The sequence below is a fragment of the Enterococcus sp. DIV0756 genome (assembly GCF_051710745.1).
Taxonomy (GTDB): domain Bacteria; phylum Bacillota; class Bacilli; order Lactobacillales; family Enterococcaceae; genus Enterococcus_A.
The window spans coordinates 57,672-115,342 of record NZ_JBIOLF010000002.1 but is presented as its reverse complement, the minus strand read 5'-3'; the positions used below and the strand labels follow the sequence as shown (position 1 = coordinate 115,342).

Annotated in this window: 54 protein-coding genes and 1 riboswitch (2 of these 55 cut by a window edge); of the genes, 43 read left to right on the top strand and 11 right to left on the bottom strand. The window is 40.0% G+C overall.

Annotated features, from left to right (window positions below; genetic code table 11):
• From IGI44_RS16905 to IGI44_RS16895, 3 genes are all read left to right on the top strand, one after another.
• Positions 1-711: the 3' portion of a permease prefix domain 1-containing protein gene (locus IGI44_RS16905; RefSeq protein ID WP_438789114.1), read on the top strand. Its footprint begins 234 nt before the window's first position; 711 of the gene's 945 nt are visible here — the last part of the coding sequence; its start codon lies off the left edge, out of view; the stop codon is at positions 709-711.
• Positions 712-909: 198 nt separating this feature from the next.
• On the top strand, positions 910-2,208 hold the full coding sequence (locus IGI44_RS16900; protein ID WP_438789113.1) for a Y-family DNA polymerase: 1,299 nt from the start codon (positions 910-912) through the stop codon (positions 2,206-2,208).
• Between the two features lie 2 nt (positions 2,209-2,210).
• Positions 2,211-2,630 (top strand): hypothetical protein, encoded by a 420-nt coding sequence (locus tag IGI44_RS16895; RefSeq protein WP_438789112.1) that lies wholly within the window; start codon positions 2,211-2,213, stop codon positions 2,628-2,630.
• A 59-nt stretch (positions 2,631-2,689) separates the two neighbouring features.
• Here the strand turns inward: IGI44_RS16895 and lepB are convergent, their stop codons facing one another.
• Positions 2,690-3,259, bottom strand: a complete 570-nt coding sequence (gene lepB, locus IGI44_RS16890; protein WP_438789111.1) for a signal peptidase I — start codon at positions 3,257-3,259, stop codon at positions 2,690-2,692.
• A gap of 237 nt (positions 3,260-3,496) precedes the next feature.
• Here lepB and IGI44_RS16885 point away from each other — a divergent pair, with 237 nt between their 5' ends.
• The 7 genes from IGI44_RS16885 to IGI44_RS16855 all read left to right on the top strand — a co-directional run bounded on the left by IGI44_RS16885 (position 3,497) and on the right by IGI44_RS16855 (position 10,550).
• Positions 3,497-4,132, top strand: coding sequence for a pentapeptide repeat-containing protein (locus tag IGI44_RS16885; protein WP_438789110.1), 636 nt, complete (start codon positions 3,497-3,499; stop codon positions 4,130-4,132).
• On the top strand, positions 4,133-4,867 hold the full coding sequence (locus tag IGI44_RS16880) for an alpha/beta hydrolase (RefSeq protein ID WP_438789109.1): 735 nt from the start codon (positions 4,133-4,135) through the stop codon (positions 4,865-4,867). It abuts the gene before it with no gap.
• A 242-nt stretch (positions 4,868-5,109) separates the two neighbouring features.
• A riboswitch (M-box (ykoK) riboswitch) is annotated at positions 5,110-5,278 on the top strand.
• Positions 5,279-5,391: 113 nt separating this feature from the next.
• Positions 5,392-6,531: an FtsW/RodA/SpoVE family cell cycle protein gene (locus tag IGI44_RS16875; RefSeq protein ID WP_438789108.1), complete on the top strand. Its 1,140-nt coding sequence runs from the start codon at positions 5,392-5,394 to the stop codon at positions 6,529-6,531.
• Positions 6,512-7,651, top strand: a complete 1,140-nt coding sequence (locus IGI44_RS16870) for an FtsW/RodA/SpoVE family cell cycle protein (protein WP_438789107.1) — start codon at positions 6,512-6,514, stop codon at positions 7,649-7,651. Before IGI44_RS16875 ends, IGI44_RS16870 begins: the two co-directional genes overlap by 20 nt.
• A gap of 14 nt (positions 7,652-7,665) precedes the next feature.
• Entirely contained in the window at positions 7,666-9,246 is a 1,581-nt protein-coding gene (locus IGI44_RS16865; protein ID WP_438789106.1) for a phosphatase PAP2/LCP family protein, read from the top strand.
• A gap of 102 nt (positions 9,247-9,348) precedes the next feature.
• A complete protein-coding gene (locus IGI44_RS16860; protein WP_438789105.1) occupies positions 9,349-10,197 on the top strand; it encodes a sulfite exporter TauE/SafE family protein in 849 nt (282 codons plus the stop codon).
• Positions 10,197-10,550: a DUF1634 domain-containing protein gene (locus IGI44_RS16855; protein WP_438789104.1), complete on the top strand. Its 354-nt coding sequence runs from the start codon at positions 10,197-10,199 to the stop codon at positions 10,548-10,550. The genes IGI44_RS16860 and IGI44_RS16855 overlap by 1 nt, the downstream gene beginning before the upstream one ends.
• Before the next feature lie 44 nt (positions 10,551-10,594).
• Here the strand turns inward: IGI44_RS16855 and IGI44_RS16850 are convergent, their stop codons facing one another.
• From IGI44_RS16850 to IGI44_RS16835, 4 genes are all read right to left on the bottom strand, one after another.
• Positions 10,595-11,581 carry a polyprenyl synthetase family protein gene (locus tag IGI44_RS16850; RefSeq protein WP_438789103.1) on the bottom strand — a complete coding sequence of 329 codons (987 nt, stop codon included), beginning with the start codon at positions 11,579-11,581 and terminating at the stop codon, positions 10,595-10,597.
• Positions 11,582-11,594: 13 nt separating this feature from the next.
• Positions 11,595-12,143, bottom strand: coding sequence for a Gx transporter family protein (locus IGI44_RS16845; protein ID WP_438789102.1), 549 nt, complete (start codon positions 12,141-12,143; stop codon positions 11,595-11,597).
• A gap of 11 nt (positions 12,144-12,154) precedes the next feature.
• Positions 12,155-12,568: a NusG domain II-containing protein gene (locus IGI44_RS16840; protein WP_438789101.1), complete on the bottom strand. Its 414-nt coding sequence runs from the start codon at positions 12,566-12,568 to the stop codon at positions 12,155-12,157.
• Between the two features lie 137 nt (positions 12,569-12,705).
• The gene (locus IGI44_RS16835) at positions 12,706-14,649 is read right to left on the bottom strand and encodes an FAD-dependent oxidoreductase (RefSeq protein ID WP_438789100.1); all 1,944 of its coding nucleotides are present in this window, start codon (positions 14,647-14,649) and stop codon (positions 12,706-12,708) included.
• A gap of 255 nt (positions 14,650-14,904) precedes the next feature.
• On the opposite strand from IGI44_RS16835, the gene pplA reads away from it, so the two are divergent.
• The 4 genes from pplA to menA (IGI44_RS16815) all read left to right on the top strand — a co-directional run bounded on the left by pplA (position 14,905) and on the right by menA (IGI44_RS16815) (position 19,285).
• Entirely contained in the window at positions 14,905-15,804 is a 900-nt protein-coding gene (pplA, locus tag IGI44_RS16830) for an extracellular electron transfer flavoprotein PplA (protein WP_438789099.1), read from the top strand.
• A gap of 381 nt (positions 15,805-16,185) precedes the next feature.
• On the top strand, positions 16,186-17,250 hold the full coding sequence (locus IGI44_RS16825; RefSeq protein ID WP_438789098.1) for an FAD:protein FMN transferase: 1,065 nt from the start codon (positions 16,186-16,188) through the stop codon (positions 17,248-17,250).
• Positions 17,251-18,201 carry a 1,4-dihydroxy-2-naphthoate polyprenyltransferase gene (gene menA, locus IGI44_RS16820; protein WP_438789097.1) on the top strand — a complete coding sequence of 317 codons (951 nt, stop codon included), beginning with the start codon at positions 17,251-17,253 and terminating at the stop codon, positions 18,199-18,201. It abuts the gene before it with no gap.
• Positions 18,202-18,298: 97 nt separating this feature from the next.
• Positions 18,299-19,285 carry a 1,4-dihydroxy-2-naphthoate polyprenyltransferase gene (menA, locus tag IGI44_RS16815; protein ID WP_438789096.1) on the top strand — a complete coding sequence of 329 codons (987 nt, stop codon included), beginning with the start codon at positions 18,299-18,301 and terminating at the stop codon, positions 19,283-19,285.
• A 97-nt stretch (positions 19,286-19,382) separates the two neighbouring features.
• Here menA (IGI44_RS16815) and IGI44_RS16810 read toward each other — a convergent pair whose 3' ends face one another.
• The gene (locus IGI44_RS16810) at positions 19,383-20,813 is read right to left on the bottom strand and encodes a basic amino acid/polyamine antiporter (RefSeq protein ID WP_438789095.1); all 1,431 of its coding nucleotides are present in this window, start codon (positions 20,811-20,813) and stop codon (positions 19,383-19,385) included.
• Positions 20,814-21,268: 455 nt separating this feature from the next.
• Between IGI44_RS16810 and IGI44_RS16805 the strand changes: the two genes are divergently transcribed.
• Positions 21,269-21,805, top strand: a complete 537-nt coding sequence (locus IGI44_RS16805; protein WP_438789094.1) for a GNAT family N-acetyltransferase — start codon at positions 21,269-21,271, stop codon at positions 21,803-21,805.
• 406 nt (positions 21,806-22,211) lie between these two features.
• Here the strand turns inward: IGI44_RS16805 and IGI44_RS16800 are convergent, their stop codons facing one another.
• Complete coding sequence (locus IGI44_RS16800) at positions 22,212-23,294, bottom strand: iron-containing alcohol dehydrogenase family protein (protein ID WP_438789093.1); 1,083 nt, start codon at positions 23,292-23,294, stop codon at positions 22,212-22,214.
• Positions 23,295-23,434: 140 nt separating this feature from the next.
• Here IGI44_RS16800 and IGI44_RS16795 point away from each other — a divergent pair, with 140 nt between their 5' ends.
• From IGI44_RS16795 to IGI44_RS16710, 18 genes are all read left to right on the top strand, one after another.
• Positions 23,435-24,886 (top strand): ABC transporter substrate-binding protein/permease, encoded by a 1,452-nt coding sequence (locus tag IGI44_RS16795; protein WP_438789092.1) that lies wholly within the window; start codon positions 23,435-23,437, stop codon positions 24,884-24,886.
• Entirely contained in the window at positions 24,879-25,601 is a 723-nt protein-coding gene (locus IGI44_RS16790) for an amino acid ABC transporter ATP-binding protein (RefSeq protein ID WP_438789091.1), read from the top strand. Before IGI44_RS16795 ends, IGI44_RS16790 begins: the two co-directional genes overlap by 8 nt.
• Positions 25,602-25,620: 19 nt before the next feature.
• A complete protein-coding gene (locus IGI44_RS16785) occupies positions 25,621-26,772 on the top strand; it encodes a pyridoxal phosphate-dependent aminotransferase (protein ID WP_438789090.1) in 1,152 nt (383 codons plus the stop codon).
• A gap of 73 nt (positions 26,773-26,845) precedes the next feature.
• Complete coding sequence (locus IGI44_RS16780) at positions 26,846-27,697, top strand: AraC family transcriptional regulator (RefSeq protein WP_438789089.1); 852 nt, start codon at positions 26,846-26,848, stop codon at positions 27,695-27,697.
• A gap of 80 nt (positions 27,698-27,777) precedes the next feature.
• Positions 27,778-28,359 carry an NUDIX hydrolase gene (locus IGI44_RS16775; protein ID WP_438789088.1) on the top strand — a complete coding sequence of 194 codons (582 nt, stop codon included), beginning with the start codon at positions 27,778-27,780 and terminating at the stop codon, positions 28,357-28,359.
• Positions 28,360-28,406: 47 nt separating this feature from the next.
• Positions 28,407-29,288 (top strand): LysR family transcriptional regulator, encoded by an 882-nt coding sequence (locus tag IGI44_RS16770; RefSeq protein WP_438789087.1) that lies wholly within the window; start codon positions 28,407-28,409, stop codon positions 29,286-29,288.
• A gap of 84 nt (positions 29,289-29,372) precedes the next feature.
• Positions 29,373-30,845: a UbiD family decarboxylase gene (locus tag IGI44_RS16765; RefSeq protein WP_438789086.1), complete on the top strand. Its 1,473-nt coding sequence runs from the start codon at positions 29,373-29,375 to the stop codon at positions 30,843-30,845.
• A gap of 9 nt (positions 30,846-30,854) precedes the next feature.
• Positions 30,855-31,424 (top strand): UbiX family flavin prenyltransferase, encoded by a 570-nt coding sequence (locus IGI44_RS16760; RefSeq protein ID WP_438789085.1) that lies wholly within the window; start codon positions 30,855-30,857, stop codon positions 31,422-31,424.
• Entirely contained in the window at positions 31,417-31,803 is a 387-nt protein-coding gene (locus tag IGI44_RS16755; RefSeq protein ID WP_438789084.1) for an amino acid decarboxylase, read from the top strand. The genes IGI44_RS16760 and IGI44_RS16755 overlap by 8 nt, the downstream gene beginning before the upstream one ends.
• Positions 31,804-32,172: 369 nt before the next feature.
• Positions 32,173-32,991, top strand: coding sequence for a hypothetical protein (locus IGI44_RS16750; protein ID WP_438789083.1), 819 nt, complete (start codon positions 32,173-32,175; stop codon positions 32,989-32,991).
• A 146-nt stretch (positions 32,992-33,137) separates the two neighbouring features.
• Complete coding sequence (locus IGI44_RS16745) at positions 33,138-33,347, top strand: hypothetical protein (protein WP_438789082.1); 210 nt, start codon at positions 33,138-33,140, stop codon at positions 33,345-33,347.
• Between the two features lie 109 nt (positions 33,348-33,456).
• Positions 33,457-33,939, top strand: coding sequence for a GyrI-like domain-containing protein (locus tag IGI44_RS16740; protein ID WP_438789081.1), 483 nt, complete (start codon positions 33,457-33,459; stop codon positions 33,937-33,939).
• Between the two features lie 104 nt (positions 33,940-34,043).
• Positions 34,044-34,532 (top strand): prolyl-tRNA synthetase associated domain-containing protein, encoded by a 489-nt coding sequence (locus tag IGI44_RS16735; RefSeq protein WP_438789080.1) that lies wholly within the window; start codon positions 34,044-34,046, stop codon positions 34,530-34,532.
• A gap of 158 nt (positions 34,533-34,690) precedes the next feature.
• Positions 34,691-35,449 carry an ABC transporter ATP-binding protein gene (locus IGI44_RS16730; protein ID WP_438789079.1) on the top strand — a complete coding sequence of 253 codons (759 nt, stop codon included), beginning with the start codon at positions 34,691-34,693 and terminating at the stop codon, positions 35,447-35,449.
• Positions 35,442-37,043: an ABC transporter gene (locus IGI44_RS16725; RefSeq protein ID WP_438789078.1), complete on the top strand. Its 1,602-nt coding sequence runs from the start codon at positions 35,442-35,444 to the stop codon at positions 37,041-37,043. The genes IGI44_RS16730 and IGI44_RS16725 overlap by 8 nt, the downstream gene beginning before the upstream one ends.
• 654 nt (positions 37,044-37,697) lie before the next feature.
• Positions 37,698-39,185, top strand: a complete 1,488-nt coding sequence (yjeM, locus tag IGI44_RS16720; protein ID WP_438789077.1) for a glutamate/gamma-aminobutyrate family transporter YjeM — start codon at positions 37,698-37,700, stop codon at positions 39,183-39,185.
• A 143-nt stretch (positions 39,186-39,328) separates the two neighbouring features.
• Positions 39,329-39,949, top strand: coding sequence for a lysostaphin resistance A-like protein (locus tag IGI44_RS16715; protein WP_438789076.1), 621 nt, complete (start codon positions 39,329-39,331; stop codon positions 39,947-39,949).
• 142 nt (positions 39,950-40,091) lie between these two features.
• The gene (locus tag IGI44_RS16710) at positions 40,092-40,664 is read left to right on the top strand and encodes a helix-turn-helix domain-containing protein (protein WP_438789075.1); all 573 of its coding nucleotides are present in this window, start codon (positions 40,092-40,094) and stop codon (positions 40,662-40,664) included.
• 716 nt (positions 40,665-41,380) lie between these two features.
• Here IGI44_RS16710 and IGI44_RS16705 read toward each other — a convergent pair.
• The gene (locus tag IGI44_RS16705; protein ID WP_438789074.1) at positions 41,381-42,154 is read right to left on the bottom strand and encodes a helix-turn-helix transcriptional regulator; all 774 of its coding nucleotides are present in this window, start codon (positions 42,152-42,154) and stop codon (positions 41,381-41,383) included.
• Between the two features lie 458 nt (positions 42,155-42,612).
• Between IGI44_RS16705 and serC the strand changes: the two genes are divergently transcribed.
• The 8 genes from serC to IGI44_RS16665 all read left to right on the top strand — a co-directional run bounded on the left by serC (position 42,613) and on the right by IGI44_RS16665 (position 50,850).
• Entirely contained in the window at positions 42,613-43,695 is a 1,083-nt protein-coding gene (gene serC / locus IGI44_RS16700) for a 3-phosphoserine/phosphohydroxythreonine transaminase (RefSeq protein ID WP_438789073.1), read from the top strand.
• Complete coding sequence (locus tag IGI44_RS16695; RefSeq protein WP_438789072.1) at positions 43,696-44,883, top strand: 3-phosphoglycerate dehydrogenase family protein; 1,188 nt, start codon at positions 43,696-43,698, stop codon at positions 44,881-44,883.
• On the top strand, positions 44,883-46,109 hold the full coding sequence (locus IGI44_RS16690) for a DUF1015 domain-containing protein (RefSeq protein ID WP_438789071.1): 1,227 nt from the start codon (positions 44,883-44,885) through the stop codon (positions 46,107-46,109). Before IGI44_RS16695 ends, IGI44_RS16690 begins: the two co-directional genes overlap by 1 nt.
• 107 nt (positions 46,110-46,216) lie before the next feature.
• Complete coding sequence (locus tag IGI44_RS16685) at positions 46,217-46,552, top strand: PadR family transcriptional regulator (RefSeq protein ID WP_438789070.1); 336 nt, start codon at positions 46,217-46,219, stop codon at positions 46,550-46,552.
• A gap of 3 nt (positions 46,553-46,555) precedes the next feature.
• Positions 46,556-47,599, top strand: a complete 1,044-nt coding sequence (locus IGI44_RS16680; RefSeq protein WP_438789069.1) for an HAAS signaling domain-containing protein — start codon at positions 46,556-46,558, stop codon at positions 47,597-47,599.
• A 210-nt stretch (positions 47,600-47,809) separates the two neighbouring features.
• Positions 47,810-48,910 carry an SLC13 family permease gene (locus tag IGI44_RS16675; protein ID WP_438789068.1) on the top strand — a complete coding sequence of 367 codons (1,101 nt, stop codon included), beginning with the start codon at positions 47,810-47,812 and terminating at the stop codon, positions 48,908-48,910.
• A 121-nt stretch (positions 48,911-49,031) separates the two neighbouring features.
• On the top strand, positions 49,032-50,186 hold the full coding sequence (locus IGI44_RS16670) for a trans-sulfuration enzyme family protein (protein ID WP_438789067.1): 1,155 nt from the start codon (positions 49,032-49,034) through the stop codon (positions 50,184-50,186).
• Positions 50,187-50,391: 205 nt separating this feature from the next.
• Positions 50,392-50,850, top strand: coding sequence for a hypothetical protein (locus tag IGI44_RS16665; RefSeq protein ID WP_438789066.1), 459 nt, complete (start codon positions 50,392-50,394; stop codon positions 50,848-50,850).
• Positions 50,851-51,081: 231 nt separating this feature from the next.
• Here IGI44_RS16665 and IGI44_RS16660 read toward each other — a convergent pair whose 3' ends face one another.
• On the bottom strand, positions 51,082-52,851 hold the full coding sequence (locus IGI44_RS16660) for a putative polysaccharide biosynthesis protein (protein ID WP_438789065.1): 1,770 nt from the start codon (positions 52,849-52,851) through the stop codon (positions 51,082-51,084).
• Between the two features lie 77 nt (positions 52,852-52,928).
• Positions 52,929-53,624: a TIGR00266 family protein gene (locus IGI44_RS16655; protein WP_438789064.1), complete on the bottom strand. Its 696-nt coding sequence runs from the start codon at positions 53,622-53,624 to the stop codon at positions 52,929-52,931.
• A 109-nt stretch (positions 53,625-53,733) separates the two neighbouring features.
• On the opposite strand from IGI44_RS16655, the gene IGI44_RS16650 reads away from it, so the two are divergent.
• Positions 53,734-54,513 carry an ABC transporter ATP-binding protein gene (locus IGI44_RS16650; RefSeq protein WP_438789063.1) on the top strand — a complete coding sequence of 260 codons (780 nt, stop codon included), beginning with the start codon at positions 53,734-53,736 and terminating at the stop codon, positions 54,511-54,513.
• A 660-nt stretch (positions 54,514-55,173) separates the two neighbouring features.
• Complete coding sequence (locus IGI44_RS16645) at positions 55,174-56,547, top strand: LPXTG cell wall anchor domain-containing protein (RefSeq protein ID WP_438789062.1); 1,374 nt, start codon at positions 55,174-55,176, stop codon at positions 56,545-56,547.
• A 38-nt stretch (positions 56,548-56,585) separates the two neighbouring features.
• Here the strand turns inward: IGI44_RS16645 and IGI44_RS16640 are convergent, their stop codons facing one another.
• Positions 56,586-57,671, bottom strand: the 3' portion of a protein-coding gene (locus IGI44_RS16640; protein WP_438789061.1) for a M3 family oligoendopeptidase. The gene runs 615 nt beyond the window's last position; the window shows 1,086 of its 1,701 coding nt (coding positions 616-1,701); its start codon lies beyond the right edge, outside the window; the stop codon is at positions 56,586-56,588.

Here is a 57,671-nt window from a genome sequence, read left to right as displayed (position 1 = left end):
GGGATTGAAGAAGAGGAAATGTATGACTATCTAACCAATCGTAGAAAAGATGCGAGAGGATTGAGTCTAGGAATTAGCGGCTGCCTGCTAGCTGTGGGGGCATTAATCGGATTAAGTGTTTATGGTGCTGAAATGCTGGGGCTACTATTATTCTTTGTTACTATAGCGATTAGTGTTGGGGTTATTATTTATAATGGAATGCAATTTTCTAAAAATAACCGAATGTTGAATGATCGTTATATTCCGGCACATCTGAATATGGAAGCACAAAAATTGAAGCAAGGTTATCAAAAAAGTTTTCAAATAAGTCTCGTCTTTGGTATTTGTTTATGTGTATTAAGTGTCTCTCCACTTTTCTTTTTCCAAATGTTCACTTATGCTGAATATGGAATGCCCTTCATGTTTCTATTTTTAGCGATCGGAGTTTTCCTGATTATTTACGGCAGTATCATTTACAGCAGCTTTGATAAATTTATCAAAGAAAAGTATTTTATTGCTGACGAGGATGAGTTGGGACCGAATGCGATGCAAGCTAAGTATGGTGATGCAGCGCGTACCAAGCATTTACTTGAAAGAGTTTATTGGCCGATTGTTGTGATGATTTACTTTGGCTGGTCCTTCATGACTGGATCGTGGGGAATGAGTTGGATGATTTTTGTAATGGCCGGTATTTTCTATAGTGTCGTGGAGGCCATTTTCGTAAAAAAGTAGCATAGGTTTTATAAGTTGAAAGACGTTCTGAGCATAACAAGTTGCTCAGAACGTCTTTTTAGGTTGTCATCTTATTTTACGCGGTGTTTATTAGGACATTTTTCTAACTGAATCTTTATTAGTAAATGATTGACAAAAAATCAAATTAAACTTAAACTTAAAACGAACATACGTTTGCTTTTTTTAGGAGGTGGTTTGATGAACATTTACGAGGGAGAACCTGTCAGAGATGTTTTCTGTATGGACTCCAAAAGCTTTTATGCCAGTGTGGAGTGTATTGAGCATAACTTAGATCCGTTGAACGATCTATTAGTTGTGATGAGTGGGGATCGCGAGAATGAGGGGTTGGTTCTAGCGGCAAGCCCAATGGCAAAAAAAGTTCTAGGCATCAGCAATGTTAGTCGGGGCTTTGAAATTCCGAACCATCCCAATCTTCATATCGTGCCGCCGCGAATGACGCTCTATATTCAATACCACATGCGCATTCAGGAGATTTTTCGTTCGTACATGGCAGAAGAGGACATTCATACATATAGCATCGACGAACAATTTGGTGATTTGACCCACAGTTGGAAATTATTTGGTAAAAGTTCGGCGGAAGTTGGCAAGCAGATTCAGGAGGAAATTATTGAGAAGGTGGGGATTTATACCTCATTAGGAATGGGGGACAATCCTTTATTAGCCAAAATCGCGATGGATAATGAGGCCAAGCATACTAAAGAGCGGTTTGCTCAATGGCATTACCAGGATGTACCTGAGAAAATTTGGCCGCTTCGCTTAAGCGATTTTTGCGGAATCGGCAATCGGATGGAGCGCCGCTATCAAATGATGGGCATGTATACCATGGGTGATTTGGCCCATACTGATCCGTTTGTTCTGAAAAATCAATTTGGAGTAATGGGGATGCAACATTACATGCATGCTTGGGGGATTGATCGTTCCGTTCTTTCGCAAAAGGACTTGTATCCTACTAAGGAAAAATCAATTGGCAACTCACAGGTTTTACCAAAAAATTATGCTCATAAAGGTGATATTCTAACTGTTATCGCTGAAATCTGCGAACAGGTGGCGCAACGATTACGTAAAAAAGATGTATTAGGGGGAACCCTGCACTTAGGGATTGCCTATGCGTATTTTGGCAGTGGAAAACGCGGAGGCTTTCATCACCAGTTGAAAATTCCGCCGACCTATCAAGCTCGCGAACTGACAAAAGTAGCTTTTGCGTTGTTTGAAAAATACTGGGACCATTCTGAAGTTCGCAATATTTCCATTACGGTATCTTCTTTACGTCCAGCCGGAAATTTGCAATTAAATTTGTTTGAAGACCCTGATCAATCAATCAAACAAGAAAAAATTGATGAAGTCATTGCACAAATTCGCAGTCGCTACAAATTCAGTTCAATTGTACGAGCACATTCGTTAAATGAGGGTGCAACAGCAATTAAGCGAGCCGGCTTAGTCGGTGGCCATGCGGGTGGAATGGAAGGAATGGATTAGTTATGATCTACGACGATGAAAGTGCAGAACGCCTATTCATGGAGGCCAAGCAGGTTTATCAGGATCGCGGGATGATAAAGTGGATCGGTTTTTATCTTTCGGATCATACAGCCGTATTGAATAAAGAGTCAAAAGCACGAAATCACATTAATGTCGAGAAAGAACAGATGACCTTGGAAGAAATTGGTGAGGTTCTGCAGCAGGCGTATTTGCAAAATAAGCGAATTGCTGTTCAACTGGAGGCCTTGGACGATGAGGGAAACTATTTGGATGATTTAGTGGGAAGGCTCATTGGACAAAGAGAAGAACAAATCTATTTAAATGTAGAGGAGCGAGGCGCAGTTCATTTAGCGATTGAGCAAATTCACCATGTTGAAATTTTAGGTCCAAAGAAAATTCTGAATCAAGAGATTACTAAATAAAGACTGATTTCCACAAAAAACCATGACGCTAAAAAACGTCATGGTTTTTCAAATGATAACTAAAATAATTTGATTTCATTTAACGGCCAAAAGCGTAAAACAACTTTTCCTTGAATCGTAGATTTGTCAACGAAGCCAAAAATCCGACTGTCTTTAGAGATTAAACGGTTATCGCCTAAGACGAAATACTGATTTTTAGGAACCGTTACTTCAAAGTCATTTGTAAAACTTTTAGCATTGGCTGCCTGTTCTTGGAAAGCAGAATTATAGGAATACTCCTCAAAAAGCTTATCTTTTTTGAATTTTTCTTTGAAATCATCCAGATAAGGTTCAGCATATTCTTTGCCGTTGATCGTGAGAACATTATTTTTCATTTCAACATGATCTCCAGGTAAGCCGATGATCCGTTTCACCACATACAAATTTTGATTGTCAGGTTCTTTCGTAGTAATAATATCCTGTCGTTTTAGATTGGATATTTTAGATGTGATTAAACGTTGATTGTCGTGAAGCGTTGGATCCATCGAATGTCCTTCAACCTTTACTGGGGAGAAAACAAACATCCTTGCTAAAAATATTAAAGCTATGATAATGACTACGGGAAGCCATTCTTTGATTATTTTATTCATAGGGTCACCTCATTGCTAGATTTTATCATTCTTCAAAACAAAAAGCTCCTCTTAACCTCCAATTTGGTTAAAAGTTGATTAAGGGTAGAGAAATTTGAGTGATTATGGGAAACTTAGAATACGATATTTAAAAAAGAGCAGTATAGTTAAATACTTTAAAGATGTGCAAAATGACAGACACGTAATAACCGCTTAATTAAAAATGAACTACAATAACTCTGAACAAGGAGCAAGACAATGAAAAAGAATTATCCTGCACCACCGATTTTGCCGAAGATTTTTTCTGAGGATTTCTATTTAGAAGATGAGGCGACCATTGAAGATGTACATGGGATTGATGTTGATTATAGCTATTTAACCTGTGAAAATTTAGTACTGCGGCGTTCGATTTTAGAAAAAATCACGATGCAGCGGACTAAACTGTATCGTTTTGAAGCGAGCAATGTTGTCTTCAAAAATTGTGATTTTTCAAATCTGGAATGGATTGGCGGCAGCTTTCATCAAGTAATTTTTGAAAGCTGCAAACTGACCGGCTGTAATTTTGCGGAGAGCTATTTACGAGATTGTCAGTTTAAGGATTGTGTAATCAATTTTGGTTCATACAGTGCCACGAATTTGAAGAATGTGGCTTTCGAGAATTGTCAAATGACGGATAGTGAGTTCTTTGAGGTCACTTGGAAGCATTTATTTTTGACTAAGAATGATTTGGATAATAGTAACTGGATGCGGACAAAATTATCTGGCTTAGATTTTACCACCAATCAATTTCACAAAATTGCTTTTTCGATGGAACAATTAAAGGGATTAAAAGTCAATTCTTATCAAGCTATAACGATTGCGGCTGGACTAGGCCTGCAAATTGAGGAGGCATAAATGAAACGTGAACAAAAAAATATTCAAGGAATCCCGGTTGTCTGCTGGGGAGAACCAAGTGAGCAAGCAATCCTAGCTTTTCATGGCGACCAATCCCACAAAGAGGATACTGTTATCCAATTGTTAGCAGAAGCAGCCGAGGCAAATGGCTATCAGGTTTGGAGCTTCGATCTGCCAGAACATGGTGAACGAAAAGGGTCTAGTTATCCGTTAAATCCACAAAATGTCGTAGCCGATGCAACTAAAATTTTACTTGAGCTGGAGAAGCAAACAAAGAAACTTTCGTTATTTGGCTGCAGTATTGGCGCTTATTTTGGTATGTTGGCGTGTCAGAATAAACCAATTGAACAATGTCTATTCCTTTCTCCGATTGTTGACATGCAGCAATTAATTGAAAATATGCTGTTTTGGTCGGGATTGACGCCTATTGATCTGCAAAGGGATAAAATAATCGAAACACCAATCAAGACATTGGAGTGGAATTACTACAATTATGTTGTTAAACACCCGATTAATTGGACAGCTCCAACAAAAATTCTTTATGGCGGAAAAGATAACTTGACTTCGAGGACAACAATTGAAAAATTTTTAAAAGCATCCAATAGTTCAATGACAGTTTTTGAAGACGGGGAACATTTTTTCCATACACTAGAACAGTTGGAAGTTTATCAGGACTGGTTGGACAGAATATTTAAAGAAAAGGTTGTGCCAGAAGCGATCAGCTTTAAGAAATAAGAAGGAATTTCCGAAGAAGCAACTTCTGGAGCACCGTTTATTCGGAAAAAGGAACTGTGATAAGACCTTTATCGCAGTTCCTTTTTTATTGTTCCTCGGGTTAAATACCATAAAAAAATTATTATTTCTAGTGAATTTTTAGTAAAGTATTTTATAAGCGATTTTAAAGATAATCTGAAGTATGACGATTTTTTTTGCTATTTACGGATAAAAAAAGTAGTATTCTTTGTGAAAGTAAATATAAGTAAACTTGTTAGGTGAGGCTCCTAAACAAATATAGGCTATTGCGCAGAAACGTCGAAAGACGCCAATGTGTAAAATAGGAATTGTCGGATTAAGGCTTTTCATAAAATAGCTAAGAAGTAATTCTTTACGTTGTTTAGTGCTAAAACTCAGACGATGAGATTGATTGTGTGAGACACCAAACTTGTTAGTATTTTTTTGCTAACGTTTGGTGTTTTTTTAGGTTATTTACTGTGGACTCTCTCGTCTCAAACAATTACTTGATGAAGGGAGAGATATACATGCTAAAAAGAAAAAAGATCGATTGGCTATTGTTACTACCTTATTTGGGAGTTAGTCTAATCGGTCTTTTAATTGTTTTCAGTGCGAGTTCTTATCGCTTGATGGCAGAGGGTGAGAATCCGTTAACATTATTTAGTAAGCAAGCGATTTTTATGGGGCTGAGTTGGTTGCTTATTGCGTTCATTTTTCATGTAAAAAGTCATGTTTTGACAAAGGGAATACTAGCAAAAGGATTGCTAGCGATCGGATTAGTTAGTCTGCTACTGGCAAAAATAGCGGGCGTCAGCATCAATGGTGCACAGAGGTGGGTGTCTATATTAGGAATCCAATTCCAGCCTTCGGAAGTGACAAATGTGGCATTAATTCTTTATTTAGCTTACTTTTTCCGAATAAAACGGACAAGACATGAAATGCTGGTTCCCGGTGGACTTGTCTTGCTTAGTGGATTGTTGATTTTACTCCAACCAAAGGTCACAGGTGCGATCATTATCTGGGGGATCGCTTTGGTAATTATAACTACTGCGCAATTGCCCTATCAATTGTCAGTGATTCTCTTTTTAACGATTTTCCTAGGTATTGCTGTGATAGGAGGAATGATTCTTTTTTTAGGGAGTCATCATCTGTTGCCTGAACTATTCGCTCACACGTATGACCGTATTCGATTAGTTAGAGATCCATTTTTAGATCCCTATGGGAAAGGATTTCAAATGAGTAATTCCTACTACGCCCTTTATAATGGGGGATTTTTCGGACGAGGATTAGGAAATAGTATTACCAAAAAAGGCTACCTTCCAGTCGCCGAAACGGATTTCGTTTATTCGATTTTGGTTGAAGAATTAGGTGTAATTGTTGGATTACTCGTTTTAGCGTTACTTTTTCTGATTGCCCTTCGTTTATTTGTTCTGGCATCGAAGGAAGTAAATCAGCAAGTTAGTTTGATTTATTTCGGCGTGGGAAGTTTACTTTTGCTCCAAACGAGTATCAATATTTCGAGTATTTTGGGTTTGATACCCATGACAGGTGTTCCTTTGCCTTTTATTAGTTATGGTGGAACCAGCTACTTGATTCTTTCTGCCGCTCTGGGTATCTGTTTAAAACTATCTTCGGAGGTCCGAACGCATGATGAAACGATTGAGTAACGAATTTAATTATTCTCTCTTTTTACCGCTTTTCTTATTCTACTTAATTAGTATCGGCGTTCAATCATTAGCAGCTGGACTTGATGGTGTCGATGTGAAAAGTGTGGTGGTCAAACAGATTCTTTTTTGTCTGCTTTCATTAGCTGCGATGGGAATAGTGAGTCGAATAAAAACGGCTTATCTATTAAAATATGCGCCACATTTTTATGTTCTTTCACTGGGATTGATGGCTCTTTTGTATTGGTTTCATGACCCGGCTATGTTTGCAGTGACAAATACGAGACGGTGGCTACGAATCGGAGGGTTTTCTTTTCAGCCTTCAGAATTAATGAAGCTTAGTTTTATTCTCTTCATGGTTCGACTAACCTTAATCGACGAAATGGCACATACACAACAAAGCTTAAGGAATGATCTGCGCTATATTGGGAAAATTTTATTATATAGTTTACCAACGTTTTTACTAATGTTCATGCAACGTGATTTTGGTACAAGTTTAGTGTTTATCGCTATCTTAGGTGCGCTATTTGTTATTTCTGGTGTCCATTGGAAAATTCTTCTCTCAATCACTGGAGCAGTTACCGCTTTAGGAAGTACATTATTAGTTTTGGTGTTTAGTGAATGGGGGAATAAGCTGCTTTATTGGCTACATTTTAAAACCTATCAATTAGATCGAGTTCGAGCGTGGGTCGATCCCTTTCAGTATCGAGATTCCATTGCGTATCAACAAGTACAAAGTCTTTATGCGATCGGTTCAGGCGGATTAGTCGGACGTGGTGCAGGACAAAGCTCTGTTTATGTACCTGTTCGTGAATCGGACATGATTTTTACAGTCATTGGGGAAGGGTTCGGATTTATCGGTGGAACAATGGTTATTTTTCTATATTTCTATTTATTTTATCAAATCCTTTCCGCGGCAATCAAAACCAACAATAAAGCCAATTTATATATTGCTGCGGCATTTGTTTTTAGTCTACTGTTCCAAGTTTTTGAAAATATCGGTGCAGCGATTGGTATTTTGCCACTAACTGGTATCCCATTGCCAATCTTGAGTCAAGGGGGAACTTCCTTAATTGTTCTAGGTATCGGTTTTGGAATCATGATGGGGTTTAAGAAAAATTGAATGGAGAAACAAATATGAATATGCGAAAGACCTTTCTTCTAAGTAGTGCAGGCGCATTGCTTATAGTATTTTTATTTACCATGGCAGTCATCCTGAATGCACCATGGCTGAGTCATTTAGATCATTTATTTATTCAGTATCGATTACCTGATATTTTTGCTGTAACAACGTTTGCGGGCGCAATTGCCAAATTTGCTACAATTGGCCCGATGGTAGGAACATTTGGTGTAATAGGTATTATTCTTCTGCGGAGAAGGCTTAACACGTTGACTGTTTGGTGCCTTGGCAATCTGATTTTTGTAAGTGGAATAGGTTATTTATTGAAACAGCTTATCCAGCGATCACGTCCGGATCAAATACAGTATATTTCACGCTCCTCCTATAGCTTTCCTAGCGGGCATTCACTTTTGATCATGACGTTTATTTGTTCTGTAATGCTAATTTATTATTTTATTGAGAAGAAACCGCCGCTAATGGTAAAGGTGATACTAATTTTCTTACTGATCACAATTGCAGGTGGCAGAATTTATTTAGGGGTTCATTATATTAGCGACATCATCGTCGGTCTCTTTTTGGGTATTGCAATTACACTTGGAACAGCAGGACTTTTTTACCCATATTTGCGACAAATGAATGTAGAAGGAACTAAAAAAAATCGATTCGCAAGGTGGCAAAAGGTGCTGTTGGTCCTCTTGGCAATTTTAGTGGTGCTTGTCTCAGGATTGAGTGTTTTTGCAATGAAACTTTATCATAGTTCACAAAAAACAATCAATTCTATGTATTCTCCCATTGAAAGAAGTAGCCAGAAAAAAGCACCAGAAGCTTCCGAACCCATGAGTATTTTAATTTTAGGGATTGCAAATGATGCGAAAAGAAAAACCGACTTTCGAGCAAATACGATTATGGTGGCTACGTTGAATAATCAAACAAAGCAAACAACGCTAGTAAGTATTCCTCGAGATTCCTTTGTGGAAATCGCGGGTGCTGATTATGAGGACAAGATCAATCACGCACATTCAATCGGCGGACCGGAGATGATGATGGACACGGTTGAAAAATTTTTGTCTATTCCGATCCATCATTATGTCTCAGTCAATATGGACGGATTGCAGACCTTGGTGGATGCGGTCGGAGGGGTCACAGTCGACAATGCTTTTGCTTTTTCAGCTGAAGGAATTGATTATCCCAAAGGAAAACAGCATTTAAATGGTTGGGAAGCGTTACAGTATTCTCGGATGCGTTACGAAGATCCAACTGGAGATTATGGTCGACAAGGAAGGCAACGAGAAGTGATGGAATTGTTGATCAATAAGCTGCTTTCGACCAAAAGTATTTTTAGTTATCAGAAAATATTAGATGGCATTGGAGAAAATGGGAAAACAGATCTGACGTTCAATCAAATGCAAACCATTTTGACCGGCTATCATTCTTGCTTGTCAGAGATCGATAGTCAACAGATTCAGGGGGAAGGTTTTACAGGTGATGGTTTTACTGGGGAAGAGGGGATTTCGTATCAACGCATACCTCAGGAAGAATTAAATCGTGTGAAAAAGCTTTTGCACAAACAATTAGTTTTAGAGGAAAGTGGGCAATGATTTATTTTATTGATTTCATCTATTTGATTTTTAAATAGGGTGGTCTATCCTTTCTGGCTAAAAAATAGTTGCGCTATAATAGCAGAAGAAAGGCGGGAAATTATGCTTAGTCAGATAGGAATATTACTTGTGGTCGGTGTATTAGCTGGCATACTAGGGTCGATCTTAGGGATCGGCGGAGGAATTATTTTAACGCCTTTTTTGACGTTAGTCATGGGATTAGACATTCAATATGCGATTGCTGCCAGCATTGTCTGTGTCATTGCAACAAGCTCTGGTGCAACAATTGCATATTTGAAGGATGATATGTTGAATTTAAGGGTAGCGATGTTTTTAGAAATTGCTACAACGATTGGTGCGATCGTTGGGGCATTGCTTTCGGGGATTGTCCCTACAGGATTCTTGTTCATTCTATTTGGCGGTTTTTTGCTGTTTTCCGTGATGAATATGATTCAGAAATTACGAGGTAAAACAGATAAAACAATTATCAAATCGGCGGGGGATTCGTTGGCTGAAAAGTTGAAACTGAATGGTTCATACTATGATAAGGTGCTGGAGAAGCAAATTGACTATCAGGTAGAAAAAGTGCCGGGCGGGTTTGCTATGATGTTTGGCGCTGGAATTGCTTCAGGTCTTTTGGGTATCGGTAGTGGTGTTTTTAAGGTAACGGCGATGGACACCATCATGAAAATACCTTTAAAGCCATCAAGTGCTACGAGTAATTTAATGATGGGTGTGACCGCTGCGGCTTCCGCGATGGTTTACTTTTTCAGTGGGGCGATCTTACCGCAAATCGCAGCGCCGTTAGCTTTAGGTGTGTTAGTCGGGGCAACCATTGGCTCTCGGATCATGACACGATTAAAACCAATGGTAATTCGAATGATCTTTATTCCAATTTTATTGTTTATGGGACTTCAAATGGTCCTTCGTGGATTCGGGGTGATCATCTAATGGACAACAAGGAAGAAATGTTGAAGATTGAGCGCTCCATTGGTTACATTTTAAGGATCGGGGTCATTGTCTCTGCCGTAATTATACTGATAGGAATGGTTCTATTATTTTTCCAACCAACGACTAACCAAGTACCGAGTAGCTTAGAGTTGATTTTTAACGGGATACTTCAGTTGAATGGGGAAGCGTTTATTGTGCTAGGGCTGTTTTGTCTGATTTTGACCCCAGTATTGCGAGTTGTGGTATCGATTTTTGCTTTTGGGAAGGAAAAGGATTATCTGTATGTCATAATTACCCTGATTGTTCTGGTTATTTTAGTGATTGGGATGAGTCTTGGTTTGGTTGAAAAATAAATAGTAAAAAATCCGATCAACAACACTTGTTGGTCGGATTTTTTTTAACTTTTTCGTGTTAATATCTGAGTGGTCAAGCGCTCTAAATTTTCTTTTGTGTTGAAATAGTTCTCAGGTAATTTTCGGATATCCTTTAGTGCTTGCTCAGTATACTCTGTTGCTAGCTGCTTCGCGTAGTCCACACCACCTGATTCTGTAACCAATTGCTGAACTTTCAGAGTATCTTCAGCGGTCATGTGCTTTTGTTTTTCTAAGTAAGGACGTAATTGACTATTATCTTGATTGAGTGCATAAATCAACGGCAGGGAATAAACGCCTTGGCGAACGTCCTCTAAGACCGGTTTACCTAATGTTGCAGCATCTGCTTGATAATCCAATAAATCATCCATGATCTGGAAAGCAATGCCGATATTTTGTCCAATCAGACCAGCTTTTTTGGCAAAGCGTTCACTATTGCCGCTTTCAAAGGCACCGACAGAACAGCTCAGGGCAAAAAGCTCAGCTGTTTTTCCTGAAATGTTTTCTAAGTATTCATCCACGGTTTGATCAAGTTTGTAGCGGTCATCCATTTGACCCAATTCACCATCGAGAATTTTTTCCATACTGCGAGAATTCAGCTGCAAGCTTTTTAACGACGTTGAGTAATCGGACAATAATTTAAAACAGCAAATAAACAAATAATCACCAGCATAAACGGCGGTATCGTTACCAAAGGTAGAACGAATCGTTGGTAATCCGCGCCGTAATTCAGATTCATCCACGATATCATCATGAATTAGAGTAGCTGTGTGAAGCATTTCGATCGAAGCCGCTAATGCAGTAGCTTTTTTTTCGTCTTGGTCTGGCCCGAACTGAGCAAATAAAAGCTGATAAGCAGGGCGCAATAGTTTGCCGCCTGCGTGGATCATATCCAACACAGCAGATTCAACCTTTTTATTTTTTAATTTCACCACGTCTTCCATTAAATGGAGCGTAGTGGTCAGTTGTTTGGCAAGATCCGGATAATCTTGCCACATGGAGTGAAGTTTCATTTTGGCTATCCTTCTAATCCTTTTTCAGATTTTTTTTCGATTCATAATCCAATTGGAATTTTTGCAGAGCCCGCACGTGCACTAGCAAATAATTGCCTGCGATTCCAATAACGATACCAGCAAGAATGCCAAGCAGGGACATGACTGGTAAGTAAAGCATGACCGTCCAAGATTGCGCGATCCAACTGGCAACGATAAGCTGCCCCACGTTATGCAGGAAACCGCCGGCAGCACTGATGCCGATGATACTGACGCGTTTAGGTCCGAGACTTTTTACCAAAAGCATCCCGAAATAGCTCAACAGGGAACCACTCATACTATACAAAAAAGTCGAGACCGTTCCACCTAGGAGAGTTGTCAAAATCAGCCGCATCCAAATTAAACGAAAGCTGTCTCTTTTGGGCATCGTAAAAATCGCGATAATGGTAATTAAATTGGCGAGTCCCAATTTAGCTCCCGGCGCAAAGGCGAAAGGCGATGGGAACATATTCTCAATCAGGCCCAGAATGACACCTTGGGCAACTAGGAGTGCTATGTAGATTAATTTTTGTGTTTTATTCATAGTGAAAGCAGCTAATAAATGACACTGCCGGGTTCCCCTCCGTCTGAGGATTTAATTTCAATGAGTAATTTGTGAGGCAGACAAACGATTGTTTCGCCAGATTGTTTAATCCAACCACGACGTACACAGATTTGATCACCGCAATTTGCTTCTTTAATTCTGATACGACCGTCTTTGACTTCAATCAAGTTATAATCACCGTCTGAATCTTCGTAGCGATAGGTGTAGCCTTTTGAGCTATCAGAAAGATCAAAGGTCTTGATCTTTTTTCCGTCGACTGAAAGAATGGCCTCTTGCATCGGACTAGCAGTCCGATTGAGACTGAAAACGATGATAGGAGCAAAGGATAGTACGATCAAAATGAGTACGATGATGCCGTCCCAAGGTCGCAGCAGACTATTTTTTGCAAAATCCTTCAGCTTCAAAGTTTCCACCTCATTTATTTTTTTGATAATTTTATAGTAAACGTGTGAATCTTTTTCTTATCATAACATAAAGAAAGTTCTAAAGAGGGAATTAAGCCCTTTAGAACTTTCCGTCAATATTCGTCAAATGCTGTTGACTATTTTTTTCCGTAGATTGATCTTGGTGTTCCATACCACCATCTGCCAACCGTGCGTTGGATCCATGGAATTACCCAGCGATCAAGCCCTAGAGCTCGACCAGAACCGTTCATTAAAGCAAAGGCCACAAAGATAAACCAGATGTTGACCCAGTAGAACATACCGGATAGACAGAAGACAACCGTCAAGCCGATAGTTGCTGCACTAGCTAACCATGTAAATAGACCAAAGATCAAGGCTAAAGCAATCCCAATTTCAACAAAGGTCATGAATTTTTGCATAAATAAAGCAACGTCTCTATTCGGCATCATGAATTCCATGATATTTGAAAACCAGTGAGGCATTTTTTCAAAGACCGGCATTGGATTTTCACCAAAGGCATAGCTAAAACCAAAATGTGTTACGGTAGTAGCCGCATCTGTAGCTCCTCCAGCAGCGCCAGTAGCTGCTGTTGTTGCTTCAGCCGCATGTGATCCAGCTGCGGAAGCCCCTGTAGTTACTTGTTCTTGTAACCAAGGGAAAGGGAAGACTACTTTATCTGTAAACCACGAACCACTGCCGAACCACGAACTTGGATTCAAATAACTGCCATCACCAACGATTTTTTTCGAAGATTCAATCAACCACATCGAACCATAGAAAACCCGTAATGGTACACTCCATAGGACATTACCATAACGAGAAGAATGTCCGCGAGTTACGTTGCGGTCGTTCTTGATATGGAAAAACTCGTGCATCATGTATTGGAACATATAGTAGCCTGAACGAATCGTAAAGAAATACAACAGGTTGACCAGATGCTTCACTACGATTGCTAAAAAGCCAGATAGATGGATCTTGTCCATCAAATTAGCAACGCCCCATTTAGAACCAATAGAAACCATAAATCCTTGATAATTACTCTTGAATTCGTGTTTCGGGGTGTTTTTGATTTTGGCAACGATATTTGCTGCTGCAGTATGTCCAGTTTGCTCAGCAGCTTGGACAATTTGTGGTGTTGGCTTGCCATCGTTGTTTTCTTCATAATGAACCAAGTCGCCGATAATGTAGATATCTTTATCTTCATAGCCCTTTGCCTGCATGTATTCATTAGCATACAAACGTTGACCGCGGGCAGTTTCTAAACCAAAATCAGCCGCATCGGAGGTTCCCTTTACACCAGCAGTCCAGATCAATGTGTTGGTAGGGATTTGTGACCCATCTTTTAAGACAATATGATCCGCTGTTACTTCAGTGATTGGCGCTCCTTTTTTCAGTTGAATACCTTTCTTCATCATGAAGCGCTCTGCTTTTTCCGCATCTTTACGGTCGAGCATGTTCAAGATGGTAGGAAGGGCTTCCACGACCATCAAAGTAAATTCTTCTGGACGCAATTTATGTTCCTTCGCTAAAACATTCTTCCATTCCATCAGTTCACCGATCATTTCGATTCCAGTGAAACCAGAACCACAGACTACGAAAGTCAACATTGCGCGACGAGTCGCTTCATCTGGCTCAAGCGCAGCCTTCGCGACAGTATCTTCAATATGTTTTCTGATTTTGATCGCGTCTTCCATTGACCATAAGGTAAAGCCGTGCTCTTTAACACCCGGTGTACCAAAATCATTTGGTTCGCCCCCCATACCGATGATCAGTTGATCAAAGGGGTACTTGCCTAATTTTGTTTTGACAATTTTTTTCTCTTTATCGATACCGATAACAGTGTCAGTAACTAATGAAACATTTTTTTGACGAGCAAACAAACGTTGCAAGTCGTATTGAACCGCTTCTGGTTCAACACGTCCACCAGCTACTTCATGTAATTCGGTCATCATTGTATGGTAAGAGTGACGATCGATCAACGTGATTTCAACGTCATCTTTTTTTAACTTTTTGGCCATGAACTTCGTTGCTGAAACACCTGCATACCCTGCACCCACAACAACAATTTTCTGTTTTGCCATTGATAATCCGCTCCTTTTAAATGATAATGACTGCACAATTATGAAGAAATGATAATACCTGAACAATCGAATATATTATACATATAGTTCATTTCTTTGTCTATAAGAACTATTCTAAGGTAATAATAATGGTTTTCTAACAAAATGATTAGAAAAAAGCGATTATATTTAAAAAGCATTGTACAAAATTAAACGAGTGATTTAGAATGATTTTGTTTAAAGAATCACAAAAATTAATAAAGGTGGAGTTTTATCATGAAAATGAAAAAAATAGTATCAGGATTTGCTGTGGTAGCATTCTCAACACTAGCTTTAGCTGCGTGCGGTGGAAACAACGATAAGGACACAGCGGCAAGTTCTTCAACAAGCTCTTCGGAAGCTGCTAAACCTGCTGAAAAGGAAGCTGGGGCTGATTTAAAAGACGGCACTTACAAACTTGAAGAAAAGAATTACGCGAACGGCTATCGTGTGGTTTTCGACATGACGGTTAAAGACGGAAAAATCACGAAATCTAACTATGATTATTTAAATGAAGACGGCAAATCTAAAAAAGACGATGCCGATTACGAAAAGAATATGAAGGAAAAAACCAAAACAGGTCCTAAAGAATATATTCCAGAATTGAATAAATCTTTAGAACAAACACAAAATCCAGATGCTGTTGAAGTAGTAACAGGTGCGACACATTCAAGTGAAAACTTCAAAAACTATTCTCAACAATTAGTTCAAGCAGCTCAAGCTGGAGATACAAAAACAATTGAAATCGATAATGGTGCTGATTTGAAAGACGGTACTTACAAGTTAGAAGAAAAGAACTATTCAAATGGTTACCGTACAGTTTTCAGCATGACTGTCGCTGGCGGAAAAATTACAGAATCTAACTTTGATATGGTAGACAAAGACGGCAAATCTAAAAAAGACGATGCCGACTACGAAAAGAACATGAAAGCCAAAAGCGGTGTTGGACCAAAAGAATACATTGAACAATTAAACAAAGGTTTAGTTGAAAAAGGCGCTCCTGCAGACGTTGAAGTAGTAACAGGTGCGACTCATTCTTCACATGCTTTCCAAACATACGCTGCACAATTAGTGAATGCTGCTGAAAAAGGTAACACAGCAACAATCCAAGTAGATAACATTGTAACGAAAAAATAATTCCTTTATTTTAGGGAATCTTAGAAGAGCTGGGGTTTCCCCAGCTCTTTTTTGCTAGTTTTGCTTTGGCAGTTTATGTGAATCAAGGTCAGGTTAACAGAGGATAGTAAGAAAAACGGTTGAACTGTTTAGCAAAATAGTATGCGTGACGAAAATCCGACTCATTTTTCAAGGGTTTGGAAAAATGATTTCATTCAAATGAGGTAGCTTCAGTCCAACTTTTCGCAATTATAAATCAATAGTAGATTGAAAAAATTTTTAATCTTTAAAGTAATAGTAAAATGATAGGCAATCATGAAAGATTTCCCAAAATACTTTGAAAGTATCGTCAAACACGCTATGATAAGGTGATAAAAATTTGAATAAAAAGGAAGTAGCGAAGTGAAGAAAAGAACAGTGTTTTTGGTTTTAGGGTTTTTATTAATTCTTCTGACTGCTTGCGGCAGCAATAAGCCAAAGATTAATGAGAAACCATATGAAGATAAACAATTTTTAATGGGTACATATGTCCAGATGCGCATTTACGATGATGGGAAAAAAGCCGCACTGAAGCCCGCTTTTCAGCGCGTGAAGGAGTTGGCGGATAAAATCACAGTTAATCAGGATGGCTCAGAGATTGATGCCATCAATCAGGCGGCTAGAGTGAAGCCGGTCAAAGTTACTGATGACATGTATTATTTATTGAAGGAAGCCTACAAATATAGTCAAGACTCAAAGGGCGGCTTCGATATGGCGATTGGATCGATCACGTCCTTATGGCGGATCGGTTTTCCTGATGCTCGTAAGCCGGAGCAAAGTGAAATTGATCAGGCGTTGAAATTGGTAAACTATCATGACGTTGAATTTAACGATTCAGATAAGACTGTGTATTTAAAAGAAAAAGGGATGAAGCTGGACTTGGGAGCAATTGCCAAAGGCTACATCACTGATGAAGTTGTCAAGGTATTGAAGGAAAATGATGTAACGACAGCGATCATTGACCTCGGAGGAAACGTATATGTCATGGGACACAGTCCTCGTGGAAATCAAAAGGAAGACTGGACTGTCGGCATTCAGGATCCAAATCAAGCGCGCAACGTTGTCTTGGGTAGTGTCCCCGAAAGTAACATGTCACTAGTTACATCTGGGATCTATGAACGTTATCTAGAAGTTGATGGCAAAACCTATCATCATTTGTTCAATCCTAAGACTGGTTATCCTTTTGATAACGACATCGCCGGAGTAACAATTGTTTCAAAAAAATCAATTGACGGTGACGGCCTATCTACCGCAGTCTTTTCGATGGGTGTCAAAGAGGGAATGAAATACGTAGAGGGCCTAAAGGATACAGAAGCGATCTTTGTTACGCGAGACGATAAGGTTTATGTCACATCTGGATTGAAGGATGTTTTTGAGTTAAATAAAGAGGCTGGATATAAGATGGGCAACGATAAGGATTTGAAATAAATGACAAGAGAAAGCTTTTTTGACTTAGTTGAAATCCGCACAAAATTAGCGAGCTTATTTCCCTTTTTGATTGCGGTGTTGTTTACCAACACATATTTTCATTCCTTCCATTGGGGGAAGACACTCTTTTTCTTCTTTGGAATGCTTGCTTTTGATATGGCGACGACAGCGATCAATAATTATATGGATTTCCGTAAGGCTCGTTCGGAAGAGTATAAATACCAAGAAAATGTTATTGGAAAGGAGCAGCTTTCAGAGCGTACGGTTGTGCGGATTATTTTTGGCCTGATTGGTTTTTCAGCAATCGTCGGGATTACTTTGGCGATTCAAACCGGCTGGCTGCTGCTGTTAATGGGCTGTGCCTGTTGTTTTATCGGAGTCTTTTATACTTTTGGGCCGATTCCATTGTCTCGGATGCCTTTAGGGGAAGTCTTCAGCGGGGTGACTATGGGGTTAGGAATCTTTGCGATCACGATTTATTTGAACACATATGATAAAAAACTTTTTTTTATGGAGCTTGACTTGAAGCATTTTGCGATTACCGGAAGCACGACGGCCGCGCTTGCTGTTGTCTGGGCTTCAATCCCCTTGATCGCTACGATCGCGAACATCATGCTAGCGAATAATCTTTGTGATCTGGAGCAGGACATTGAAAACCACCGCTACACATTACCGTTTTATTTAGGGAAAAAGAATGCAGTAATCTTGTTCAATCTTTTAATGTACAGTTCATATGCTGCAATCGTAATTGGCTTGATCGCAGGAATTTATCGTTGGCCAATTTTATTGACCTTCTTGAGTTTGATAAAGGTTTTTCCGCAAACCAAGGCGTTTACTGTGGAACAAATCAAAAGGAAGACCTTTGTAATGTCGATTAAAAACCTAGTTGCTTTTAATAGTAGCTATGCACTAGGTTTGTTTATAACATTACTTTGGGAATTTATTCGTTAAGTTAGAAACATCCCGCCGCATAAGCGACTTTTAGGCGGGATTGTTTTATGGAAAATAGATTAATACTAAGAATCAACGAATCAATGAGGGGGAACTCATGGATAATAGGAAGAGGCTAGAGGCCGCTCAGAAAAAAATGACCAAAGAACATTTCTTTGAGCTTGTGCAAATACGTACAAAGTTTGCGGGGATCTTTCCCTTTGTGATTGCCGTTTTATTTACTAACACGTACTTTCATTCTTTTCATCCAGGAAAAACACTCTTTTTCTTTTTCGGTATGTTCGCTTTTGATTTGGCGATCACTGCTATTAATAACTATATGGATTTTAAAAAAGCCCATTCTGAGAAATACAAATACGAAGAGAATCTGATTGGCCGAGAAAATTTATCAGAAAAACAAATTCAGCGTTTGATTATTGGATTAGTTGGTTTTGCTGCAATTATCGGATTGATTTTGGTGGTGCAAACGGGTTGGATGCTATTGCCGATGGGTGCGGCGTGCTTTTTTGTCGGTGTCTTTTATACATATGGACCGATCCCGCTTTCGCGCATGCCTTTAGGTGAGATTTTCAGCGGAGTAACCGAAGGGCTAGGAATTTTCGCTATTACAATTTATTTGAACACATACAATCAACGACTTTTCTATATGGAGCTAGATTTCAATCATTTTGCCATAACTGGAAATACTATGGCGGTATTGGCAGTTATTTGGGCGGCTCTACCCCTAATGTTGACGATTGCCAATATCATGCTGGCAAATAATATCAGTGATCTGGCTCAGGATATCGATAATCATCGTTACACATTGCCTTTCTATATTGGTCGGAAAGGAAGCGTAAAATTATTTAATATCTTGATGTATAGTTGCTACGGAGTAATTCTGATCGGTTTGCTGGCAAGCATTTATCAGTGGCCGATTTTGCTGACTTTTGTTAGTTTAATAAAGGTGATCCCGCAAACGCGAATTTTTACGAAGGAACAAATTAAACACAAAACCTTTCCAATGGCGGTAGAAAATCTGATTGTGTTCAATAGCTGTTATGCAGTTGGGCTACTGGTAACAATGATTCTACAGCTTATATAATAGAAGAAAAACCGGTGATCCGAATGAAGTGCCCCCCAAAAAGGTTAGACCAAAATCTAACTCTTGGGGGGCACTTCAGGAATCTCCGGTTTTTCTTTTAACCTATTTGGATCAGAAAAATGATCAAGCTAATCAAACCTAATCCTGTAACGATCGAAAAGAGAAGCTTGTCTCGTCTAGTAGTAAAGACGGGTCGATGATACGTGTGGCTGTTCCACAACCAGAAGACGAAGCCCAATGCATAAATACCGATACAATAAAGCAGGTTTAAAATGCCAGATGAGTACAGCATGTAAAGGCCATAAATAATTCCACCGATAGCTAAAAACTGCTGTCCATTATGTTTTTTTCTCTTAGCGATCTGCCATAAGAATGCGGCAGATAAAACGTAAGGAACAAGGACCATCGTTGTAGCCGTGTCAGTTACAGCTTGGAAAGCGTCCATCGCCCAGCGGGAGATTATGAAGACGATTTGCATGATAACCCCATTTAATATTAAGGCGTTTACTGGCGCATTTTGCTTGTTGGCTTTTCCTAGGAATGCTGGGAACATTTTATCCTGTGCTGCATCAAATGAAATCTCTGCAGCTAAGATCGTCCAAGAAATCCAAGCCCCTAGAACGGAAATAATCACGCCAATATCGATCATACTGCCAGCCCAAGCACCAGAAGAAGCCCGTAAAACACCGCTTAATGAGGGACTCGGTAGATTGGCTAGTTGTTCCTGTGGCAACGAACCAAAACTTAGCATCACGATTAACACATAGATTGCCAAGGTAGTTGCGTAACCAATCAGGGTTGCTCGACCAACGTCACGAGCACGCTTCGCTCGTCCGGATAAAACAACGGCTCCTTCGATACCAACGAAGACCCACATCGTTTGCAACATGGCGTGACGAATTTGGGTCGGCACGGATCCTAATTGCTTCCCGTTAAGCATTAAGTTCTTCGCAAAAACATCCATTGAAAAGGTATGGTATTTGAAGTGGATAAATAAGAGAAAAATAGCCATTAAAATCGGCACGACTTTGGCGCTAGTAGCGATCGTATTTAAAATACTAGCTGTCCGAATTCCGCGAGCGACTAAAAAGATGACGCCCCAAATCATGAAGGTACCTAAAAACAAGCCAATCTGTCCACCGGAACCGCCAATAGAAGGAATAAACTTACTCAAGGCATCTAAAAATAGAATGACAAAAGAAACATTTCCAATAATGTTACTTAGCCAATAGCCCCAAGCGGAGTTAAAGCCAATATAATCGCCAAAACCGTCTTTTGCATAGTAATAGATGCCGCCGATAATCTCAGGCTCTTCCTTTGAGAGAGTCTGAAAAACCTTGGCGATAAAAAAAACGCCAACTCCAGTAATTAACCAGGCAAGTAAAGAAGCGATGACGCCGGCTGATTGAGAAATACTGCTGGGCAAATTAAAAACGCCTCCACCCAACATTGAACCAATTACGATCATACTTAACCCTAATAAGCTCAATTCTTTCGTATGGTTATCAGGTAGTTGATTCTGTTCCATAAAAAATTACTCCTACTTCGTATTTATGTGTTTTTTGTCTAAAGTTAGGTTGACTATTTTTCCAGCCAAGCTGGAGGTGATAAATGCCGTATAGATAACTTAAGACACACTCTTTCTATCTAAGCACATTTAATTAAAAATAACCATAAGGAGAAGATAAATCTAATTAGTTTTTAGTTTAGAAGCTTTCCATTATTCTTTCATGAAATTCAAAAGAAATCGAATATTCGATTTTGGACATCTTGAACATCTATGGTTAGCCGAGTTGCTGAAGAATCATCAAGTAATTCTTGTATCTTATTAATAGTAATTTTATGTAGAATGCGAGAGGGTTATAAGAAATAATTTTACTTAATAATAGAAAGACGATTAATAGTTTAGTTCAAACTTTTTTATTGATAGGGTGTTTTTTTATTATACAGAGTGATAAAATTGAACCAGCAAGGGGGGCTAAGATGATTGAAATACGAGTAGCAACACCTGAGGATGCAGCAGCATTAGTGTCTATTTATGCACCTTATGTAAAGGAAACAACAATTACATTTGATTATGAGGTACCCAGTGCAGCAGCATTTGCTAAAAGAATAACGGAGACCCTGCACACACATCCTTATTTTGTGGCAGAAGACAATGGCGTGATTTTAGGCTATGCTTATGCACATGCATACAAAGAGCGAGCGGCCTATGATTGGGCAGTCGAAGTAAGCGTCTATGTAGATCGTGAGAAACGCGGCAATGGCGCTGGTAAATTGCTTTATTGCGCCTTAGAGGAAACCTTGAAAAAACAAAATGTGGCAATTTTGACTGCCTGTATCACTGGTGGGAATCAAGGTAGCATTGTTTTTCATGAAAAGCTCGGTTATCGAGAGGTTGCCAATTTTCCGAAAATCGGCTATAAATTTGGTCAATGGTTGGACGTTATTTGGCTACAAAAATGTCTAACGGAGGTAGAAGGGAAGTTGCCACCATTTGTCCCTTATTCTCGACTATAAGAGAAAGTAAAGTTAGATATGGTTAGAATTCGTTAATTATATTCTAATGAAATTCATTATGAATTGTTACGCGCCTATACCAATGGTTTGCTATCCTTGCATTGTAAAACATAAGGAGGCCCCTAATAGCACAATGAAACGAGAAAAGAACACTTCGAAAAATGAAGTAAAAACCACCGACTTTCTATTGGAAATGTTGGCGTTGTTCATTCTAATTTCCTTAACTTTTTATGCCATTAGAACCGGGAAAATTTTTTAAACAAGGCATTTCGGCAAAGTATTTAGAAGAGTAAAAGAAAAGGCATTCTGAACATCTAAATTGGGTGTTCGGAATGTCTTTTCTTATTGGTATGGCTAGTGGGTTAGCTTCCAGAAAAATAGTTTATGGTTTTTATATAAAGTTTATCTAATGGTTGGTCAGTTGTTCAAGCTCTTGCATTTTTTGAATAACCAACTCTGGCGTAATGATTTCCTTCATTAGATGAATCATCTCATCGGGCATACAAGTTCGTTCCGATATAGCTTGATATTCCTGCTCTGTTAAATGTAAATTCATAGCTGCTAAATTCGTCGGCAAATCTAATTGATGATAAAAAGGCAGTAAGCGTTCAATCTCGGCCAGATTATTTTCTATCATCAATTGAACTAAAATACCATAGGCCACTTTATTTCCATGGAGCTGTCGATGACTGGCGGGTATAACGGTCATCGCATCATGAATCGAATGAGCACCAGCAGTTCGGCCATATTCATCTCCAAAACCACCCACCATTCCAGCTAATAGAATATTCGCCTCAACCACATCGATGAAGGCTTGATTGGTTTTCTTTTGGTCCATTGCATCTAATGCGGCCGCACTCTTTGTTAAAAGTATCTCACGACATTTTTGGGCCGCAAACTCGGCAACTTGAACTTCAATCGGCTTAACCGCTAATTGAGAGATAATCGCATGGGATTCATACCATTTTGCGAGTGTATCGCCGATTCCAGCGATCATTAGTTCACGTGGAGAGTGAAGAATGATTGCTGGATCAATCAATACTAGATCACTGGCTTTAGGAAAAATATCATAACGCAGCATCACGCCTTCTTCGTTGTAAACCACACTTAGTGGTGTATAAGCAGCACAAGTTGCGGCTAGAGACGGCAAGATGATGATCGGTAGGTTGGTCTTATAAGCTACGAATTTCCCTAAATCAGCTACTTTTCCGCCACCGACCGCGATAATCCCGTCAAATTGATTTCTTTTGCATAAAGACGCAAATTCTTCAGCTGCAAAATCGGTACATTGTCCCCCATAGTAATGAAAGGTTTTTGTTATTGATAGTTCTGGGAAATACTCCTTCACAGCGTTCCAGGATTTTTCTCCGTGAAGGATCAGAAGATTTTCTAGTTTTCTTCTATTAAGGTGAGATTCAAGGGAATCCCAAGCATTTTCCTTTAGTTCATATTCTTGCGGTGCCCCCCGCACGATCAATTGTTTTGTCATAGAAAAACTTCTTTCATCATTTTTTTAGATAAATCTTTTTTTATTATAATAGTTATGGTAGTATGAGAGCAAGTTATTTTTGAATATTTATTCTTAAATTATTCGTATACTTATATTATTATTCAAAAGGGGCGGGATGGATGAAAAAGAAAATTGGAGCATTACTTACAGTATTGCTGGTGGCATTGAATTTTTTACCGGCAAAAGCACAGGCGGCAGAAATGGATCAAATCTATGAGCGGATTCAGCAGAGCGGAGAATTAGTCGTTGGCTTATCTGCCGACTATGCGCCGTATGAGTTCCATGCAGATGTCGATGGCAAGGATAAAATTGTTGGTTTTGATGTCTCGATTGCAGAAAAAATCGCAAAGGATATGGGCGTCAAATTAAAAATTGAAGAGCTTGGTTTTGATGCACTGTTAGGCGCTTTAAAAACCGGCAAGATCGACCTGGTTATTTCTGGTATGTCGATCACTGAAGAACGGTTGAAGGAGGTTGATTTTTCTGATCCCTACTTTGTTGTTCAACAAAAGGTGCTGGTTCGCAAAGACGATAAGAACAAATTTAAAACGACGGCTGATTTTGATGGCTTAGCCGTTGGGGCGCAAAAGCAGACGACGCAAGAGGACCTAGTGAAAAATGAAATGACCGGTGCCGAACCGACTTCACTTCAGAAGGTCCCAGACTTGATCAATAATTTATTGAATAAAAAAGTCGAAGCGGTAGTGCTGGAGCAGCCTGTCGCTGAGGCATATGTCCAACAAAGTGACAATGTGGCGTTGGCTCCTGTCAAGTTTGAGCAGGGGGAAAAGGTCACTGCCATTGCAATGTCGAAAAATACACCAGAATTGAAAAAGCATGTCAATGCTTCAATTAAAACGATCAACGATAAAGATTTGCTGAAGGACTATCAAGAGGAAGCGAATGAGTTGATGTTCCAAGATGAACAATCCTTCCTGCAAAAATACGGGCCGTATTATTTAAATGGGGCAAAATATACGATTTTACTGGCTTTTGTCGGTGTTCTATTTGGCTTGATCTTTGGTAGCTTGCTGGCGTTGATGAAGTTAAGTAAGAGTAAGATACTAAAGGCGCTCGCAGTGGTCTATATCGAATATGTTCGTGGTACACCGTTATTGGTTCAAATTTTTATCGTGTACTTTGGAACAGGCGTTCTGGGATTAGACTTGTCGAAATTACTGGCTGGCTGTATCGCGGTTTCGCTGAATAGTGCGGCTTACGTGGCGGAGATCGTCCGAGCGGGGATCAATGCGGTTAATAAAGGACAGATGGAGGCAGCACGTTCTTTAGGAATGAACCAAAAAGAAGCGATGCGTTTCATCATCTTCCCGCAAGCTATCAAGAATATTTTACCGGCATTGGGAAATGAGTTCGTTACGATCATTAAAGAGTCCTCCGTTGTTTCTGTTATCGGGGTGTCGGAGCTGATATTCCAAACTGGCGTGGTGCAGGGTGCTAGCTTTAAGCCATTCTTGCCGTACGTATTGGTCTCACTGATTTACTTTGTGTTGACCTTCTGCACGTCTCGTCTATTAGGTTTCGCTGAAAGGAGAATGGGTCTGAATGATTAATGTAAAGCAACTGTCAAAAAGCTTTGGCGATAATGAGGTATTAAAGGCAATTGATCTGACGGTCAAGGAGGGTGAAGTGGTGGTCATCATCGGGCCTTCAGGAAGCGGGAAAAGTACAATTCTACGCTGCTTGAACCTGCTGGAAGAACCAACTTCTGGTGAAATCTTTTTTGAAGGGCAAAATATCACTGCTCCTGACAGCAATATCGATCAGATTCGCCAGAAAATGGGGATGGTGTTTCAAAGCTTTAATCTCTTTCCCCATATGAGTGTGGTGGAGAATTTGACCATTACACCAATAAAGATCAAAAAAGAAGACCCTAACAAAGCTAAGGAACAGGCCTTGTCATTGCTAGACCAAGTTGGCCTGAAGGAAAAAGCTGACAGCTACCCCGCTAGTTTGTCTGGTGGACAGCAGCAGCGGGTGGCGATTGCCCGGGCGTTAGCAATGAATCCCGATGTGATGCTCTTCGATGAGCCGACTTCAGCGCTTGATCCGGAAATGGTTGGTGAAGTGCTGGCGGTCATGCAGGATTTGGCAAAAAAAGGCATGACCATGGTAGTCGTGACGCATGAAATGGGCTTTGCTAAGGAAGTGGCAGATCGCGTGATCTTTATGGCGGACGGCATCATTCAAGAAGAAGGGACACCAGAGGAAATCTTTGAACGTCCGCAAAATAGTCGGACGCAGGATTTCTTAAATAAGGTATTGTAAGAGTAAGGGGGCAACGAGGATGGATAAAAGTAAAATCGCGCGACGCTTCCAGCAGCCGGCAGAGAATTTGCTGATGAAGATCGCTGTTTTAGCCAAGGAGAAAGAAGATATTATTGATCTGTCGATCGGTGATCCGGATTTGATTACGGATCCGGCGATCATTGAAGCGGCATATACCGACGTGAAAAAGGGTGCGACGAATTATACCGCACCGGACGGCAGCAAAGAATTTTTGACAACCGTTGTTGATTTTTATCAAAAGAAATATGGTTTGAGCTTTCAAACCAATCAGGTTCGGGCTACAGTTGGGGCATTGCATGCCATGTATCTAGTGATGCAGGTGCTGCTTGATCCCGGTGATGAAGTGATCATTCACGAGCCGTATTTCTCGCCTTATCGCGAACAGGTCGTACTATCGGGCGGAACACCAGTGTTTGTACCGACCTATGAAGAAAATAGATTTCAACTAGCGGTGGCGGACTTAAAAGCGGCGATTACGGAGCGAACCAAAGCAATCATCATTAATTCGCCAAATAATCCAACGGGAGCGGTTTTCTCTGAGAAAACATTGAAGCAAATTGCAGAAGTCGCGATTGAAAACGAGCTCTTTATTATTTCAGATGAAATCTACGAGGATTTTGCTTTTAAAGAAAAATTCTTACCCATGGCTCGTCTGGCTCCAGAAAACACCATCACCATCAGCGGTGTATCGAAGGGCTTTGCGATGACGGGCTGGCGGTTAGGCTATCTGATCGCTCCGAACTACATCAACCAAATTGCGGGAATGATCAATGAAAGTATTACGTATTCCGCACCTACAGCTTCACAGCGTGGCGCGATCTATGCGTTGAAGCATTATGATGAACTCGTACCGCCAACCGTTGAGGTGTTTAAAGAGCGTTTGGCTTACATTGAAAAAAGAGTTGCTGAAATTCCTTATTTATCCTTGCGTCCAGTTGCCGGCAGCATGTATGCTTTTATTAATATCAGTAAAAGCGGACTCGACTCAGTGACATTCGTGGAACAGGTCTTAGAACAAAGCGGGGTACTGTTTGTTCCAGGAAAAGCCTTTGGGGCAACCGTGGGAGATGCTTATATTCGGTTAGCCGCGACTCAGCCCACGGAGCTTCTAGCTGAAGCGTTTGACCGACTAGCGAAATTAAGCTTTTAGCTCGCAAAAGCCGGCAAATTCTGAGAGGTATTCCTTTACGGGTCACAGTATAGTAAAAGCAGGAGGAAGATGGATGGAGTGGTTAGATCATTTTAATAGTAGCATTGCTTATGTAGAGGAGAATTTAGCAGGAGAGATCAATTTGGACAAAGCGGCTCAATTGGCTCAATGCTCCAGTTATCATTATCAGCGGATGTTTTCGTATATTGCTGGCGTCACGCTAGGTGAATACATTCGCCGCAGAAGGATGAGTCTGGCGGGGGTGGATCTGCAACGCGGTGAAAAAGTCATCGATGTTGCTGCGAAATACGGCTATGATTCTCCTACATCCTTCAATCGTGTGTTCAAAAACGTTCATGGGATTACACCAAAGGAGGCAAAACAATCCGGAGCAAAATTGACTAGTTACCCAATGTTGACCTTCAAATTGACCGTAAAGGGTGTGCAGGCAATGGAATATCAGTTGATCGACAAAGAAGCGTTTCATGTGACCGGACTTAGCTTGAAACTTGAGCAGGATATGGAAGTAGCGCAAACACGGATTCCGCAATTTTGGAATGAGGTAAGTGCCAGCGGAGATCTGCAAAAATTACTTCCGTTGATGGATCAGAACAATCCTGGCGTGATGGGAGTCAGTATGATGACCTCAGAGATTCAAGATAGTTGGGAATACGTGATTGGAGTAGTTAGTGAAGAGACTGCGGAGGGATTTGTCCATTATGAAATACCAGCTGCAAAATGGGCCGTGTTCTCAGGAACAGGACCGATGCCAGGCGCAATTCAAGAATTGCAGCAGCAGGTGTTTACCGAGTGGCTGCCAACATCGGGTTTTGAATATGCTGAGCTGTCAGATATTGAGCTGTATTTGGATGCCAATCCAGAAAATGCGCAATTTCAAGTTTGGCTGCCGGTTCGACCGAAATAGTAGAAAGATGAGCCTGTGACTAATTGAAGTCACAGGCTTTTACTTGTTATAATCAGGCTAAGTACGAAAGGAAGTCTGGAATGAAAGAAATTATTGCGCAAATCAAAGAATATGAACCATTTACAGAACAAGAGGCAGCCGATAAAAAGTTGTTTTTAGATGAACTGCAATTTCAAGATAACCTGCTGACGCGGGAAAATCCGGACTATCATTTTTCTTCATCAGCCTGGGTAGTCAATCCGAGTTATGACAAAGTACTGATGGTCTATCACAATATTTATCAGTCTTATTCTTGGAGCGGTGGACATGCAGATGGCTGCGACGATCTCTTGAAGGTCGCGCAAAAAGAATTGGAAGAGGAGACGGGAGTCAAAGATTATCGATTAATTCATGAAGGCTTGTTTGCCTTTGATATTTTGCCTGTTTATGGTCACTATAAAAATGGTGTATTTATCAAAGACCATTTCCACATTAATACGACCTATTTATTTATGGCGCCAGAAAATCAGTCGTTAAAAGTGAAGGAAGATGAGAATAGCGATGTTAAGTGGATCAATACCGCGGAGATCGATACGGCAGTCACGGAAGAAGAAATGAAAGTTTATTACTTTAAAATGATCGAAAAAGCGCGCCTGCTTAAGAATGAAAAGCGTTCGCTTTAGGCTGGTTTTTGCTTTATACTATTCCTGAGTGGAATAGAGGTGAGGAAATGGATCAGCAGAAATTACAGCTCTTTTTAGATTTGACTGAAACCCTGAATTACACCGAAACGGCGGAACGCAATTACATGACACAGGGAAACGTCTCGAAGAAGATCAATGCGCTAGAAAAGGAGCTGAATGTTCCATTAATTGATCGCAGAAATCGTCAAATCCAGCTAACCGAAGAAGCAAAGCAGCTGCTGCCGGATATTAGACGGATCGTCAGAGATTATCAGGTATTAAAGGATACATTGACAGAATATCAGGAGAAAAAAGAGCGGGTGTTGACGGTCCATACGATCCCGACAATGCCGAATTATCTGGGCTTTGATCTATTGACTGCATTTTTGAAGCAGCATCCTGAGATTCATCTGAACTTGAAGGAATCGGAAGCGATGGCGTTAGGTGAAGTTGCAATCGAAAAGAACAGTCTTTATTTTTTCCGTTCGTTGACGAAGCCTAACGATAGGCATTATCTCACGACTGAAAGAGACCGTTTCGTGGCTGTCTTGCCGCAAAAGCATCTGTTAGCTAAAAGTCGAAAAATCCCACTTGAGGCGCTGGCTAAAGAGAATTTTTTAATCCTTGGACAAATCGCAAAGCCTTATTATTCAGTAAAGGAGCTTTGCCGTGAGGCTGGCTTTGAGCCGAAGATCACTTACCAAGGAACGCGAATTGATTTGATTTTACGTATGATCGAAGAAGGCTTAGGCATTTCGTTAATTATGGAAAAATCATTAGGCAGCTCCTTACCAGAGCAATTAATTGTACGTGAGATCGAACCAACGAAGGAAAGCTTTTTGAATTATTATTTATCGGATGAAGCCGATGCCCCAGCGCCAAAGAAGTTTTGGCGATTTTTACAAATAAATCATTCCGATATGGAATAGAAATACTTGGAAACCGAATTGTATTGTTCTTTTGATGGGCCTAGACTTAGCTTATCAAAAGAACGATTCAAGGAGGCTTTTTTTATGTCGACACCTTATGATTTACGCAAAGTTTTAGCTGAGCTACAAGAAATTTCGGGAGAATATCATGAAACCAATATGGAGGTAGATCCCCATGCGGAGCTTTCTGGTGTTTATCGTTATATCGGTGCAGGGGGCACAGTCAAGCGGCCAACACAAGAAGGACCCGCAATGATGTTTAACAACGTCAAGGGCTTTCCAGATACCCGCGTATTGATTGGTGTTATCGCCAGTCGTGATCGCGTAGGGAAAATCCTGCATCATGATCCGAAGCAGTTAGGACGCTTATTAAAAGATTCGGTACAACATCCAGTGAAGCCAATCAAAGTCACAAAAGCTGAAGCGCCTGCTCAAGAAGTCGTCCATCTAGCAACGGATGAAGGTTTTGATATCCGAAAAATCTTGGCTGCTCCGACCAATACTGAATATGATGCTGGTCCTTATATTACAATGGGCGTGGTTTTTGGTTCAGACCCCAAAAAAACCATGAGTGATGTAACGATTCATCGAATGGTTTTAGAGGATGAAGAAACGATCGGAATGTACATTATGCCTGGTGGACGGCACATCGGTCATTTTCAAAAACAATACGAAGCTTTGAACAAACCGATGCCGATCACGATCAATATTGGTTTAGACCCAGCGATTTCCATCGGAACCACCTTTGAGCCGCCAACTACACCGCTTGGCTACAATGAACTATGGATCGCCGGAGCCCTGCGGCAAGAGCCTGTGCAGCTTGTTGATGGAATAGCGGTGGATGAAGTGGGAATTGCTCGATCGGAATTTATTATTGAAGCAGAAATCCTGCCTCACGAAACAATTCAGGAAGATATTAATACCAATACGGGCAAGGCCATGCCGGAATTTCCCGGCTACAATGGGGATGCCAATCCAGCGGTGAATGTGGTGAAAGTCAAAGCCATCACACATCGTAAGGATCGTCCAATCATGCAGACAACAATCGGTCCTTCAGAGGAGCATGTCTCGATGGCGGGGATTCCCACGGAAGCGAGTATTTTGGATTTGGTGGACAAAGCGATTCCCGGCAAGGTAACAAATGTCTACAATCCTCCAGCAGGCGGCGGCAAGCTGATGTCGATCCTACAGATCCACAAAGAAACCGAAGCCGATGAAGGTATCCAACGTCAGGCGGCGATTTTGGCATTATCTGCCTTTAAAGAGTTGAAAACCGTGATTTTAGTGGATGATGATGTTGATATTTTCGATATGAACGATGTGATGTGGACCTTGAATACCCGTTTTCAAGGCGACAAGGACATCATTGTGCTGCCAGGGATGCGCAATCATCCATTGGATCCTTCAGAACGACCAGAGTATAACCCTGCATCCATTCGGTTCCGCGGTATGAGCAGTAAAACGATCTTAGATGGGACGGTACCATTTGATTTGAAGGAAGACTTTATTCGAGCAGAATTTAAAGAAGTAGCAGATTGGAAAAAATATTTAGAGTAGGTGAGACAGATGAAAAAGAGAATCGTCATTGGAATAACCGGCGCATCAGGGATCATCTACGCCATTGATCTAATCAAACGTTTGAAAGAGAATCCGATGATTGAAACACACGGCATCATCAGCGATTGGGCGAAACAGAACTTAAAGCTGGAATCAGATCTAAGTCTAAAAGAAGTTGAGGACATGCTGGATTATCATTACAGTAATCGTGATCTAGGTGCAGCAGTCGCCAGCGGGTCCTTTTTGACTGATGGCATGGTGATCGTACCCGCCAGTATGAAAACTGTCGCCGGTATCTCAATGGGCTTTGGTGAAAGCTTGATCTCGCGCGCCGCCGATGTCACTTTGAAGGAGCAAAGAAAATTAATCGTAGTTCCGCGAGAAACGCCCTTGAATGCGATCCATTTAGAAAACCTAACAAAATTAGCACGATTAGGGGTTCAAATCATTCCGCCAATTCCGGCATTTTACAATCAGCCAAAAACAATCGATGATCTCGTGGCTCATCAGTCAATGAAGCTGATGGACGCTTTAGGTATAGAGAACCATGTCTCTGGGCGGTGGAAAGATCATGGGTAAAACCTTTATCAGAAAAAAATCTGGGTACGAAATTACTCTGATGGCAGAATGGCTCGGAAATGATCTATTGCTAAATCTTTACGGCGGGGATACACCCCATATCGGGACCGTGACTACCTTTTCTAACGACGACACGCAAACGCGGCGTTTTCCCAGTCATGACGGTCGATTCCATAAGGATGATGTCCTAGCTTCGCTTTTACTAAAGGCGATTCAGTCAAAAATTCCGGGGAATTGCGTTATTACGGCAGGTGTCCATGTAGATCATATCTCGCAGGATCAGATTGCGGCATCATTTTCGATGACAGAAGAGCTTGCAGAGGAGCTGGTTCTTTGGATCGAAGAACACCGGTTAGCAAAAAAACCACAATATAATTAATCCAAGCTGCCTAGCTGTTTGTTAGGCAGTTTTTAATATGGCTAAGCATTCCAGGGGCCAACTATCCATTCGTCTCAGGATGTACATAAAAAATGCAAACCAGCTGCTTTTAAGCCGATATCGTTACTTGCTTATGCAGAGTGGATTACCGACTCAAAAACAACTAACGCCTGTTGATACAATTTTTTTCTTATCAGAATTTTTCCTAGTAAATAGTTATTTAAAAGTATATAAAAGCAGCACTAAAGACGATCTATAGGGAAGAAAGGCAAAACCATGAATAAAAAACCTTTATTTTAATCATGTTGAATTGAAAAAAGTATTGTATTATGATTAAATTCACAATTAAATTGATCGGAGGGTGAAGAAATGAAAAGGATTGTTTTGGTGTTGTTGGGTATTTGTTTGTTCGTTGGCGGTTGTAGTAGTGGGGATTCTGAGGATAATAAAGCACAAGAATCCTCTACAGAAACAAAAGTCGAGAAAAAAACAGCCAGTTCTGAAAAGGCAAAGAAAAAGGTAGCGATGCCGCTTTCTCTGGGGGCAGACGAGAACGGTGAACTACCTAAAGAGAACGGGGACTATACCCCTTACTTATTTGTTGAAGTTCCAGAAACCTATAGTTGTTTGACGTATAATACACTTTTTTCCGAGGTCAATGATTCGGGGGAGACGGTGGCGGAGGTCTATTACACCCAGGGACACCCGAATGTGAAGGATTGGATGGAGGAAGATGAAAAGAGTCGCTATGCAGGAATGCCCTATAATTATGTTTTTTGCTTAAATGAAAATACGCGTTCTTCATGGTTTTCATACACATTAATAGATGAGGACAATCTAAAAAGAATACAAGAAAAATATCCAACGAGTGATTTTGATCAATACGCGCCGTTAAACATGGAGAAAAAAGCGATCGAGATGACTATCGAAGAGGATGCTAGTAAATACACCGTCTTAAAGAAGGATAATGGCGAGGAGCAGGCTGCAGGATTTACTTACACATATGACTATTTTCTGGCAGAGGATGATGACAAGGATCGGGGGATCTATTGCGATTATACCTTCAACGTGGGGGATGGTACTGTTCTATACTATTCGCTAAAGGGTTATGAATCGGAAATGAAAATTTCAGATTTCAATACTAAACAACATGGTAAAGAAATTGCTGAAAGTATTAAAATCGAATAAACGAGTTCAACAAGGATAAACGGCTGAAAGAAACTCAGCCGTTTTTTTGCAGCACTAACTATTAGCTAAAAAATTTCAAAATGTGACATATGTCCTAATTGTTTTTGAAGAATAGCCATAGAATAAGGGCATAGGAGGTGTTGAATATGATGATCCTTATTCTATTAATCATTCTTGCTGCTGTTTTAATGGTTGTTCGTAAACAACAAAAGGCTCAAGCGCAAGCGCACTATTGGACGCGGCTCAATGAGTTGGAAAACCAACGAAAAAAACAAATTTTAGCGACGGCGATTAAAATGCAGCAACGAGAAAATTGTCGTTCAAAAACCGATAACAATTGGAAACAGGCTAGCTAATTTTTACTCAGTCTGTGTTCCTTCGGTCAAATTACGCTTGAAATTTCCCGATTCCATTGGCAAGTTATTTCAGTTAAACTAATTGAAAACGAGCAAAGGACAATCGGATATGCTGAACTATGAATTGAAAGAATTGCCCGCTTTTTCCGTTATTGGCTTAGAGCAGGCGTTGACGAATCAAAAAAGTAAAAATCTTGAACGCTGCCTGTCATTTTGGCCGCGTTTTAATGCTCAGCTCAAAAGCAATGGTTTGAGCCAGTCAAATGGAAATTGGACCAAATTTGCTTTTATGGAGCGACGGGAGGGACAGCTTTACTATTATTGTGCGATTCCGCGTCTAAAGCTGATCCCAACGAATTTTATTTCGAAGGATATTTCTGCCGGCAGGTATTTAGTTGTGACGCATCAGGGTGCGATGAACCAAATCTATATCACCTATGAAGCGATTTATCAGGAACTGATTCCAAAGCTTGGACTGACCTTAGTGCAAACGAATTTTCTGCATTTTGAAAAATATGACCAACGATTTCATTGGAACCGAAAAGATTCGATCACCGAGCTTTGGATACCAGTAAAAATTGAACAGACGTAACGGCGGTTTCAATAATTGAGTTATCCTATTAAAGAGTCAATTTTTCTCTCTACCTGATTGTGCTATACTTTAATTATTCATTAATGATGGGTAGGAGGAAAATTATGAATAAAAATGAGGTTTTGGAGTATCTTCGTAAAAAAGATTTTTGGTTTGAAGTGACGGAACACAAGGCTGTTTATAACATGGATGAACTTTCCGAGGTAGCTTTGCCATATCCAGAAGCGGATGCGAAGAATCTTTTTGTTCGTGATGATAAAAAAAGAAATTTTTATCTAATCACGGTAAAGGGTGACAAAAGAGTTGATCTAAAAGAGTTCAAAAAGAAACATGACACACGCCGCTTGTCTTTTTCATCGGAGAACGATTTGATGGAAGTGATGGGCTTAATTCCCGGCGCGGTGAGTCCTTTCGGGATATTTAATGATGTAGATCACAAAGTACACTTTTTTATTGATGCGGACTTCTTTGAACAGCCAGGACTTATTGGCGTTCATCCGAATGATAATACAGCAACAGTATGGGTAAAAACGGAAGATTTAGTGACGATTATTAAGGAACAAGGAAACCAAGTAACGGTGGTCGAGTTCTAAAGTCTAAACATTTAACAGTGCTGTGACGTTAACATAAGCTTGACTATAGTTGCTGAATACTAGCAAAATCTAAAACACTCAATCGAGTGTTTTTTCTTTAGGCTGATTGTCATAAAGCCGCTTTTCTCGTATAGTGAATAAATAGGGGGCGATAAACAGTGATTGAATTAAAAGGTGTAACAAAGATATATGATCAAAAAAAGGCGTTAGACAATTTAAGTTTAACGATTAAGGCCGGCGAGATTTTCGGCTTTTTAGGACATAATGGAGCTGGAAAATCAACAACGATCAAAAGTTTAGTGAGTATTATTGAGCCTACGAGCGGTGAGATCTTGTTTGATGGGAAGAATTTAAAAGCGGATCGATTAGCGATCAAGAAAAAAATTGCTTATGTACCGGATTCACCAGATATGTTTTTACAACTGACCGCGAACGAATACTGGGATTTGCTCTCTGCGGCATACGAATTGCAGGGACAGGAGCAACGCCGGCAAGAGTTGATCGAGCTGTTTGATTTAGTAGGGCATGAAGATGAAACGTTAGAAAGCTTCTCTCACGGGATGCGGCAAAAAACGATCATTATCGGAGCGTTATTGCCTGATCCAGATATTTGGATTTTAGATGAACCACTGCAGGGGTTAGACCCACAGGCGGCCTTTGACTTAAAGGAAATGATCAAACGACATGCCGAAAAAGGGAATACTGTGATTTTTTCGACCCATGTATTAGATACCGCGCAGCAATTATGTGATGAATTAGCGATCTTGAAAAAGGGGGAGCTGATTTATAATGGCTCTGTGGACAATCTGTTACAGGATTATCCAAATGAATCACTAGAAAGTGTTTACCTTAAAATGGCGGGACGTCAGGCTGACGGTGATCTGATTGCTGAAATTGAGGAGCCTGCCCATGAATAGTAAAATCATCAAGCGCTTGATTGCAGTCAATATGCTGTATGTCAATCCTTCCTCTACTAATCAAATTCGTAAAAAGGGCCATAAAGGCAAAAAGGTCATCCGCAGTATTGTTCAACAATATCTGTTGTCTGGTGTGATTTTTCTAGCAATTTACGGAGCAACCATGGTAATGATCGACTTTTCTAAATTACCGGGCTTTTTTACTTATTATATGATGTTGTTTGCTTTAATTGGTTTTTCCCAATCATTGTCAGCGATTTTTAACGTTTTTTTTGAGAGCAAGGATTTACAAGATTATTTATCCTTGCCGATCAAGCAAGGTGAAGTCTTTGTCGCAAAGTTTTTGGCGGTGGGAATGACGATCGTACCTTTCCTATTACCATTATTGATTTTGTTTTTTCTAACTTCGTATAAAAGTGGCTATCCGATCATAATCGCTATCTTAGGAGCGATTTTGTTGTTCATTATTTTCTTTACGCTATTGTTTAGTTTATGTAGCCTAATTGTTTTTAGGATGACAAAAACAAAATTGTTCAGACAACATAAAAAACTGTTTACAAGTTTGATGTTAGGCTTTTCGATGGTCGTTTCAGTCGGCGGAGTCCTGGCGATCAATTTTACTCAAAATACTGTAGACCATTCAAACAATACTGGAATGGTAGACCGTCATGCATTTGCGGTCTTTATGCCGTTTTATCGAGTCATGCATGAGTTGTTTTCGGTAAATGGAATGATTACTTTATTTATGTTGCTGGCATTAACAGGGGTGCTCTTGTTAGCCTTGAAATTCTTTGTGATCCCAAGTCTATATGAACAGTTCAGCGATGAAGGTTCACGTACAGTGGCAATAAAGCGCAAACGAAGATCCAACCAGTCCTTGAGACAACTATTGGCAAGCTACAATCATCAATTGTTGAAAAATCCTAACTTTATTATGCAGGTCTTAACTTCATCTTTGATTATGCCAATCGTTATGCTTGGAACAATCTTAACAACTAGTCCGTTTAACTTGCAAAGTTTAACACCTAAGTTTATGGGCGTATTCTTTGTTGCGGGACTTGTTTTTGCGACGATTATGTTGAATCAGACATCGTTTGTCAGCAATCTGATTTCTTTAGACCGTGAAAATTTTACTTTTATCCAATCTTTACCACTATCATTAGAAAAATACCTTCGCAAAAAATTCTGGGTCGGCTGTAAAATTCAAATGCTGATCGCTGGTGGGGTAGGGGTGCTGATTTCTATTGTGTTACGATTTCCATTATATCTCTCGCTACCTTTTATCGCTGGAATATTATGGGGAAGCTATTTATTGTCACTGTACTTTTTTAGCCGAGACTATCGTCTTTTGAACGTGACATGGACCAATATTAGCCAATTGTTCACACGAGGCGTGGGAAACTTTGGCTTGATGCTATGGATGTTTGGATCACTTTTCGTTGGAGCGATTTTGATTGTGCTATATGTGGTTGCGGTGATAATGAACATTAATCCTATCCTATTGAATGGTGGGGTAATGCTTTGGTTAGCAGTCCTATCGGGTGCTTGGATATGGATCAATCGAAGTAATTTTTGGAAGAAATTACGTGACTAACGATTATTAGACAAAAAAGAACCTCGAAGATTCGAGGTTCTTTTTTGAGGGTTGAGTTTACATAAAAATATTATTACTTATTCCACGAAGCAGAAAGATTAGAATAATTTTAGTTTTCAGATGAATATTGATGTGTATTTTATGGTAAAAAAATAAAATAATTCCAATCTAATTATCATATAAATAGGATGAAGATATACGATTCAAAATTAATGCTCATTTATATAAATAATTTCTGCTGACTTTTCCACCCTTTAACTGTATTTTTTTAATTTTAAATAAAATTTTTGAGATAAATAGGTAGCGCTTTCTAATTTTGGGTTATTCGAACAGGGTTTGATATAACGAGAATAATTGATAGTGTAAGAAAATAATAAAAGAACAAGTTAAAATCATCTAGCTAGCAATGTTAAATTCTTGTTATTTTATCATTTAAGTGATTTGGTCGGATAACTTCGTTCGTAATTGTTATCGTACGATTTTTCAGAATATTCAATGACTTTCACCATTCTTGCGCTCTGTCTTTTTTCATTGTAAAGTAACATTTAGGGATTTCTTACATTTAAAGTGTTCTTGTTCAATTAATAACTAATTATAAGATCGAAACACAATCGTAATAAGAAGCCCTAGAAAAATTGAATAGGAGTGGTTTCAATGGCCAAATCAGAGAAAGGCATGACACTGGTTGCGTTAGTCATGATGATCTTTACCTCGGTATTTGGGTTTGCTAATGGGCCAGTAGCCTTTTACTTAATGGGTTATGGGTCGATCGTCTTTTACGTTGTCGCAGCAATTCTATTTTTTATTCCATTTGCATTGATGATGGCGGAGTTCGGTTCAACGATCAAAGGCGAAAACAGCGGGATGTACAAATGGCTGGAGGTCAGCGTAGGGCCACGTTTCGCATTTATCGGTACATTCATGTGGTTTGCTTCTTACGTTGTCTGGATGGTTTCTACCTCATCTAAGGTTTGGATTCCTTTTACTACAGCATTTGCCGGGAGTGACCAAACGCAAAAATTACATATGTTTGGTATGAATTCGACTCAAGTTGTTGGATTACTGGCGTGTGTTTGGATGATCATCGTAACGTTGGTCTCGATCAAAGGGGTCAAAGGAATCGTAAAAATCACTAGCTTAGGTGGGATTGCGGTAACAAGCTTAAACGTTGTTTTAATCGTGATTTCTGGTATTATTCTGGTATTAAATGGAGGGCACTTAGCACAACCATTTAACCACATTTTACATTCACCAAATCCTAGCTATCAAAGCCCAATCGGTCTTTTAGGCTTCGCGGTATTTGCAATTTTTGCTTATGGTGGTTTGGAAGCTGTTGGGGGAATGGTTGATAAAACCAAAAACCCTGAAAAAACCTTCCCTAAAGGTGTTGTTCTATCAGCATTGATCATTTCAGTTGGTTATGCATTGGGAATCTTCTTATGGGGTGTAAGTACGAACTGGCAAGACGTGTTATCAGGTGATTCAACAAACTTAGGAAATATTTCTTACGTAATGATGAACAACTTAGGTTACGTTTTAGGTGACGCTATGGGTCTTGGTCATGGCGCTGCCATCAGCATGGGTAACTGGTTTGCTCGTTATACTGGTTTAGGAATGTTCTTGGCTTATAGTGGTGCGTTCTTCACATTGACGTATTCGCCATTGAAGACGTTGATCATGGGAACACCGAAGAAATTATGGCCTAAGAAATTTACTGAATTGAACGAAAATGGTATGCCAAGCTTTGCTATGTGGGTACAATGTGCGATCGTTGTTGCGATTATCTTGATCGCTTCATTCGCTACACCAGATCCATCAGCTTTCTACAATATTTTGACTTTGATGGCGAACGTTTCAATGACATTACCATACTTGTTCTTGATCTATGCGTTCCCTAAATTCAAACAAAAACAAGGGTTGGATCGTCCGTTTGAAGTGTACAAATCTAAGAGTATGACAATGATCATCAGTGTCGTCGTCTTCCTATTGGTATTGGGTGCGAATGTCTTCACGATCTTCCAACCAATCATCGAAGGTGCTGGCGCTCGCGATACATTATGGATGATTGCTGGTCCAGTTGGATTTACCGTAGTTGGGATTATTCTTTACCAAAACTATGTACGTCGTTCAAACGCAAAATAATTTCTATTGAAGTCTCGACAAATTTATGTCGAGGCTTTTTTTGTCATAAAACAAACATATATCTTATGAACGTTTAAATTAATTTTTTGTCTGACTTCCTTTTCTGATAAACTGATTAATATCGGAAGGAAAAGAGGGTAAGAATGAAGCTGAGAGAGATTTCGACTATGGTAGTGTTGTTAGGACTTCTTCAATTATTGAGATGGGGGATTAAGCAAACAATATTTTTATTTGTTGATCGGACGAACTTTACAGATCATTTGGCTTCGATGACAGCAATGAGTACGCTGACTGTTTTAATTTTATTGATTTCAAAAAAAAGAAAAGTTAAACTGAGTGTTTTTCCTGAGAAATTTACCAAATCGTATCTCATTGGCACGATCATCTTTGCGCTAATACTTGTATCGACACCTGCAAACTATACTGGAGATATTCAAGTGATCATTCTGTTAGGATACAGTAGTTTAGTGACGCCAATCTTTGAGGAACTGATTTTTCGTGGGTATGTTTGGAATCGGTTGTCCGTTATTTTTAATCGCGAATCAACTGTTTATCTCGGGTCGTCATTTTCGTTTGGCATCTGGCATCTCGGATATCTTGACTCATTGACTTTTCGAGTGGAGACAGATCTGGTTAAAGCACTGCTTTGGAAGGTGATTACGGGTTTATGCTACGGGTTAGTTCTTGGACTACTACGTTTGAAAACGAGAAATTGCTATTCTACCATGTTGCTGCATGGTACGATGAATGTTTTTGGGCGATAAAATAAGTTGTGTTAAAGATTGATAAATAGGGGTTTTTATCCATGATAAAGACTTTTGACAAGTATGAAAAGGCAGATTATAAAGAATTTTGCTGGTGAAAATCATAGGGAAGCCTTATGGTGAGGATGAAGGAGCGGATGAAATGAATTTAAGCAAACAGATTAAACGATTGAGGGAAGAAGCAGGATTTTCTCAAGAGGAATTATCCGAAAAAATTTACGTTTCTCGTCAAACAATCTCAAATTGGGAAAATGAAAGGAGCTATCCTGATATCCATAACCTGTTATTGCTGAGTGTTCTTTTTAACGTGACTTTAGACGAACTTGTCAAAGGAGACGTGGAAACAATGAAGAATGTGATCAAGAAAGACGAAATGAATAAGTATAGCTATATCATGTTGGGAACAATTGGGGCAGCTGCGATTCTATTCGGTCCTGTATGGAAGCTTTTTGGCAATAAAGGACTTTGGATTCCATTCATTTTATGGGTGATTGGCATGTGGGCGGCGTTAAAAATCGAGAAAATAAAGAAAGAGAAAAATATCAAAACCTACAAAGAAATTGTCGCTTATATGGAATGTGAGGATGTAGAGGAGAAAAGAAAAGAGCGGAGTTTCGGGAAAGATTTTCTTTCTCAGACAGTGATCGTTATTGTTTTTACAGCGATTGTAATGGCAGTATTATTAGCAAGTTTGTGGATTAGCGGCAAGTTTTAAATAGTTGAGAAAAGGTGTTTAAGGCTTGATTTCATCAGCTTTAGACATTTTTTCTTCTTTTTAACATAAAAAGCTGTCAAATTTAAAAAAAGCAATAAAATTGGACAATTTTTTTCGGTAAGCAGTGGTGAAATTTCATATAAGCGAATATGTAGAAAGGAAGAAGTGAAGTTGAACATACAATGAAATAAAAGATGCGATGAAAATTATTGAAATAATCATCGCGATTTTTGAACGTAATACGTTAGTCTTCAGTGCTCTTTTTTTATCTGTCTGGAGGTTTTTCAATTCCGAAGTCTGATGATGCACTCCATCGATTTAGGTCTATGATTAGGCCTTATTTCAAAAAATGTAATGATTTGGAGATAGTAATTTATTGTTTATTCAAGAATAAGAAAGATTAGCGTTTCAGCGCGAAATAATTATAAATAGTGCGTTTGTTCAACAGGAGAAAAAGTAGGAAAGACAACGACAAGTTTTGAAAAAACAGCAAGAAAGATAAACCACAATCTTCTGTTAAGAGTTTTTAAAAAAGAAAAGAGGTAATTAGAGAAAGCAACCTTTTCTTATCATAGAAAAGGTCTATTTATCATGTAGCAAATTTCCTTTCAAAATAAACCAAAGCTTTTCGTGATATTGAATTTTAGGGAGAAATATCCTTCAGTGAGTTGTAGCAAAATATCCAATGTAATTAAGTAACTAGAGAGAAGTAGAGTTTATTTTGTAGTATCATTGGCTTTGAAAAAAGCAGAAAAGGTAGTCCCATCGTCGCTTTTAATGAATACTAATTCCTCAGAGTTAGACGCTTCGATAGCCTCAATGGCTTTTTCAGATTCTTCCCAAGAATCGTATGCTGCCATTCGAATGTGACCACCATACTCATCCTGTAACAACTGAATAGTACTTTTTGTATGAGAGACTGAAACTTTTCTTATCTCATGATTTTCATCTCTCTTTACTTTTAGGGTAGCTTGTTTATTGAACATACTATTTGCGATGGTAGGTTGTACGAGCGTTGTTTTCGTTCCATTAGGCAAGGTATCGATTATTTTTCCAATGAAATAACCATCATAAAAATAGATGCTGTTATCGCCATCCTTTTCCTTTTTTACAATTTCTGAGTAGTCCGAAAAAGCATAATGTGTGATTTCGGGTGTATTGGATGTCTTATTTTCCATAAGAATAAAAACAAAAACAATAGTAAATGAGAGAAGGGAAACTATGAGGGTCACAATAATTTTTTTAAGCCGATCATTTTTCTTCGTTTGATTAGCCATCGTATCAACCAATTGATCATCTTCATTGATAAGCTGATCCACGGTTATATTATAAAGCTCACTTAATGAAACAAGAATGCTAATATCTGGATAAGTACGGTTAATTTCCCAGCTTGAAATCGTTGACCTTGAGACATTTAAAATTATCGCCAATTCTTCCTGTGTATAATCATGCGCGACACGAAGCTCCTTTAACTTACTTCCTATTTTCAAAATAAATCCCTCCTATGCTTAGGTAAATGATTAAGGTTAAAAACAGTGTACCTGATTGGTGATTAATCATAAAGATACTTTTTGTAACAGTGGGTAAATGGCGTTTTGTGACAATATGTAGCAAAAAAAATGAGTATAAAAGAAAGATTTCTGGTTCTAAAATCGTTGAATCAGAAATCGTCTATTTTTTATTCTCAAAAATAAAGCAGGATGAAATTAGCTAAAATCTCCTGATTAATGAACAGTTTTCTGTAAGCAAATGTGAGATTTTCTGAAATCGCACTAGATTACAGTGTAATTAATTAAAAATTAGGCTTTTATCATTTAGGTACATCTGTTATAATTGTCATCACATCTTAAAGCAAGTTATCCTCTGTTTTTCCTGCTTTGACAGGCGGCGGTATCAGGCTTAAAGAGAAGATTTTAATTTTCATAATAGAAAAAAGGAGAGAATAAGTATGACGATTTACAATTTTTCTGCAGGTCCCGCGGTACTACCAAAAGCTGTGTTGGAGATCGCACAGTCCGAGATGCTTGATTACAAAAATAGCGGCATGTCGGTGATGGAGCTGAGTCATCGTTCCTCCTTGTTTGAAGAAATCATCCAAGATGCTGAAAGCTTATTGAGAGAACTTATGGCGATTCCCGACAATTACCAGGTCTTGTTTTTACAAGGCGGCGCAAGCTTACAATTTACCATGCTGCCGTTGAACTTGGCGCAAGGAAAGAAAGCTTTATATGTAAATACCGGTTCATGGTCGAAAAAAGCCATCAGTGCAGCCAAAGCACTTGATAATGTTGAGGTAGAAGTGATTGCTTCAAGTGAAGATAAGAATTTTACCTATATTCCAGAACTGCCAGAAACGGTCGATCAAGAGGCCGCCTACGTGCACATTACGACGAACAATACAATAGAAGGAACTGCTTACGCAAAGATTCCCAACTTCGGCAAGGTTCCAGTAGTGGCGGATATGTCTTCAAATATTTTAGCCAACGATTATAAAGTTGAAGACTTTGGCGTAATTTATGCTGGTGCACAGAAAAATATTGGTCCGGCTGGGCTCACAGTTGTGATCATTCGTGAAGATTTGCTCAATCAAGAAGCAGCCTTTGCACCGATGCTAGACTATGCATTGCAGGCGAAGAATCATTCACTTTACAATACACCACCGACCTATGCGATTTATATTGCGAAGCTGGTCTTCGAATGGGTGAAGGAACAAGGCGGGGTCGCTGGAATTACGGCGAAAGATCAGGAAAAGGCGCAACTATTATATGACGCGATTGAAAAATCTAGCCTGTTCACTAGCCCAGTGGAAAAAGCCAGCCGCTCGATTACCAATATTCCTTTCGTCACAGGGGATGAAGACTTGGACAAAGCCTTCAATCAAGCAGCTTTAGCTCAAGGGTTTGAAAACTTAAAGGGTCACCGTTCTGTTGGCGGGATGCGGGCGAGTCTTTACAATGCTTTCCCAATCGAAGGGGTCGAGGCCTTAGTCGCATTTATGGCGGAGTTTGAAAAGGAAAATGGAGGGAAATAAATGTTTCAGATTAAAACATTCAACGCGATCGCTCCTGAAGGAATGGCGCGTTTAGATAAAGAAAATTATCGTATCAATGAAAGCGAAGAACCAGATGGCATTATTTTACGCAGTCAAAAACTGCATGATTATGATTTTCCCAAGTCAGTTTTAGCAGTCGCACGGGCAGGTGCAGGTACGAATAATATCCCTGTGAAAGAGTGTACAGAAAAAGGAATCGTGGTCTTTAATACTCCCGGCGCGAATGCCAATGCGGTAAAGGAATTGGTAATCGCAAGTTTACTATTGTCTGTTCGTCCGATGGTCCAAGGGATCAGCTGGGTGCAGACATTAGAAGGTGCGAACGTTGATGAACAGGCCGAAGCACAAAAATCACAATTTGCCGGAACAGAGTTAGAAGGCAAAAAGCTTGGGGTTATTGGTCTTGGCTCAATCGGTGCGATGGTTGCTAACGATGCCTATCGTTTAGGAATGGAAGTTACCGGCTATGATCCATACGTATCAGTCGATACGGCTTGGAGTATTTCTCGTCGCGTGAAACGGGCGAAGGATTTGAAGGAAGTCCTGACCAATTGTGATTTCGTCACAATTCATGTGCCATTAACTGAACAAACGCGTCATTTGATTGGGACAGAAGAATTGATGCAAATGAAAAAGACTGCTCGCTTGTTGAATTTTGCGCGTGGTGAGATTGTAGATACTGACGCAGTAGTGAAGGCCGTTAACGAAGATCGAATTGCTGGTTTTACTACAGATTTTGCGGAGGAAAAATTACTGCATAACGATAAGATCACGGTATTGCCGCATTTAGGTGCGTCAACCGAGGAAGCGGAAGTTAACTGTGCCAAAATGGCTGCTCGCGGCTTGAAACGTTTCTTGGAAACCGGAGTGATTAAGCGTTCGGTCAATTTCCCGAATGTCGAAATGGCCTTTGAATCACCATACCGTATCACGATTATTAACCGCAATGTACCGAATATGTTAGGGTTGATCGCTTCTGAGATCGCCTCTTTAGATGTCAATATCGACAACATGGTCAATCGAGGGAAGGACGATCACGCCTATACATTGGTGGATGTTTCAGAAACTAATCCCGATAAAATTGCGGCGATCGTTGAGCAATTAAGCAAAAATGAAGGCATTGTCCGTGTTCGCGCGATCAAGCGGGATGAGGAGAGTGAATTTTAATGGTCCAAGTTCATCCTTTTAAAGGAATTCGTCCAGCAGCGGATTTGGCAGATAAGGTAGCGGCGTTACCTTATGATGTAGTGAATTCACAAGAAGCCAAAGACTTAGCAGCGGATAATCCTTACAGCTATTTCCATATTGACAAGGCGGAAATCGATTTGCCAGCAGATCTTTCCCCCTACGATGAAAAAGTTTACCAAAAAGCAGCCGCTAATTTGGCCGAGTTTTTAGAAAAAGGCTGGCTTTTCAAAGAGTCAGAGGCCTACTTCTATCTTTATGAGTTAGTGATGAACGGCCGAAGTCAGACCGGAATTGTCGCATGTACGTCGATTCAGGATTATATTGATGAGAAAATCAAGAAGCACGAATTTACGCGACATGAAAAAGAGATTGACCGGATGAATCACATTCGAACGTGTGATGCGAATACTAGTCCGATCTTCTTGAGTTATCGTCCCCAAGTGGAGATTCAGACGATCATTAAGTCGTGGCAAACAGCACATGCACCGGTATATGACTTTACCAGCTACCATGAAGTAACTCATCGTGTTTGGGTGATCGACCAAGCGGATACGATTGATCAACTAGCTAAATTGTTTACCGATGTAGATGCTTTATATATCGCTGACGGACATCACCGAACCGAATCCGCGGTGAAAATCGGCTTGGAAAAACGTGAATCTGGTGAGCAAAATCCAGAAACCGAGCAGTTTCTATCGATCATCTTCCCAGAAGATGAACTAGCTATCTGGGAGTATAATCGCGTGTTGAAGGAGACTCCTCCGGCTGATTTAATGGAGCGTTTAGCCGAAAACTATCAAGTAACTAAAACCGGCGTCAAAAAACCTGAAAAAGCCGGCGAATGTCAGCTTTATGATGGAAATGCTTGGTATACTTTAAGCATCAAACCGGAAAAAGTTCCGACTGATCCAGTAGAAAAATTAGACGTGGCCTTGCTGCAGAAATTTGTGCTGGAAGAGATCTTCGGAATCATGGATATCCGCACGGACAAACGAATTGATTTTGTCGGCGGGATTCGCGGTACGGAAGAGTTAGAAAAATTAGTCGATTCAGGAGATTGGAAATTGGCCTTCTCCATGTATCCGACGCAAATGACCGATCTTTTAGCCGTGGCAGATGCGAAGAAAATCATGCCGCCGAAATCAACTTGGTTTGAACCGAAGCTGTTGAGCGGATTATTCCTGCATGATCTAGAAACGAAATAGACAGTAAACTCTCGAAAGCAATTTCGAGAGTTTTTTATCTTTCACAATATTATCTTATTGACTATAATGTGTGCCGCACAGTATAATAATAGTGAAGAGGTGATCACATGCCAGATAAGGATATTGTTCAGAACTATGTCACGGAATTAAAAAGAGGAAATTTAGTTTTGGCTGTCTTAGGCAGCTTGAATACGCCTCACTACGGGTATGCACTGCTGCAAACTTTGCAGGAACGGGGAATGGAGATCGAGGCCAATACGCTCTATCCCTTGCTGAGAAGACTGGAAAAGCAGGAGCTACTGGAGAGTGATTGGGATACAACGGAAAGCAGACCTCGTAAATATTATAAAATCAGTAAAAAGGGTATAGAAGTTAGGGAAAAATTGTTTGAAGAATGGAAGGAAATGCAAAAAAGTTTAATTGGTATCTATTCGGAGGGGTAAAAAATGGAAAATCTTGTGGAACGTTATATAAGCGCCGTTGTTCAGCAGCTGCCAGAAAAAGAAAGAGCAGAGGTCGCTAGAGAATTACGCAGCAATATTTATGATATGCTGTCGGAGCAGCCAAGCGATGCTGAAATCAAAAAGGTATTGGAATCAATGGGATCGCCGGCAAAGCTGGCGGAACAATATCGCCAGAATCCACGGTATCTCATTTCTCCGCAGGTCTATGACGAATACATTCGCTTACTAAAGCTCTTGGTTCCGATTGTCGGGATTATCACATTAATCGTCGGCGCAGTTTCAGGAGTTTTCGAGACCCTTCAGGAGAGCGGGCCTCAAGTCAGTCAGGTCCTGCAGGTGATGTTTCAATCAGGAATTCAAAGCGGGGTGTCCGGTGTCCTCCAAACATTGGTTTGGACGACGATCGGTTTTGTGATCGCGGAACGGACAGGTGTATTGAAAAGCAAGAAGCCAGACGATTGGAAAGTGTCAGACTTACCCGCGGTGAATACGGAAAAACTGATTCCGGTTTCTGATCCAGTAGCAGAAATTATTGCAGCGCTAGTGTTTAGTGTCTTTCTAACCTTTGGGGCATTGAACATGATTCCGCAAGTTTTTTCAACGACCGGTCATACGATCGTTAATGTACCCTTGTTTAGTAATAGTTTTACGACATTTTTGATTCCGGTACTGATCATTGGTACTTTGTTGACAGTAATCGTTGGTGCATTGAAATTAGTAGATCGCCGTTGGACGAACCGTGTGTGTCTGTGGTCGATTATTGACAATGCAGTTTCGGCAGTTATGTGGGTTTTCTTATTGATGCACAATAATATTTTTAGCCAGGAATTAGTCGAATTGCTTCAGGAGCAAACGTGGTCTAGCGGAGATGTTCTGCATTATATTTCTACAGGAGATACGGCAGCGATTCGTTTGATAATTAGCCTGATTATTGTGGTCGTCTCTGCCATTCAAATTATTTCAGTGCTCTATAACCGCAATAAACGAAGTCACTATTCAGGCTATGTGAATCAAGAACAACTATAATGGAAACTGGCAGATAGGCTCTCGCATGGAGAGTCTATTTTTTCCTTTCTACTTTAGTTAAGAGTTAAGCTTGTTTCGAGAGGAATAGAATAACTAAATGGTATACTTTTGTCGAACGGTTTTAGCAGAAGGGATATACCTAAGCAAAAAGGACGCTTTAGGTTTGTTATTGAAGGAGCGTTAATCAAAAGTGAAAGAAGGTGGGAAAGTATGAATCGTGTAATAAATTATTTCAGAGACAATCGTTTAATGAGTATTTCGTTAATTTTAGCAATTCTTAGTTGTTTGATCGGCCGCTTTTCAATTGCGTTTATTGATGGCAAGGTGATCTTTAGTTTGTTTGGTTTGATGTTGTTGATCCAAGGCTTTGAGCAGGTAGGACTTTTGCGCTTCGTGGCTGAGAAGCTGTTGCATTTTTCTAAGAATAGCCGTCAGTTGGTTCAACTGATGATTCTTTTAGCTTTAGTTGGTTCAATGTTTTTGACCAATGATGTGGCGATTTTAACTTTACTACCGATTTATTTGAAACTGCTGTCGATGCTGCCGAAATTTAAAGGCCGCTTTCTAGGTAGTGTCTTAATTATTGTAGCGGCGAATTTAGGAAGCAGCTTTTTCCCGTTTGGTAATCCGCAAAATTTGTTTTTGTATGATTATTATCATGTGCCATTGGGACAGTTTTTAATTTGGATGTCATTGGTGCTTTTAGTCAGCTTGCTGCTATTGGGACTGTTGACCTTACTGGTGGACAAGGATTCCTTGGAGGCGATTGATTTAAAGGAGGAGCGAGTGGACCGTAAGGAAACGCTGCTCTTAGCTGGATTGATGCTGATTATGATTTTAGTGGTGCTGAGCGTTCTGCCGTATCAATGGGTGATTCCTTTAGTAGCACTGGTGATCTTGTTTTATCGTCGTGAATTGTTCAAAGAGGTGGATTATGGACTCTTATTGACCTTTGTCAGCTTCTTTATCATCGTGGGAAACATCGGTGAAGCCAGTTTCATTAAAGATTTTTTGAAGTCATTGAATGGAAAACAGGTTTATTTAGCTGGTTTAGGATTGAGCCAGGTTATTTCTAATGTACCGGCAGCTTTCTTGATTGCTCCGTTTACAAGCAACCAGCAGGCCGTCATTTTGGGAGTGAATATTGGTGGATTAGGGACGCTGTTGGCTTCGTTAGCCAATCTGATCGGGTACAATCTATTTCGAATTTATTATCCTGATGAGACTAAAAAATTTCTAGGTTTGTTTAGTGTCGTCAATTTCGGGCTGCTATTCCTATTAGGTACGATCTTTTATTTTTTCATCCATTAGAAAGTGCCAAGAATTCCTAAAAATCAGGTAAGTTTCTTATGGGAATTCATCCAAAAACACTGAAAACGCTTTAAATAGTGTTAAGCTAGCCTTGTGAGAAATGAGCAAGGAGGATTTTGAGATGAATGATAAGACAAAAATGATTCATGGCTACCACGCATTTGATGAAGAAACCGGCGCTTCGTCGATTCCAATTTATCAATGTTCGACCTTTAAACAGGCATCTATTAAGGATGGACAGCCATATACCTATTCCCGTTTTGGCAATCCAACCCGTACCGCGTTAGAAGAAGCGGTTGCGGCCCTGGAAAATGGGAAATATGCGACCGCCTTCGCATCAGGAATGGGTGCGATTTCGGCGGTCTTGCTGAGTTTTAGTCAAGGTGATCATCTAGTTATGTGCAAGAGCATATACGGGGGCACATTCCAATTAGTCAATGAAGTCATGAAGCGCTTTGGGATCGAAGTGACCTTTGTCGATGAGACTGATTTAAATGAATGGGAGCACGCTATCCGACCAAATACGCGGGGGCTTTATTTAGAGACTCCGTCGAATCCATTGCTTTCAGTGACTGACATCGCAGGAGTCGTAGCAATCGCGAAGGCACATCATCTAGTGACGATGATCGATAATACCTTTATGACACCACAATTTCAGAAACCACTAGCTTTAGGAGTTGATATCGTGATTCATAGTGCCACCAAATTCATCAATGGCCATAGCGATGTTGTGGCAGGCTTAGTCGTTACCAACGATGAGGAATGGCACAACCAAATCCGGCTGCAGCAAAAAGTACTCGGCGGTATTTTAGGCGTAGAAGATTGCTGGTTGACCATGCGGGGCTTGAAAACGATGGGGCTGCGGATGGAGCAAAGCGCTGACAGCGCAGAAAAAATCAGTCAGATGCTGGCTAATCATTCAGTCGTAAAGAACGTCCACTATCCTGGCTTATCGAGCCATCCGGGGTATGAAATTCATAAGCAACAGGCAACTTCTGGCGGAGCCGTCTTATCTTTCGAATTAGCCAGTCAAGAGGCGGTGTACAACTTTGCGGATGCATTACAAATTCCGATTGCTGCTGTCAGTCTTGGCGGGGTGGAGTCAATTTTGTCCTATCCAGTTACCATGAGCCACGCTTGTGTGCCGAAGGAAGAACGAGAAAAGCAGGGGGTGACGGACGGCCTGCTGCGTTTGTCAGTAGGAATTGAAGACACTGAAGATTTGTTAGCCGATTTGGAGCAGGCGTTGGATAAGGTTCGCGTAGGCGTTAAATAGATTGAGAGAGGGCACGTTGGGAATTACTTCCTAACGTGTTTTTCTATGGTTGAGAGCTTTGTCCATTTAATTAAAGCATCATTTTAAATAAGTGCTCAATTGATCCTATTCTTAATGAAAATACATGTTCATCTTTTAAGAAAATGATACCTTGCTATGAACTAATTCGGTATAATGGTATCATCTCTTAGAGGAAGTGAAAGTCATGCTTGAAAATCTTTTGCACCCGGAAGTCTTGCTCTCAAACATCATTGTTTGCTTAGCAACTTTTTTGGTTACGCGTTGGGTGCTTAAACGAAAAGTAAAACCGCAGCGAAAGAAAGAAACCATTCAGCTTCCGAAGCAAACGGCAGATGGAACAACAGTTTTGGAGGCTTCGTTGGCAACGCTGCGATCGTATAAAAATAATCTTAACCAATATGGTTACGTCTATTTTCAAGAAACGACACCGATCGTGATTGAACAGTTGAAGGCTGAAGCTAACAGCTTGATACCTTCTGAGACAAATCAACCGATTCTTGAGCTACTACAAAAGAACTATAGGAAACTCGCCTCGTTTCAGCACCAGGAGGCTAAAGACACAAAGAAACTGGAATTAGAAGTGTTGAATCATGTCAACAAAACGATCATTGATTGGCGTAATCTCTTGAAGGAAAGTAAGTAAAGAAGCTGCTGCTTGATTAGGCTGCTTTTTTTACGATCATTAACAAATAGAACTGTTAAAACTAATTTAATTGGATATTTCAGTGAAGCAACTCGAAGCACAAGTTTTCGCGTTGCTTCTTTTTTAGATTGCTTTATAGGTTATTGTGATTAGCACGGAGAGTTTACTCTAGAGAAGAAGCCTTATAGAACGCAAAAAAACTGCAGAATACTTATCTGCAGTTTTTCGTGATTATATTCGTAACCGTCGACGGATGCCATCGACACGTGGACCTAATAATTTATCAGCCATTCGTGTTTTTAAGGCTAGAACCATATAAGTGAATCCGCCAAAGGCCGCAACGATCAAAATAATGATCATGGACTGCATTTTAGAGTCTGAGCTCAAAACGATTTCGCAGCCGAATTTTACGACATAGGCAACGACGCCCATGATAAGCGACATCGCAGTGACTTTAGCAATAGAAGTGACCGTTTCCCTAAATGGAAACTGGGAAATGACATGGATTCGGTCTAACAGAAACATATTGGCAACCAAAAATCCAACGAAAGAGGCAATCAATGGGCCATAAGCTTCAAATAGATACGTTAAAGGGAATTGCGCGACGATTTTCACAAAAATCCCGATACATAGATACCAAACCGCTTGCATATTACCGTCTAAGCCCTGGAGCATCGTTGAACAGACCATGAATAAGCCCATCATGATACCTACCACACAAGAAGCGGCTAATAATTCTGATCCAAGTGAATTTGGCCAGTAGAATAGAGTGTTCAACGGATAGGCCAAGACAATCATTCCAACAGTCGCCGGCATCATTACAAAGAAAAGCAGTTGAATGTTATTGGTTACCAATTTGGCTAAGCCTTCGTGATCCTTTTTCGTAAAGCGCTCTGTAATCAGCGGCAGACCAGCTGTCGCCATAGCGGTACCTAAGGCGATAACAACCATCGTTAGTTTATCTGGATTAGCCGAGATCAATGTAAAGAGGTCGGCATTTTTCGCTGCAGAGTAATCGGTCACGATCGACATGATTTTTTCAAAGGAATATTGATCGATCAATTTAAAAATACTGATCGCACTGCCGACAATAATAAAAGGAATCGCCTGTTGAATCATTTGGATAACGAGTTGTCCTCCGGAAAAGGTAATCTCGTTATTACTTTCTCGAATTAACTCGCGAAAAGCTGAGCGTTCTTTGAGTAATGAAAATAGTAGGACACCCATTGCAAAAGCCACACCAATAAAAGCCGCAAAGGTTGAATGGACGACTGCTGTTTTATAGCTGCCGTTGTTGATCTGCATGATAATAAAGGCGGAAGCCAGCATATAGCAGACCCGAGCAATTTGTTCAATAATCTGAGAAAGTGCATAAGGCTTCATGTTGTTGTTTCCTTGGAAGAAGCCGCGAATGACGCTCATCGCAGGAAAAATCAGTAGCACCACACTTAAGGAGCGCATAACAGGGATAAGATCCGCATTTCCCTGAGACAGATAGGGCGCACCCAAATACATGATGGCAGCACAAATAATTCCGCCGATCGTCATTAACCGCATCGTATAGAACAGTAATTTTTTACTTAATCCATACTCATTCATCGAATTGTAACGGGCTGTTTGTTTCGCTACTGCCGCGGGAATACCGGCGGTAGAGATCATTAAGAATAGTGCATAAACGTTGTAGCCCTTAGTATATAAATAGTTTGCTTCTAAGCCATGGGGCTGCATCCAGGCGATCCATGGAATCACGTAGACAGCTCCCAATAGCCGAGAAAAAATATTACCGACGGTCAGCCAGGCTGTACTTTGAACCATCTTTTCTTGAGCAGTCGATTGCTTCTTGGGATTAGCCGATGTTGCTATGGTCGGTTCCTGCTCGGAAGTCTGAGGAGGATGTTGTTTATTTTTTTTCTTTTGCGGCGCAGCCGCTTCATGATGATAACGAGCGACTCGCGAAGGAGTTTGATTCAACTCGCCATCTTTTCTAGTATTTTCAGTCATATAAACCAGCTTTCTGCAACAGTATCTCCCATATTTTACCTGTTCTTTCGTCATGTTACAATGCTGTGTGACAATCTTTAAGATTTAGGAATAAAGGTATTGATATGTTCAGCGAAACTTTCCAAATTTCTTGTTTGGATATAGACAGAGCCCCGACCGTGAAACTCATTCACGACGCCTTCACCAGTTTTAAAACCAAATGTACCTGAAGCAACTCGGATGTTGTAATCCAGCGAACTCGTCCAAGCAATCACGTGCTGGTTGTCGATAATAACAGGAGAATGTCCGTCTAGATCAACCTTCTCCACATCTCCAAAGGATGAGACTAAAATTTGTCCTTGCCCAGTGGTTTCCATAACAAAAAGTCCACCAGTTCCACCTAAAAGAGCGCCAGAAAGCTTTTGTCGTTTCATGTCATAGCTGACATTTTCTTCGCTAGCAAGAAATGCACCGGTATTCAAACGCCAATGCTCAGCACCGACATCTAAGGCGAAAATTTTCCCTGGTACGGCAGGAGCAATCGCAATCATTGCTTCATTGGAGTGAGCTGTAGCTGTACTGATAAAGAAACTTTCACCACTAGTTACCGAACGACCTAAAGCACTCAAAGCACCGCCTAATCCCTTTTTTCCATTCGTATTCATGTGACCCTCTAATTCGATATCGCCTAGTTGATAAACCATCGCGCCGGGTTCAATCCTTAATTTTTCTCCTCGTTGCAAATGAACTTTTGCAATCGGAGCAAAAGTGCTGTCTGACAATTCATAATTCATCGAAAAAACTCCCTTCATAGGCTTTTGCCAAAATTATATCATTTTCCGTATCTTTTCTGCGAGATTTTGCTAAGATTGTTAAAAAGGGATTTTAGTATGGAGGAAAAGTATGGAAATTTTAGCTTTTGAACAGGTTCAGTTTATTCGCCAACAAAATGCGTTGCTTCAAGATATTGATTGGCGCATCAAAACTGGGGAAGATTGGGCTGTACTGGGATTAAACGGTGCAGGGAAGAGTTTAATGCTGAATATGATTTCAGGCAATCTATGGCCCTCTAGTGGCAAATTAACAGTTTTAGGTCAGTTGTTTGGTGAAACATCCATCCCTGATTTGACGAAGCGAATTGGCTGGGTGAGTCAGTCGTTACAGGAACGAATACATCGAGAAGAAGAGGCGGAGTACATTGTGTTATCAGGAAAATTCGCCAGTATTGGAATTTATCAGAAATATTCAGATATAGATCTGGAGGAAGCAAAACAACTATTAGTTTCACTTGGAGCAAAAAAATTGATCGGTAAAGTATATCAAGTATTGTCGCAAGGGGAGAAACAAATTGTCTTGATCGCACGTGCTTTAATGGCAAAGCCTGAACTATTGATATTAGATGAACCCTGTAATGGACTTGATTTGTTTGCTCGAGAAGATTTATTAGCGCGAATTGAGCAAATGAAACAGGCAAAAGATGCACCAAGCTTGCTCTATGTGACCCATCATACTGAGGAGATTCTGCCTTTACTTAGTCATATTTTGATGATCCGCGATGGAAAAATCTTCAAGCAGGGCAAGCGGGAGGATCTACTAAAAGAAGCGGTATTGAATGACTTTTACCAACGACCAATTACAATTCACGAGATGAGAGATAATCGCAGGATGGTTATTCCCAAATAGGCGAATAAAAAAGGAGCTGATTTAAAAGTCTTTTGGACTTTCGGATCAGCTCTTTTTCACGAATAAACAACGGCTCATAAGTGGCGTCTGTGAAAAAAGCTGAAAATTCACAAAAATTTTAAAACTGTCGAATCGCTATTTTTCACCATCAGTTCCTATGTTTCTGCGTTTCTTGGCAATTATTGGTATTATCTTTTTACTTCATAAATAATGAAATGAAAATATCGCAAATAAAATATATGCTCATTTAATTAGGTAAGTTTTATATGTAATGAAAAGCATTAATCAACTCGGTTCTATAATTATCAGTTGATTTTGAATAAATTAATTCTCTTGATTTGATTCGCAATGATTCTCGTAGAGATTTATAAACTTATAATGGTTCATTTCAATAAAACGCTAAAAAAAGGATAAAGAACAATCCGTTTGAGAAAAATTATTTTTTTATTCGATTAAACTAACATTACTTTAATATTTTATTTATTGGTTATTTTATGATTGGTTTGGATCTATAGGTGTTTATAAATGATCCGGTGCATATTCCTATTATATAAAGGTTCAATTTAAATTTAAATCAAATTCAGTATTGTGATGAGGGTATCTATAATCCTTTGTTTTTGTTATAATAATAACTGGTATTAAATAAAAGGAGGATAATTTATGAAGAGAAAAAGTGTCTATTTGTTTTCGGCTGCTATCTTGGGTTTTTCACTTGCTCCTTGCAGAGTTTGGGCAGATGAAGCTGCGGAAACAGTTGTGCCGGTCGTAACAGCAGAATTAGTTGAAAGTCCAGTAATGGAAGAACAGCCTGCTTCAGAAGTAGTGGCAACAGACGATGTTCATGCCGAACCTGAAGTTGTTCCAGAGGTAACAGAAGTTATTACCGAACCGATAACGGATACTTCTGAAGTTGCCATTGAAGAAGTGGAAGTTGGAACAATTTCATCTGAACATGAAGCTATGACAGTTTCGGATACAGAAAAAGTCACAACAACTGAAATGAGCATTCAAGAGAAGGCTGCACGGACGACTACACCAGTCTTGAAGGACCAAAATGATGGAAAGATTGTTGATCATGATAAGACAATTACCGATGAAAATGCGAAAATCCCTGCTGAATACAATTTTATGCCCAACTTTGATCACCTTGATGGCATTGAAATTACATCTGCTAACGGTTACAGGGAATTATCAAGCTCTTTTGCTTTTGATTTAGAAAAAGCTACTAAAGGCTCAATCACAGTAGTTTTTAAAAATGTTGGTAATTATAACGGGAAAGTAATTGATATGAAAGTGACAGTCAAAGACTGGACAATCTTAACAACTAGCGGCAGATCACAACAGCTTAATATCCATAAGAAAAATGGGATCACTATAAATGGCATCAAGGATGTCCTTTTGAATTATGCTTTTCTTGACAATTTGACTGCTTCTACAGTCAATGTTTCAGGTTTTTTCAATTTCACCGACATTGATCTTTTGCAAAGCATCGATCTGTTCGATAATAACAACGTACAGAACTATTATGTCACAAAAGGCAACGAGCTTTATTACAAAATCCATAATGGCTATATCAAAATTGGTGAGATCAATCAAAAGAACACGAATCCGCTGGATATGGATCACTGGCTGACCTACACTTATAAAGGTGTGTCTAACTTTGATGTTCGTTACAATCAAGATTATGAAACAGGGGCAGTTTTTAACTATACCTATCAAGCGCCGGTTGTAATCGAAGAGGTCCCAACAGGACCAGAAATGGAGGAGCCGGAAATTACTCCTGAGACTCCAAAAAAGGAAGTAGCAGAAGAAAATAAGGTCGAAGAAACACCGGAGGTCAAATCAGAAGTGGTTAATCTCGCCGTTAAAACAGAAAAAGCTGGAGTCGTTGAGACGAAGGTAACGGAGGCTGAGCCGTTGAAACAGGCGATGTTGCCACAAACGAATGTTCCAAGCAGTTCAATCTTCACCATTTTAGGCGGCACTTGCCTAGTCCTACTTAGTGCAATTTTCGTAAATAAGAAAAAAGTCTAATAAAAAACCTGCTGAGTCATTTCAGCAGGTTTTTAATGCTATCGTAACATTGTTTCGGAAGTAGCTGCTAGATATTCATCCACTGCAGTTAATAAAGTAATCATTTTCTGCGTATCAAAAGGCGAGGCGAGGTGACCTAATTCGACTGTTTCTAAAAAGGTCTTACTTCCGCCGATTCGACAAATCTCAAGATAATCCTGCCAAGTTGTCGGATCGTTAAGGACAATTTTTCGTTGCCAGAATTGTAACGCACATACCTGAGCTAAAGTGTAGTCAATGTAATAGAAGGGCACTTCAAAAATATGGCCTTGACGGTACCAGTAAATTCCTCGCTCTAACGCCTCGGAAGCCTGATAATTTCGCTCTGGACAGTAGTTGCGTTCCAGTTCACGCCAACAATTTTTCCGCTCAACAGCTGTCCATTCAGGATGTAAGTAAACCTCCTCTTGAAAATGATCGACTAAAGCACCGTAAGGCAAGAATTGCAGCGCGCTGCTTAAATGAGCAAATTTGTATTTTTCACTAGCGTTTCCAAAAAAATTATTCATCCAAGGCCAAGTTAAAAATTCCATACTCATGGAATGAATCTCTGCAGTGTCGGAAGTAGGAAAGACCAGTTCCGGCTCTTTGATCCAGCGAGACAGATAGCTTTGGAAGGCATGTCCTGTCTCATGGGTCAAGACATCGACATCGTCTGACGTACCGTTAAAATTGGCAAAAATGAATGGCATTGCCACTTCATCGATAAATTCACAATACCCACCGCTTTGTTTTCCAGGACGACTGGCTAAATCCATAAACTTCTGTTGTGATAGTAAATCAAAGAAGTCGCCGGTTTCCTCTGAAAGTTCATGGTACATCATCTGGGCCCTTTGAACTAATGTGTCACCATCGCCTTTTGGACGGGGATTCCCATTGGGATAAACTAACGGCAAATCAAAATGTAAGAGGGTGTCAACACCGAGACGATCTTTTTGCCGTTCGTAAAGTTTTTGATTGATAGGAACAACTTTTTCGATAATAAACCGTCGGAAGCCCTGCAATTGCTTTCGATCATAGCTCCAGCGATTCATCAAACGATCACCGTATTCGACATAATTTTTGAAGCCTAGCTTTTGCGCCTG

Bases quoted from the DNA above. Each gene is read 5' to 3' on its own strand.
- IGI44_RS16785 (WP_438789090.1), top strand. From the start codon at position 25,621: ATGGATAAAAGTAAAATCGCGCGACGCTTCCAGCAGCCGGCAGAGAAT.
- IGI44_RS16665 (WP_438789066.1), top strand. From the start codon at position 50,392: ATGCTTGAAAATCTTTTGCACCCGGAAGTCTTGCTCTCAAACATCATT.
- IGI44_RS16800 (WP_438789093.1), bottom strand. From the start codon at position 23,294: ATGACAAAACAATTGATCGTGCGGGGGGCACCGCAAGAATATGAACTA.
- yjeM (WP_438789077.1), top strand. From the start codon at position 37,698: ATGGCCAAATCAGAGAAAGGCATGACACTGGTTGCGTTAGTCATGATG.
- IGI44_RS16835 (WP_438789100.1), bottom strand. From the start codon at position 14,649: ATGGCAAAACAGAAAATTGTTGTTGTGGGTGCAGGGTATGCAGGTGTT.
- IGI44_RS16740 (WP_438789081.1), top strand. From the start codon at position 33,457: ATGCTGAACTATGAATTGAAAGAATTGCCCGCTTTTTCCGTTATTGGC.
- IGI44_RS16845 (WP_438789102.1), bottom strand. From the start codon at position 12,143: ATGAATAAAACACAAAAATTAATCTACATAGCACTCCTAGTTGCCCAA.
- IGI44_RS16715 (WP_438789076.1), top strand. From the start codon at position 39,329: ATGAAGCTGAGAGAGATTTCGACTATGGTAGTGTTGTTAGGACTTCTT.
- IGI44_RS16660 (WP_438789065.1), bottom strand. From the start codon at position 52,851: ATGACTGAAAATACTAGAAAAGATGGCGAGTTGAATCAAACTCCTTCG.
- IGI44_RS16795 (WP_438789092.1), top strand. From the start codon at position 23,435: ATGAAAAAGAAAATTGGAGCATTACTTACAGTATTGCTGGTGGCATTG.
- IGI44_RS16735 (WP_438789080.1), top strand. From the start codon at position 34,044: ATGAATAAAAATGAGGTTTTGGAGTATCTTCGTAAAAAAGATTTTTGG.
- IGI44_RS16710 (WP_438789075.1), top strand. From the start codon at position 40,092: ATGAATTTAAGCAAACAGATTAAACGATTGAGGGAAGAAGCAGGATTT.
- IGI44_RS16675 (WP_438789068.1), top strand. From the start codon at position 47,810: ATGAATCGTGTAATAAATTATTTCAGAGACAATCGTTTAATGAGTATT.
- IGI44_RS16810 (WP_438789095.1), bottom strand. From the start codon at position 20,813: ATGGAACAGAATCAACTACCTGATAACCATACGAAAGAATTGAGCTTA.
- IGI44_RS16900 (WP_438789113.1), top strand. From the start codon at position 910: ATGAACATTTACGAGGGAGAACCTGTCAGAGATGTTTTCTGTATGGAC.
- IGI44_RS16780 (WP_438789089.1), top strand. From the start codon at position 26,846: ATGGAGTGGTTAGATCATTTTAATAGTAGCATTGCTTATGTAGAGGAG.
- IGI44_RS16670 (WP_438789067.1), top strand. From the start codon at position 49,032: ATGAATGATAAGACAAAAATGATTCATGGCTACCACGCATTTGATGAA.
- IGI44_RS16760 (WP_438789085.1), top strand. From the start codon at position 30,855: ATGAAAAAGAGAATCGTCATTGGAATAACCGGCGCATCAGGGATCATC.
- IGI44_RS16875 (WP_438789108.1), top strand. From the start codon at position 5,392: ATGCTAAAAAGAAAAAAGATCGATTGGCTATTGTTACTACCTTATTTG.
- lepB (WP_438789111.1), bottom strand. From the start codon at position 3,259: ATGAATAAAATAATCAAAGAATGGCTTCCCGTAGTCATTATCATAGCT.
- IGI44_RS16655 (WP_438789064.1), bottom strand. From the start codon at position 53,624: ATGAATTATGAATTGTCAGACAGCACTTTTGCTCCGATTGCAAAAGTT.
- IGI44_RS16860 (WP_438789105.1), top strand. From the start codon at position 9,349: ATGCTTAGTCAGATAGGAATATTACTTGTGGTCGGTGTATTAGCTGGC.
- IGI44_RS16645 (WP_438789062.1), top strand. From the start codon at position 55,174: ATGAAGAGAAAAAGTGTCTATTTGTTTTCGGCTGCTATCTTGGGTTTT.
- IGI44_RS16775 (WP_438789088.1), top strand. From the start codon at position 27,778: ATGAAAGAAATTATTGCGCAAATCAAAGAATATGAACCATTTACAGAA.
- IGI44_RS16855 (WP_438789104.1), top strand. From the start codon at position 10,197: ATGGACAACAAGGAAGAAATGTTGAAGATTGAGCGCTCCATTGGTTAC.
- IGI44_RS16725 (WP_438789078.1), top strand. From the start codon at position 35,442: ATGAATAGTAAAATCATCAAGCGCTTGATTGCAGTCAATATGCTGTAT.
- IGI44_RS16880 (WP_438789109.1), top strand. From the start codon at position 4,133: ATGAAACGTGAACAAAAAAATATTCAAGGAATCCCGGTTGTCTGCTGG.
- IGI44_RS16650 (WP_438789063.1), top strand. From the start codon at position 53,734: ATGGAAATTTTAGCTTTTGAACAGGTTCAGTTTATTCGCCAACAAAAT.
- IGI44_RS16865 (WP_438789106.1), top strand. From the start codon at position 7,666: ATGAATATGCGAAAGACCTTTCTTCTAAGTAGTGCAGGCGCATTGCTT.
- IGI44_RS16695 (WP_438789072.1), top strand. From the start codon at position 43,696: ATGTTTCAGATTAAAACATTCAACGCGATCGCTCCTGAAGGAATGGCG.
- IGI44_RS16685 (WP_438789070.1), top strand. From the start codon at position 46,217: ATGCCAGATAAGGATATTGTTCAGAACTATGTCACGGAATTAAAAAGA.
- IGI44_RS16680 (WP_438789069.1), top strand. From the start codon at position 46,556: ATGGAAAATCTTGTGGAACGTTATATAAGCGCCGTTGTTCAGCAGCTG.
- IGI44_RS16755 (WP_438789084.1), top strand. From the start codon at position 31,417: ATGGGTAAAACCTTTATCAGAAAAAAATCTGGGTACGAAATTACTCTG.
- IGI44_RS16765 (WP_438789086.1), top strand. From the start codon at position 29,373: ATGTCGACACCTTATGATTTACGCAAAGTTTTAGCTGAGCTACAAGAA.
- IGI44_RS16850 (WP_438789103.1), bottom strand. From the start codon at position 11,581: ATGAAACTTCACTCCATGTGGCAAGATTATCCGGATCTTGCCAAACAA.
- serC (WP_438789073.1), top strand. From the start codon at position 42,613: ATGACGATTTACAATTTTTCTGCAGGTCCCGCGGTACTACCAAAAGCT.
- IGI44_RS16690 (WP_438789071.1), top strand. From the start codon at position 44,883: ATGGTCCAAGTTCATCCTTTTAAAGGAATTCGTCCAGCAGCGGATTTG.
- IGI44_RS16870 (WP_438789107.1), top strand. From the start codon at position 6,512: ATGATGAAACGATTGAGTAACGAATTTAATTATTCTCTCTTTTTACCG.
- IGI44_RS16750 (WP_438789083.1), top strand. From the start codon at position 32,173: ATGAAAAGGATTGTTTTGGTGTTGTTGGGTATTTGTTTGTTCGTTGGC.
- IGI44_RS16895 (WP_438789112.1), top strand. From the start codon at position 2,211: ATGATCTACGACGATGAAAGTGCAGAACGCCTATTCATGGAGGCCAAG.
- IGI44_RS16745 (WP_438789082.1), top strand. From the start codon at position 33,138: ATGATGATCCTTATTCTATTAATCATTCTTGCTGCTGTTTTAATGGTT.
- IGI44_RS16790 (WP_438789091.1), top strand. From the start codon at position 24,879: ATGATTAATGTAAAGCAACTGTCAAAAAGCTTTGGCGATAATGAGGTA.
- IGI44_RS16805 (WP_438789094.1), top strand. From the start codon at position 21,269: ATGATTGAAATACGAGTAGCAACACCTGAGGATGCAGCAGCATTAGTG.
- pplA (WP_438789099.1), top strand. From the start codon at position 14,905: ATGAAAATGAAAAAAATAGTATCAGGATTTGCTGTGGTAGCATTCTCA.
- menA (WP_438789097.1), top strand. From the start codon at position 17,251: ATGACAAGAGAAAGCTTTTTTGACTTAGTTGAAATCCGCACAAAATTA.
- IGI44_RS16770 (WP_438789087.1), top strand. From the start codon at position 28,407: ATGGATCAGCAGAAATTACAGCTCTTTTTAGATTTGACTGAAACCCTG.
- IGI44_RS16885 (WP_438789110.1), top strand. From the start codon at position 3,497: ATGAAAAAGAATTATCCTGCACCACCGATTTTGCCGAAGATTTTTTCT.
- menA (WP_438789096.1), top strand. From the start codon at position 18,299: ATGGATAATAGGAAGAGGCTAGAGGCCGCTCAGAAAAAAATGACCAAA.